Origin of the sequence: Streptomyces sp. NPDC053069, from assembly GCF_044546895.1 — a bacterium.
In the GTDB taxonomy this organism is placed as follows: Bacteria; Actinomycetota; Actinomycetes; order Streptomycetales; family Streptomycetaceae; genus Streptomyces.
Window position 1 is genome coordinate 110374 of the sequence record NZ_JBITZN010000017.1, and the last position, 53265, is coordinate 163638.

At 71.3% G+C, this 53265-nt stretch carries 61 protein-coding genes and 1 pseudogene (2 of these 62 cut by a window edge); 32 read left to right on the forward strand and 30 right to left on the reverse strand.

The genetic code is table 11. The features are described from left to right. Nucleotides 1-371, reverse strand: the beginning of a protein-coding gene (gene mshA / locus ACIGXP_RS32450; protein ID WP_399774476.1) for a D-inositol-3-phosphate glycosyltransferase. The gene continues 967 nt to the left of window position 1, outside the view; the window shows 371 of its 1338 coding nt (coding positions 1-371); the start codon lies at nt 369-371; its stop codon lies beyond the left edge, outside the window. A gap of 284 nt (nt 372-655) precedes the next feature. Here mshA and ACIGXP_RS32455 point away from each other — a divergent pair, with 284 nt between their 5' ends. From ACIGXP_RS32455 to ACIGXP_RS32465, 3 genes are all read left to right on the forward strand, one after another. Continuing rightward, on the forward strand, nt 656-1393 hold the full coding sequence (locus tag ACIGXP_RS32455; RefSeq protein ID WP_399774613.1) for a class I SAM-dependent methyltransferase: 738 nt from the start codon (nt 656-658) through the stop codon (nt 1391-1393). Nucleotides 1394-1559: 166 nt separating this feature from the next. Next, on the forward strand, nt 1560-2627 hold the full coding sequence (locus tag ACIGXP_RS32460) for an NlpC/P60 family protein (RefSeq protein ID WP_399774616.1): 1068 nt from the start codon (nt 1560-1562) through the stop codon (nt 2625-2627). Between the two features lie 288 nt (nt 2628-2915). Further along, nucleotides 2916-4220, forward strand: a complete 1305-nt coding sequence (locus ACIGXP_RS32465) for a fused response regulator/phosphatase (protein WP_363216983.1) — start codon at nt 2916-2918, stop codon at nt 4218-4220. A 73-nt stretch (nt 4221-4293) separates the two neighbouring features. On the opposite strand, the gene ACIGXP_RS32470 is transcribed toward ACIGXP_RS32465, so the two are convergent. The 4 genes from ACIGXP_RS32470 to ACIGXP_RS32485 all read right to left on the reverse strand — a co-directional run bounded on the left by ACIGXP_RS32470 (nt 4294) and on the right by ACIGXP_RS32485 (nt 6517). After that, a complete protein-coding gene (locus ACIGXP_RS32470; RefSeq protein ID WP_399774480.1) occupies nt 4294-4629 on the reverse strand; it encodes a DUF2516 family protein in 336 nt (111 codons plus the stop codon). A 109-nt stretch (nt 4630-4738) separates the two neighbouring features. Further along, nucleotides 4739-5335: a hypothetical protein gene (locus ACIGXP_RS32475; protein WP_363216982.1), complete on the reverse strand. Its 597-nt coding sequence runs from the start codon at nt 5333-5335 to the stop codon at nt 4739-4741. A 76-nt stretch (nt 5336-5411) separates the two neighbouring features. Further along, nucleotides 5412-5897 carry a helix-turn-helix transcriptional regulator gene (locus ACIGXP_RS32480; RefSeq protein WP_363216981.1) on the reverse strand — a complete coding sequence of 162 codons (486 nt, stop codon included), beginning with the start codon at nt 5895-5897 and terminating at the stop codon, nt 5412-5414. Nucleotides 5898-6145: 248 nt separating this feature from the next. Continuing rightward, entirely contained in the window at nt 6146-6517 is a 372-nt protein-coding gene (locus tag ACIGXP_RS32485) for a VOC family protein (protein ID WP_399774483.1), read from the reverse strand. 213 nt (nt 6518-6730) lie between these two features. Between ACIGXP_RS32485 and ACIGXP_RS32490 the strand changes: the two are divergent. Beyond that, nucleotides 6731-6946: pseudogene (locus ACIGXP_RS32490) on the forward strand (GNAT family N-acetyltransferase); the annotation flags it as partial. A 3-nt stretch (nt 6947-6949) separates the two neighbouring features. Here ACIGXP_RS32490 and ACIGXP_RS32495 read toward each other — a convergent pair. The 3 genes from ACIGXP_RS32495 to ACIGXP_RS32505 all read right to left on the reverse strand — a co-directional run bounded on the left by ACIGXP_RS32495 (nt 6950) and on the right by ACIGXP_RS32505 (nt 9831). Continuing rightward, entirely contained in the window at nt 6950-7816 is an 867-nt protein-coding gene (locus tag ACIGXP_RS32495; RefSeq protein ID WP_363216979.1) for an RNA polymerase sigma-70 factor, read from the reverse strand. Next, nucleotides 7813-8391, reverse strand: coding sequence for a carboxymuconolactone decarboxylase family protein (locus tag ACIGXP_RS32500; protein ID WP_399774486.1), 579 nt, complete (start codon nt 8389-8391; stop codon nt 7813-7815). Before ACIGXP_RS32500 ends, ACIGXP_RS32495 begins: the two co-directional genes overlap by 4 nt. A 96-nt stretch (nt 8392-8487) precedes the next feature. After that, nucleotides 8488-9831 (reverse strand): PLP-dependent aminotransferase family protein, encoded by a 1344-nt coding sequence (locus ACIGXP_RS32505; protein ID WP_399774488.1) that lies wholly within the window; start codon nt 9829-9831, stop codon nt 8488-8490. A 152-nt stretch (nt 9832-9983) separates the two neighbouring features. Here ACIGXP_RS32505 and ACIGXP_RS32510 point away from each other — a divergent pair, with 152 nt between their 5' ends. After that, nucleotides 9984-10607, forward strand: a complete 624-nt coding sequence (locus ACIGXP_RS32510) for a LysE family translocator (protein WP_399774490.1) — start codon at nt 9984-9986, stop codon at nt 10605-10607. A gap of 40 nt (nt 10608-10647) precedes the next feature. On the opposite strand, the gene ACIGXP_RS32515 is transcribed toward ACIGXP_RS32510, so the two are convergent. Beyond that, a complete protein-coding gene (locus ACIGXP_RS32515) occupies nt 10648-11451 on the reverse strand; it encodes a hypothetical protein (RefSeq protein WP_399774492.1) in 804 nt (267 codons plus the stop codon). A gap of 305 nt (nt 11452-11756) precedes the next feature. Between ACIGXP_RS32515 and ACIGXP_RS32520 the strand changes: the two genes are divergently transcribed. Then, nucleotides 11757-14123, forward strand: coding sequence for an ATP-binding cassette domain-containing protein (locus ACIGXP_RS32520; RefSeq protein WP_399774494.1), 2367 nt, complete (start codon nt 11757-11759; stop codon nt 14121-14123). Between the two features lie 50 nt (nt 14124-14173). Here ACIGXP_RS32520 and ACIGXP_RS32525 read toward each other — a convergent pair whose 3' ends face one another. The 8 genes from ACIGXP_RS32525 to ACIGXP_RS32560 all read right to left on the reverse strand — a co-directional run bounded on the left by ACIGXP_RS32525 (nt 14174) and on the right by ACIGXP_RS32560 (nt 24180). After that, on the reverse strand, nt 14174-16216 hold the full coding sequence (locus tag ACIGXP_RS32525; protein WP_399774496.1) for a HelD family protein: 2043 nt from the start codon (nt 16214-16216) through the stop codon (nt 14174-14176). A gap of 50 nt (nt 16217-16266) precedes the next feature. Beyond that, the gene (locus ACIGXP_RS32530; protein WP_363216972.1) at nt 16267-16881 is read right to left on the reverse strand and encodes a TetR family transcriptional regulator; all 615 of its coding nucleotides are present in this window, start codon (nt 16879-16881) and stop codon (nt 16267-16269) included. Between the two features lie 9 nt (nt 16882-16890). Continuing rightward, nucleotides 16891-19137, reverse strand: coding sequence for a phosphotransferase (locus ACIGXP_RS32535; RefSeq protein WP_399774499.1), 2247 nt, complete (start codon nt 19135-19137; stop codon nt 16891-16893). Between the two features lie 164 nt (nt 19138-19301). Then, entirely contained in the window at nt 19302-20027 is a 726-nt protein-coding gene (locus ACIGXP_RS32540) for an HAD family hydrolase (RefSeq protein WP_363216970.1), read from the reverse strand. Then, nucleotides 20027-20914, reverse strand: coding sequence for a GntR family transcriptional regulator (locus ACIGXP_RS32545; RefSeq protein WP_363216969.1), 888 nt, complete (start codon nt 20912-20914; stop codon nt 20027-20029). Before ACIGXP_RS32545 ends, ACIGXP_RS32540 begins: the two co-directional genes overlap by 1 nt. Before the next feature lie 91 nt (nt 20915-21005). Beyond that, on the reverse strand, nt 21006-21917 hold the full coding sequence (locus tag ACIGXP_RS32550; protein ID WP_363216968.1) for a winged helix-turn-helix domain-containing protein: 912 nt from the start codon (nt 21915-21917) through the stop codon (nt 21006-21008). A 301-nt stretch (nt 21918-22218) separates the two neighbouring features. After that, complete coding sequence (locus ACIGXP_RS32555) at nt 22219-23490, reverse strand: GNAT family N-acetyltransferase (protein WP_399774505.1); 1272 nt, start codon at nt 23488-23490, stop codon at nt 22219-22221. 51 nt (nt 23491-23541) lie between these two features. Then, a complete protein-coding gene (locus ACIGXP_RS32560; RefSeq protein WP_399774508.1) occupies nt 23542-24180 on the reverse strand; it encodes an aerial mycelium formation protein in 639 nt (212 codons plus the stop codon). Between the two features lie 159 nt (nt 24181-24339). Here ACIGXP_RS32560 and dtd point away from each other — a divergent pair, with 159 nt between their 5' ends. After that, nucleotides 24340-24765: a D-aminoacyl-tRNA deacylase gene (gene dtd, locus ACIGXP_RS32565; RefSeq protein WP_363216986.1), complete on the forward strand. Its 426-nt coding sequence runs from the start codon at nt 24340-24342 to the stop codon at nt 24763-24765. Between the two features lie 98 nt (nt 24766-24863). Here dtd and ACIGXP_RS32570 read toward each other — a convergent pair whose 3' ends face one another. From ACIGXP_RS32570 to ACIGXP_RS32580, 3 genes are read right to left on the reverse strand one after another with little or no spacing between them, the layout of a single operon-like run. Further along, nucleotides 24864-25829: a folate-binding protein gene (locus ACIGXP_RS32570; protein ID WP_363216965.1), complete on the reverse strand. Its 966-nt coding sequence runs from the start codon at nt 25827-25829 to the stop codon at nt 24864-24866. A gap of 9 nt (nt 25830-25838) precedes the next feature. Further along, nucleotides 25839-26276 carry a Fur family transcriptional regulator gene (locus ACIGXP_RS32575; protein ID WP_360083872.1) on the reverse strand — a complete coding sequence of 146 codons (438 nt, stop codon included), beginning with the start codon at nt 26274-26276 and terminating at the stop codon, nt 25839-25841. A 32-nt stretch (nt 26277-26308) separates the two neighbouring features. After that, complete coding sequence (locus ACIGXP_RS32580) at nt 26309-26884, reverse strand: FABP family protein (RefSeq protein ID WP_363216964.1); 576 nt, start codon at nt 26882-26884, stop codon at nt 26309-26311. A gap of 311 nt (nt 26885-27195) precedes the next feature. On the opposite strand from ACIGXP_RS32580, the gene ACIGXP_RS32585 reads away from it, so the two are divergent. Next, complete coding sequence (locus ACIGXP_RS32585) at nt 27196-27354, forward strand: hypothetical protein (protein ID WP_363216963.1); 159 nt, start codon at nt 27196-27198, stop codon at nt 27352-27354. On the opposite strand, the gene ACIGXP_RS32590 is transcribed toward ACIGXP_RS32585, so the two are convergent. Together ACIGXP_RS32590 and ACIGXP_RS32595 are read right to left on the reverse strand one after the other, a co-directional pair. Beyond that, nucleotides 27355-27549 carry a DUF397 domain-containing protein gene (locus tag ACIGXP_RS32590; protein ID WP_399774514.1) on the reverse strand — a complete coding sequence of 65 codons (195 nt, stop codon included), beginning with the start codon at nt 27547-27549 and terminating at the stop codon, nt 27355-27357. Then, on the reverse strand, nt 27531-28373 hold the full coding sequence (locus ACIGXP_RS32595) for a helix-turn-helix domain-containing protein (protein WP_399774517.1): 843 nt from the start codon (nt 28371-28373) through the stop codon (nt 27531-27533). The genes ACIGXP_RS32590 and ACIGXP_RS32595 overlap by 19 nt, the downstream gene beginning before the upstream one ends. Nucleotides 28374-28545: 172 nt before the next feature. On the opposite strand from ACIGXP_RS32595, the gene ACIGXP_RS32600 reads away from it, so the two are divergent. From ACIGXP_RS32600 to ACIGXP_RS32610, 3 genes are read left to right on the forward strand one after another with little or no spacing between them, the layout of a single operon-like run. Further along, a complete protein-coding gene (locus tag ACIGXP_RS32600; RefSeq protein ID WP_363216960.1) occupies nt 28546-28938 on the forward strand; it encodes a hypothetical protein in 393 nt (130 codons plus the stop codon). Continuing rightward, entirely contained in the window at nt 28935-29192 is a 258-nt protein-coding gene (locus ACIGXP_RS32605) for a hypothetical protein (protein WP_399774520.1), read from the forward strand. The genes ACIGXP_RS32600 and ACIGXP_RS32605 overlap by 4 nt, the downstream gene beginning before the upstream one ends. Then, on the forward strand, nt 29189-29551 hold the full coding sequence (locus ACIGXP_RS32610; protein WP_363216958.1) for a DsrE family protein: 363 nt from the start codon (nt 29189-29191) through the stop codon (nt 29549-29551). The genes ACIGXP_RS32605 and ACIGXP_RS32610 overlap by 4 nt, the downstream gene beginning before the upstream one ends. Nucleotides 29552-29591: 40 nt before the next feature. Here the strand turns inward: ACIGXP_RS32610 and ACIGXP_RS32615 are convergent, their stop codons facing one another. Further along, complete coding sequence (locus ACIGXP_RS32615; protein ID WP_399774525.1) at nt 29592-30239, reverse strand: hypothetical protein; 648 nt, start codon at nt 30237-30239, stop codon at nt 29592-29594. A 189-nt stretch (nt 30240-30428) separates the two neighbouring features. Between ACIGXP_RS32615 and ACIGXP_RS32620 the strand changes: the two genes are divergently transcribed. Next, nucleotides 30429-31847 carry a helix-turn-helix domain-containing protein gene (locus ACIGXP_RS32620; RefSeq protein ID WP_399774528.1) on the forward strand — a complete coding sequence of 473 codons (1419 nt, stop codon included), beginning with the start codon at nt 30429-30431 and terminating at the stop codon, nt 31845-31847. Nucleotides 31848-31855: 8 nt separating this feature from the next. Here ACIGXP_RS32620 and ACIGXP_RS32625 read toward each other — a convergent pair whose 3' ends face one another. Continuing rightward, nucleotides 31856-32113 carry a DUF3099 domain-containing protein gene (locus ACIGXP_RS32625; protein ID WP_363216955.1) on the reverse strand — a complete coding sequence of 86 codons (258 nt, stop codon included), beginning with the start codon at nt 32111-32113 and terminating at the stop codon, nt 31856-31858. Nucleotides 32114-32232: 119 nt separating this feature from the next. Here ACIGXP_RS32625 and ACIGXP_RS32630 point away from each other — a divergent pair, with 119 nt between their 5' ends. The 4 genes from ACIGXP_RS32630 (at nt 32233) to ACIGXP_RS32645 (ending at nt 34537) form a co-directional block, all read left to right on the forward strand. Further along, entirely contained in the window at nt 32233-32970 is a 738-nt protein-coding gene (locus ACIGXP_RS32630; RefSeq protein ID WP_399774531.1) for a DUF2993 domain-containing protein, read from the forward strand. A gap of 197 nt (nt 32971-33167) precedes the next feature. Then, a complete protein-coding gene (locus ACIGXP_RS32635; protein ID WP_350751515.1) occupies nt 33168-33248 on the forward strand; it encodes an Ms5788A family Cys-rich leader peptide in 81 nt (26 codons plus the stop codon). 128 nt (nt 33249-33376) lie between these two features. Next, nucleotides 33377-34222 carry a sulfurtransferase gene (locus ACIGXP_RS32640; protein WP_363216953.1) on the forward strand — a complete coding sequence of 282 codons (846 nt, stop codon included), beginning with the start codon at nt 33377-33379 and terminating at the stop codon, nt 34220-34222. A 24-nt stretch (nt 34223-34246) separates the two neighbouring features. Beyond that, on the forward strand, nt 34247-34537 hold the full coding sequence (locus ACIGXP_RS32645; RefSeq protein WP_043502058.1) for a DUF1416 domain-containing protein: 291 nt from the start codon (nt 34247-34249) through the stop codon (nt 34535-34537). 124 nt (nt 34538-34661) lie between these two features. Here ACIGXP_RS32645 and ACIGXP_RS32650 read toward each other — a convergent pair whose 3' ends face one another. Genes ACIGXP_RS32650 through ACIGXP_RS32660 form a run of 3 tightly spaced genes read right to left on the reverse strand, consistent with a single transcriptional unit; the run spans nt 34662 to nt 36996 of the window. Further along, nucleotides 34662-35828 (reverse strand): hypothetical protein, encoded by a 1167-nt coding sequence (locus ACIGXP_RS32650; protein WP_399774535.1) that lies wholly within the window; start codon nt 35826-35828, stop codon nt 34662-34664. Between the two features lie 4 nt (nt 35829-35832). Beyond that, nucleotides 35833-36087: a MoaD/ThiS family protein gene (locus ACIGXP_RS32655; RefSeq protein WP_351030841.1), complete on the reverse strand. Its 255-nt coding sequence runs from the start codon at nt 36085-36087 to the stop codon at nt 35833-35835. 57 nt (nt 36088-36144) lie between these two features. Further along, complete coding sequence (locus ACIGXP_RS32660) at nt 36145-36996, reverse strand: alpha/beta hydrolase family protein (protein ID WP_399774539.1); 852 nt, start codon at nt 36994-36996, stop codon at nt 36145-36147. Nucleotides 36997-37175: 179 nt separating this feature from the next. Between ACIGXP_RS32660 and ACIGXP_RS32665 the strand changes: the two genes are divergently transcribed. The 6 genes from ACIGXP_RS32665 to ACIGXP_RS32690 all read left to right on the forward strand — a co-directional run bounded on the left by ACIGXP_RS32665 (nt 37176) and on the right by ACIGXP_RS32690 (nt 42776). Beyond that, entirely contained in the window at nt 37176-37970 is a 795-nt protein-coding gene (locus ACIGXP_RS32665; protein ID WP_399774542.1) for a winged-helix domain-containing protein, read from the forward strand. Between the two features lie 82 nt (nt 37971-38052). Then, nucleotides 38053-39078 (forward strand): LacI family DNA-binding transcriptional regulator, encoded by a 1026-nt coding sequence (locus ACIGXP_RS32670; RefSeq protein ID WP_363216950.1) that lies wholly within the window; start codon nt 38053-38055, stop codon nt 39076-39078. A gap of 112 nt (nt 39079-39190) precedes the next feature. After that, on the forward strand, nt 39191-40192 hold the full coding sequence (locus ACIGXP_RS32675) for a S1C family serine protease (RefSeq protein ID WP_399774545.1): 1002 nt from the start codon (nt 39191-39193) through the stop codon (nt 40190-40192). A 31-nt stretch (nt 40193-40223) separates the two neighbouring features. Continuing rightward, nucleotides 40224-40445: a hypothetical protein gene (locus tag ACIGXP_RS32680; RefSeq protein ID WP_363216948.1), complete on the forward strand. Its 222-nt coding sequence runs from the start codon at nt 40224-40226 to the stop codon at nt 40443-40445. A gap of 127 nt (nt 40446-40572) precedes the next feature. After that, nucleotides 40573-41307 (forward strand): response regulator transcription factor, encoded by a 735-nt coding sequence (locus ACIGXP_RS32685; RefSeq protein ID WP_363216947.1) that lies wholly within the window; start codon nt 40573-40575, stop codon nt 41305-41307. After that, a complete protein-coding gene (locus tag ACIGXP_RS32690; protein ID WP_399774549.1) occupies nt 41304-42776 on the forward strand; it encodes an ATP-binding protein in 1473 nt (490 codons plus the stop codon). Before ACIGXP_RS32685 ends, ACIGXP_RS32690 begins: the two co-directional genes overlap by 4 nt. Before the next feature lie 66 nt (nt 42777-42842). Here the strand turns inward: ACIGXP_RS32690 and ACIGXP_RS32695 are convergent, their stop codons facing one another. Continuing rightward, nucleotides 42843-43322, reverse strand: a complete 480-nt coding sequence (locus ACIGXP_RS32695; protein WP_363216945.1) for a MarR family transcriptional regulator — start codon at nt 43320-43322, stop codon at nt 42843-42845. A gap of 105 nt (nt 43323-43427) precedes the next feature. Here ACIGXP_RS32695 and ACIGXP_RS32700 point away from each other — a divergent pair, with 105 nt between their 5' ends. From ACIGXP_RS32700 to ACIGXP_RS32725, 6 genes are all read left to right on the forward strand, one after another. Continuing rightward, complete coding sequence (locus ACIGXP_RS32700) at nt 43428-44318, forward strand: NmrA/HSCARG family protein (RefSeq protein WP_399774552.1); 891 nt, start codon at nt 43428-43430, stop codon at nt 44316-44318. Then, nucleotides 44315-44725 carry a MarR family winged helix-turn-helix transcriptional regulator gene (locus ACIGXP_RS32705; protein ID WP_399774555.1) on the forward strand — a complete coding sequence of 137 codons (411 nt, stop codon included), beginning with the start codon at nt 44315-44317 and terminating at the stop codon, nt 44723-44725. The genes ACIGXP_RS32700 and ACIGXP_RS32705 overlap by 4 nt, the downstream gene beginning before the upstream one ends. 260 nt (nt 44726-44985) lie before the next feature. Further along, on the forward strand, nt 44986-45912 hold the full coding sequence (gene mshD, locus ACIGXP_RS32710) for a mycothiol synthase (RefSeq protein WP_363216942.1): 927 nt from the start codon (nt 44986-44988) through the stop codon (nt 45910-45912). 223 nt (nt 45913-46135) lie between these two features. Further along, entirely contained in the window at nt 46136-48493 is a 2358-nt protein-coding gene (locus ACIGXP_RS32715; protein ID WP_399774557.1) for an RNA degradosome polyphosphate kinase, read from the forward strand. After that, a complete protein-coding gene (locus ACIGXP_RS32720) occupies nt 48474-49643 on the forward strand; it encodes a CHAD domain-containing protein (protein WP_399774559.1) in 1170 nt (389 codons plus the stop codon). Before ACIGXP_RS32715 ends, ACIGXP_RS32720 begins: the two co-directional genes overlap by 20 nt. 19 nt (nt 49644-49662) lie before the next feature. Further along, on the forward strand, nt 49663-50076 hold the full coding sequence (locus ACIGXP_RS32725) for an NUDIX hydrolase (RefSeq protein ID WP_399774562.1): 414 nt from the start codon (nt 49663-49665) through the stop codon (nt 50074-50076). Nucleotides 50077-50112: 36 nt separating this feature from the next. On the opposite strand, the gene ACIGXP_RS32730 is transcribed toward ACIGXP_RS32725, so the two are convergent. Beyond that, a complete protein-coding gene (locus ACIGXP_RS32730) occupies nt 50113-50298 on the reverse strand; it encodes a hypothetical protein (protein ID WP_363218282.1) in 186 nt (61 codons plus the stop codon). Between the two features lie 142 nt (nt 50299-50440). Between ACIGXP_RS32730 and ACIGXP_RS32735 the strand changes: the two genes are divergently transcribed. After that, nucleotides 50441-51289, forward strand: a complete 849-nt coding sequence (locus ACIGXP_RS32735) for a hypothetical protein (protein WP_399774565.1) — start codon at nt 50441-50443, stop codon at nt 51287-51289. Between the two features lie 101 nt (nt 51290-51390). Next, nucleotides 51391-51549: a hypothetical protein gene (locus ACIGXP_RS32740; protein ID WP_363218284.1), complete on the forward strand. Its 159-nt coding sequence runs from the start codon at nt 51391-51393 to the stop codon at nt 51547-51549. Between the two features lie 3 nt (nt 51550-51552). On the opposite strand, the gene ACIGXP_RS32745 is transcribed toward ACIGXP_RS32740, so the two are convergent. Next, a complete protein-coding gene (locus ACIGXP_RS32745) occupies nt 51553-51858 on the reverse strand; it encodes a metal-sensitive transcriptional regulator (protein ID WP_399774568.1) in 306 nt (101 codons plus the stop codon). 206 nt (nt 51859-52064) lie between these two features. On the opposite strand from ACIGXP_RS32745, the gene ACIGXP_RS32750 reads away from it, so the two are divergent. Continuing rightward, nucleotides 52065-52685 (forward strand): DUF47 family protein, encoded by a 621-nt coding sequence (locus ACIGXP_RS32750; protein WP_363218280.1) that lies wholly within the window; start codon nt 52065-52067, stop codon nt 52683-52685. A gap of 7 nt (nt 52686-52692) precedes the next feature. Then, a protein-coding gene (locus ACIGXP_RS32755) for an inorganic phosphate transporter (protein WP_363218279.1) crosses the window boundary here: on the forward strand, nt 52693-53265 show its 5' portion. 426 nt of this gene lie beyond the right edge of the window; only the first 573 of its 999 coding nucleotides appear in the window; the start codon lies at nt 52693-52695; the stop codon falls past the right edge of the window.

Consider the following 53265-nt stretch of genomic DNA (forward strand, 5'->3'; position numbering starts at 1 on the left):
TGACCGGCCCAGGCCTGCATCACGCCATGGGTGAAGGCACACAGCTGGGCCGGGAGCTCCTCCTTGGCCAGGCCCTCGTAGGGGCCCGCGTCGACGTGCCGGACGAGGACGCCGGGGGCCAGCTGGACCGTGGGCGCGAGGCCGCCGGCCGTGGCCCGGGTGAAGATCTCGACCTCGATGTTGATCGCGGCGAGCCGCTGGGCGAGCTCCACGATGTAGACGTTCATGCCGCCGGCGTCGCCGGTGCCGGGCTGGTGGAGCGGAGAGGTGTGCACGGAGAGCATCGCGACCCGTCGGGGCCGGCGGAGCAGACGGAGCCGTGACGCGGCCGACGGGGAGCGTCGCCCGAGCCTGCTGACGTACTGGCTCACGTGGCCGTCCTCCTTGCTGCGGGCATGCCGGACGGAGGACCGGTCTCGCCCTCCACGGTGGTCCAACAGCGGACAGGTGCGCTGCCATTTCCCCGCCAAGCGGCTTTACTCAATCATTACCTTCGGGGGTGCGGTCCGGCTCCTCTTCGCAGCTCCCCCTTACCCTCGTACACATGACAGCCCGCACCGCTTCCCTACCCCGCCCTCGGCTTCGGCCGAGCGGAGGGAGCACCGTCGTGGGAACGGTGACGCGCGGGACCACCAACCCCAACCGGCTGCGCCGCATGGACCGCTGGATCGCCGCCGCACACGGCGGCGAACTGCGGCGCGCCGACGATCCCCTGGCCATCGACCTCGGCTACGGCGCCGCCCCCTGGACCGCCGTGGAGCTGCTCGGGCGCCTCACGACCGTCGCGCCCCGCGCACGCGTCGTCGGCATCGAGATCGAACCGGCGCGGGTCGCGGCGGCGAAGGCGTACGAGCGGGAGGGGCTCACCTTCCGGCACGGCGGCTTCGAGGTCCCCGTGCCCGGGCGGCCGGTGCTCATCCGGGCCGCCAATGTGCTGCGCCAGTACGACGAGACCGAGGTCGCCGCCGTCTGGGCGCGGCTGTGCGCACGGCTCGCCCCGGCGGGCGGCGGCTCGCGCGGCGGGCTGCTGGTCGAGGGGACGTGCGACGAGATCGGGCGGCGGCACGTGTGGGTGGCGCTCGGTCCCGAGGGGCCGCGGACGGTGACGTTCGCCACCCGGCTGGGCTCCCTGCAGCAGCCCTCCGACCTCGCCGAACGGCTGCCGAAGGCGCTGATCCACCGCAACGTCCCCGGCGAGCCCGTGCACGCCTTCCTGCGGGACTTCGACCGCGCCTGGGCCGCCGCCGCGCCCTACGCCTCCTACGGCGCCCGCCAGCGCTGGCTGCGCGCGGTACGGGATCTGACGGCCGACTGGCCGGTGACGGACTCCCCGGCGCGCTGGCGGCAGGGTGAAGTGACGGTGGCGTGGGAGGCGTTGGCGCCACTGAGCTGACCTCACCCGTTCGGGGGTCGCGGGACGGAACGATCCTCGTGCACCGTTCGTCACACCGGCGGGGAGATCGTCGCGCCGCCTGCCTCTGTCGCTTTGCGGCGTGGCATGACACCATCCCCGGGGCACCGTAAGTTACTGACGGTAAATCAGCTTGGGGGCATGTGTGATGGGCTGGGGCAAGCGCAGCATCCTCTCGGCCGCCGTGACCGTGGTCTGCGCGGTGACCGTGCTGGGCGCTCCCGGCACGGCCTTCGCCGACCCGGCACCCACTCCGAGCACCTCCCCGACTCCCCGTCCGAGCAAGGACCTTGAGCAGGTCCGCGAGAAGCTCGACAAGCTCTACCACGACGCCGCCGTCGCCACCGACGCCTACAACGCGGCCGAGGAGAAGACGAAGCAGCAGTCCGCCGCGATCGTCGCACTGGCGAAGAAGATCGACCAAGGACAGCAGAGACTCGCCGGACTCAGGAACCAGGCGGGCGCCGCCGCCCGCGAGCAGTACCGAACCGGCGGCGTGCCGCCCACCGCCCAGTTCCTGCTCAGCGACGATCCCGGCCAGGTCCTGGACGGGGCGGGGCTGGTGCTGCAGGGCCAGCGGGCCACGACGTCCCTGATCGGCGAACTGGCCGACACCCAGAAGCAGTTGCAGGACTACGCCGACGACGCCGCCGAGCAGTGGAAGAAGCTGGACGCCGAGCGCAGGGCCAAGGCCGCCGCCAAGAAGAAGATCCAGCAGCAGATCTCCGCCGCCGAGAAACTCGAGTCGGAGCTGGAGAAGAAGGACAAGGAACGGCTCGCCAGGCTGGAGGAGCAGGCCGCGCTGGCGGCGCAGACGAAGTGGCTCGACACCGGCATCCTCAAGAAGGTGCACGGCGCGGCGTCCGCGCAGGGCGAGAAGGCCGTCACGTTCGCCACCGACCAGCTCGGCAAGCCGTACGTGTGGGGCGCCGAGGGCCCGGAGTCCTACGACTGCTCCGGCCTGACCTCCCAGGCCTGGGCGGCGGCCGGCCACCCCATCCCGCGCACCTCGCAGGAGCAGTGGAAGCAGCTCAAGCACGTCGACATCAAGGACATGCGCCCCGGCGACCTCATCATCTACTTCGACGACGCCAGCCATGTCGCGATGTACGTCGGCGACGGCGCGATCATCCACGCCCCGCGCCCCGGACGTACGGTGACGGTCGCGGGCGCCGGCTCGATGCCGATCCTGGGGGTCGTACGGCCGGATGCGTGAGGCAGGTCATGTGACGGCGCACACGCCTCGCACACAACCCGCCATGTGACCCACCGCACGCCCAACCCCCGTACAAACCCGGGTGACACGTGAGCTTCGTCATCCCCGACGCCGGGTCGTCCTGTCCAACTGTCGTACGGAACGCGGCATATGACAGCGGCCTGCGCGGGAGCGACGCGGCTCACACCATTCCATCGGGGCGGGCCGAGCCGCTATGGTCACCCGTCGGTGGCTTCGAGACCCTCGGCGCCGCCAATGCCCTCGGGGGGAGGGAAGGAACCCACGACGATGCCCGTACCCGTACCGCGGCAGAGAGCGATCCCGGCCGTGGAGAGTGGTCAGGCGCAGGCTGCCCCGGTTGCCGGCGGCGGCCCCCTCAAGGAAGAGGCCCACCGCGACGCCACGACCGTGCACGGCACCGGCGCCACTCTCACCCTGCTGCTGATCGAGGACGATCCGGCCGGCTCGCCGATCGTGCCCGAACTGCTGGACTCGGCCGGCAAGCCGATCCGCGTCCGCACCGCCCGCAACCTCACCGAGGCCGAGCGGCTGCTCACCGACGACGTCCACTGCATCCTGCTGGACCTGGCGCTCCCGGCGCCGGGCGGCAGCGGCACCGACGACGAGCTGGCCGTGCTCAAGCACGTCCTCCAGCTCGCGCCCCGGCATGCCGTGCTGGCGCTGACCGCCTCCGGCGACGCCGAGCGCGGCGCCGAAGCCGTGCGCGTGGGTGCGCAGGACTACCTCTTCCGTGACGAGCTGGACGGCCGGCTGCTCAGCCGCGCCATCCGGTACGCGGTGGAGCGGAAACGGTCCGACACGGCCGAGCGGCGGCTGGCGGAGGGCCGGCTGCGCGCACAGGAGAACCGCCGCCTGGAGCGCGGGCTGCTGCCCACGCCCCTGCTGGAGGGCTCCTCGCTGCGCTTCGCCGCCCGCTACCGCCCCGGCCGCTCGCGTGCACTGCTCGGCGGCGACTTCTACGACGCCGTCCGCACGCCCGACGGCACCGTGCACGCCATGATCGGCGACGTCTGCGGCCATGGCCCGGACGAGGCCGCGCTCGGCGTGGAGCTGCGCATCGCGTGGCGGGCGCTGACGCTGGCGGGCCTGTGCGGCGACGAACTGCTCGGCACCCTTCAGGAGGTGCTGGAGCACGAGCGCGCGGACGAGGAGATCTTCGCGACGCTGTGCACGGTGGACATCGCCCCGGACGGCCGCCGCGCGGGCCTGTGCCTGGCCGGTCACCCGGCCCCGCTGCTCGCCCGCCCGGGCCGCGCGGCACGGCTGCTGCCCTACGACAACAACGGCCCCGCCCTCGGTCTGCTCCCCGGCGCCCGCTGGCCGCGGATGCAGGTGGAGCTGGGCTCGGAGTGGAGCCTGATGCTCTACACCGACGGTCTGATCGAGGGCCGGGTCGGTGCGGGCGGTGAGCGGCTCGGCCAGGACGGCATGGTGGAGATGATCCGCCGGCAGCTGTCCGAGGGGCTGCGCGGGGAGAACCTGCTGCGGGCCGCGGTGAGTGAGGTGCGGGACCTCAACGGGGGTGAGCTGACGGACGACGTGGCTGTGGTGCTGCTGGATCGGGCGCCGTAATGCGGGCTCCCGCCGTAGGGGTTCTTCGCCGCGCGGGTTCCTCGCCGTGGGACGGCCCTACGGCGAGATGCCCTCAGCGACCGCCGTTCCAGGGGCCGTAGGGACCATCGCTGCTGCTGCCCCTGCGACGGCGGAAACCCTTCCCACCCGAGACCTGCTGCAGGGCCGGGCGCACGTCCACGAAGAAGACGATCGTGGCGACCAGGCCCGCGAGCTGCAGGAACAGCATCGGTACGAACAGGTTCACGGCGACCGCGACGCCGAGGATGATCAGCCAGAAGCCCTTGTTCTGCTTGTCCGCGGCGCGGTACGCGTCCTCGCGGAAGATCGCGGCCATCACGAACGCCACGATGGCGAGTGCCAGGATGGCGGTGAAGATCAGCCACATCACTCCGCCGACTGCCGTCATCAGCACAATGCCCACCACCCGAGTCGAGTCGTCCGTAGAGCCACCGTACCCGTACAACGGGCCGGGCACCCCCAAGGTGCCCGGCCCGTTGTGACGTGCCCGACTCCGGTCACTTGGCCGGAGGCGTCGTCTTCTTCGCGGTGGTGGACTTGCGGGGAGCCGGCGCCTTCTTCGCCACCGGCTTCTTCTCCGCGGCGGGCTCGGCCTGGGCCTCGGCCGGCTTCGGCTCGTCCGTGGCCTCGACCGGCTCGGGCTTGCCCTCGACGACGATCGCCAGCTCCTCGATCTCCTCTGCGGCCTCGCCGCGCCAGTTCTTCACGGCCTGCTCGCCGTGCTCGGCGACCTTCTCGTAGGTCTCGCGGGCCCTGACGGCGTACTCGGCGGCGACACCGACGCCGCGCAGGGCGAGGTCCTGCGCCTGCTCGCCGAGCTTCTTCAGGTCGACGTCGAGGGTGCCGATGAACTCGTTCACCTTGGTCTGGAGGGTCTCCTGCGCCTCCTTTGCCCGGGCGGCGGCCTTCTCCTGCACGGCCTTCGGGTCGGTGTTGCGCACGGCCTCGATGCGGGCCGGGGCCTCGGCGCGCAGCTGCTCGACCAGGGCGGGCACCTTCTTGGCCTGCTGGAGGGCGAGGTCGGCGGTGCCGGCGGCGAAGTAGAGCGGAGTCGGGTCGCTGAAGGTCTTGCGCAGGTCGTCGGTGATCGCCATGGTGATCAGGTCCTCCCGGATTCGCGTTCGGCTGAGGTTGGTGTGGTCCGCGGTGGTGGCCGGCGCCCTGGTCCGGTTATCCGGCCGTCCGCCGCGGGCCTGCATCGGCATCGTGTCCGCCGGCCGTGCGGGTGCCGCGCACGGCGGTGCCGCCGAAGTCCTCGTCCCCTGCCCGGTCCGCCCCGTCCTCGTCCGCGGCGGGCTCGTCGATCCCGAATCCGTTCTCTTTCCGGAAGGACTCGTAGATCTGCAGCAGCACCTGCTTCTGCCGCTCGTTGAGCGAGGGATCGGCGAGGATGACGGCGCGCGTCTCCACTTCGTCCCGGCCCCGTTCGGCGTCAAGGATCCCGGCGCGGACGTACAGCGTCTCGGCGGAGATGCGCAGGGCCTTGGCGACCTGCTGAAGCACCTCCGCGCTGGGCTTGCGCAGCCCGCGCTCGATCTGGCTCAGGTAGGGATTGGACACCCCGGCGGCGTCGGCGAGCTGCCGCAGCGAGAGCTGGGCGTTACGCCGCTGCTCGCGCAGATACTCACCGAGATTGCCGACGTTCAGCGATGCCATGCCTCCACCTTGCCCCACGATCGCTAACAATTGCAAGCACCCGCTTGCAAGAGTTGCCCGATCGGCCGCGCCGCCGACAGCGCCGCCCTCCTTGTCAGCGAACCTGGTCGCTCTTCGGTCCGATGTTCCAGCCTGGAAACCCCGTCTGCCAGGTGCAGGGCGATGGTTTCCACCGTGCGGCCCTTGCTGTACCAGGCCGGTACGGCGAACTCTCCCCATGTCCGAACCTCGTCCGGGCAGGACGCCGACTAGCGCGTGACGATGCAGAAGGGATGGCCGGCGGGATCGGTGAGGACCCGCGCCTTGTCGCCATGCGGCTGGTGGTCCGGCTTGCCCGCACCCAGCTCCAGCAGCCTGGCCTCGGCCTCGTCCAGGCTGTCCGCGACCTTGAAGCAGATGTGCAGCTGCTGGGGAACGATCTGGTCGGGCCAACTCGGAGCCCGGTAGTCCTCGACCCGCTGGAAGCCGATGAAGAGCCCGTCCTCACGGTCGAGACCGGCGAAGTCGGCGTCCGACTTCGGATGCGGCGCAAGGCCGGTGGCCTGCTGATAGAACGCCGCCAGAGCCGTCGGATCAGGGCAATCGAGTGTTATTGCGACCAATTCCATCTGCAGGGGCATGGGACCTCCGAGCCGATCAGTGGACGTGAGCGGGACGGAAAGGGCTCGTTCGTTCCACTCGACCGCAAGCACAGCAGGTCAGAGCCGCACCATGCCAACGGTTATCCGGGACGGGGCAGAAGGGGTCGACGAACAACAGTGCAGCAGCGGGTTTCGCAGTTCACCACCGCCGTGGTGTACGACCGCGGCGGCACGGGCTGCAGCGGCCCCCTCGGCGGCCAGGTCCGGGTGGATCCCGTCTACACCCCGGCTCACCTCCGCGGTCGCGGCTACGCGGGCGCCGTGACGGTCGAGGTGAGCCGGGCCGCGCTGGCCGCAGGCGCCAAGGAGGTCGTCCTGTTCACCAACGCGGCCAACCCCACCAGCAATGCCCTGTACCAGCGCATCGGATACGTCCCGGTCACCGACTTCGCCGTGTACGACTTCTGACGCCTACCGGGCGAGCGGCGTCGGTTCGTTCAGGCGGGTCAGCTTGCGGGGGTTGCGGACCACGTGGATTCGGGTGATCCGCCCGTTCTCCACGGTGAGGCCCACCGCGCTCGGTTCGCCGTTGAACTCGACACGGCCGGCCGGTGTGCCGTTGAGCCACACGGCCGTCGTCTCCAGGGTGTCCACCAGCCGGTGGGCGCGCGCGAGCACCTCGGCGACCGGGCCGGCCCCGTGGAACGGGACCAGCGCGGCGGCCACCACCCCGCCCCCGTCGGTGACCATGACCACGTCCGGGGCCATGACCTCCAGCAGGTCCTGCAGCTGCCCGGTGCGCAGCGCGGCCAGGAAGCGTTCCACCACGGCCTGCTGCTCCGAGCGGCTCACGCGCACGCGCGGGCGCCGGGCCGCCACGTGCTCACGGGCCCGCCGCGCGATCTGCCGTACCGTGGCCGCCGTCTTCCCGACGGCCTCGGCGATCTCGCCGTAGCTCAGTTCGAAGACCTCGCGGAGCACGAACACGGCCCGCTCGGTCGGCCCGAGCGTCTCCAGTACGGTCAGCATCGCGAGCGAGACGCTCTCCGCGAGTTCGATGTCCTCGGCGACATCGGGGCTGGTCAGCAGCGGTTCCGGAAGCCATTCACCGACGTACTCCTCGCGGCTGCGCGTGAGGGTGCGCAACCGGTTGAGCGCTTGCCGGGTGACGATCCGGACCAGGTACGCCCGCGGGTCGCGCACCTGCGCGTGGTCGACGTCGGCCCACCGCAGCCAGGACTCCTGCAGCACGTCCTCGGCGTCGGCCGCCGAGCCGAGCATCTCGTAGGCGACCGTGAAGAGCAGGCTGCGATGGGCGACGAACGGATCCTGTGTCATGCCGTCGGTGCCGTCTCCGACTTCACGGGACGTGCGGCCAGCGGGATCTCGCAGGCGTCGGAGAAGCCCTGCGACTTCACTCCGAGTGCGGTGTTGTTCCTGGTCGCGAAGTTGGCGAAGGCGATCGCCGCGGTGATCTCGACCAATGCGGCCGGACCGAGCCGGTCCAGCAGGCGCGCGGACAGCTCGTCCGAGACGGTCGGCGGCGTGACCGTCATGGCCTCGGCGTACTCCATCACGTCCCGCTCCAGCGGTGTGAAGACGTCCGACTCCCGCCAGCGCGGCACCTGGCTGGCCTTGGTCAGGTCCAGGTTCATGTTCTGCGCCTGGAAGTAGTTGATGTCGAGGCACCAGCTGCAGCCGACCTGTGCGGCGACGGCCATGTGTGCGAACGACTTCAGGCTCTCGTCCGCCGCGTTCCACGCGTTCACCCGGCCCCCCATCTCCTGGGCCGCCCGGGCGACCTCGGGGTTGTGCCAGGTGGCCTCCAGGGGCTCGGGTACGGCGCCGAACTGTGCCATCAGACCTTCCCTCATCTCGGGGGTGATCTCGGCCTTCGGGACGCGGAGCGTCATGGTGTCCTCCTCGTGTGCTTACCGGTTCGGCATGAAGACACCGCCGGGGGCGTGGATGTGACATCCCCGGGAGGCAACGGCAGGGCCGGGCGGGCGTCAGTCGCTGACGAGGTCGTCCGGGGCGGACCGGGCGAGTTCGACGAGTACGCCGAGCGCCTGCGAGAGGACGTCCGGCGGCGAGGCGAGACCCAGGCGGACGGCGTTGGGGGCGTGGCCGCCGCCGACGGTGAACGCGGCGGCGGGCACCACCCCGATGCCGTGCCGCGCGGCGGCGGCGACGAAGGTGTCCGCGCGCCACGGGCGGGGCAGCTGCCACCAGCAGTGATAGGAGCGCGGATGGCTCTGCACCGCGAAACCGGCCAGGTGCCGGGCCGCGAGCTCCTGCCGTACCGCCGCGTCCCGGTGCTTGGCGTCCACCAGCTTCTGCACGGTGCCGTCCTGCTGCCAGCGGTGGGCGGCCTCCAGGGCGAAGCGCATGGGGGCCCAGCCGCCCGAGCGCAGGGAGGCCGCGATCTCGCCGGACAGCGTGTGCGGCGCCACCGCGAAGCCCAGGGTGAGGCCGGGGGCGATGCGCTTGGAGAGGCTGTCGATCAGAACAGTCCGCTCGGGGAGGTGGGCGGCGAGCGGCGGCAGTTCGTCGCGCAGGAAGGCCCAGATGGCGTCCTCGACGGCGACGAGGCCCAGCCGGGCCAGGACTTCGGCCAGGTGCTCCACCCGCTGCTCCGGCATCGTGAGCGTCAGCGGGTTGTGCAGCCTCGGCTGCACATAGACGGCGTGCAGCGGGGCCGTCGCATGGGCCTCCTCGACGGCCTCCGGGACGAGCCCGGCGCCGTCCATGGCCAGCGGGACGAGGGTGATGCCGAGCCGGGCGGCCACGGCCTTGATGACGGGGTACGTCAGCTCCTCGACACCGAGGCGCCCGCCCGGCGGCACCAGGGCGGCGACCACGGCCGCGATGGCCTGCCGGCCGTTGCCGGCGAACAGGATCCGCGCGGGGTCCGGGCGCCAGCCGCCCCGGGCGAGGATGCCGGCGGCGGACTCCTGGACGGCCGGAAGCCCGGCCGTGCCGGCCGGTTGCAGGGCGTACCTCAGGGCGTCCGGCCGCAGCAGAGCGCCGAGCCCTTCGGCGAGCAGCGCGCTCTGTTCGGGTACGGCCGGGTAGTTCAGCTCCAGATCGACCCGGCCAACCGCGGGCTCGGTCAGCGCAGGGCCGGTGGTGCCGGACCACACGGACTGCGCCCGCACGAACGTGCCGCGTCCCACCTCGCCCACGGTCAGGCCGCGCCGGGCCAGCTCCTGGTACACACGCGTGGCGGTGGAGTTGGCGATGCCGTGCCGGCGGGCGAACTCGCGCTGCGGGGGAAGCCGGTCGCCGGGCCGCAGGACGCCGGACCTGATCTCCCCGGCCACCGCGTCGGCGACGCTCTGATAGTCCTTCACGGCCACGCGCTCCCCTCGTCGGCCGGGCGCCTCCATCCAACCACAGCATTGCACTCGGTGCAATTTATGGATTGCATTGAGTTATTGCCCTCCCCTACGCTCCAGCCAGTGCCCCGGATCAGGAACGGGGTCCAGCGCGAACGGGGGTTTTCATGGTGGAACCGAGCGGGATCCTCGGCGTCTCGGTGGTGGCACTCGGCATGGTGCTGACCCCCGGCCCGAACATGATCTATCTCGTCTCCCGCAGCATCACCCAGGGCCGGCGCGCCGGGCTGATCTCCCTCGGCGGAGTGGCACTGGGCTTCATGGTGTATCTGCTCGCCGCGAACCTCGGCCTGTCGGTCGCCTTCCTCGCCGTGCCCGAGCTGTACCTCGCGGTGAAGCTGGCCGGTGCCGCGTATCTGGCCCACCTCGCCTGGAACGCGCTGAAGCCGGGCGGCATCTCCGTCTTCGCGCCGCAGGACGTGCCGCCCGACTCGCCGCGCAAGCTGTTCACCATGGGCCTGATGACGAACCTGCTCAACCCGAAGATCGCCATCATGTATCTCTCCCTCATCCCCCAGTTCATCGACCTGCACCGGGGCCATGTCCTGCTCCAGGGGCTGGTCCTCGGTTCGTTCCAGATCGTGGTGAGCCTCGCGGTCAACATGGCCATCGTGCTCGCCGCCGGCACGATCGCCGTCTTCCTCTCCCGTCGCCCCTCCTGGCTGAAGGTGCAGCGCCGGCTGATGGGCACGGTGCTCGGCGCGCTCGCCGTCTCGCTGGCCATCGACTGAGGGGGGCACCGTTTCCGGTGCCCCCTCAGCACTGGGGAAGTCAGCCTGTGCAGCCGGGGACGGTATTGGGCGGGGCGCAGTTGTCCGGGGCGTTGTTGCGGACTCTGGTACTGCTCAACGTCACCGTACCGCCGTCGTTGTGGATGCCACCGCCGGAGATCTGCGCCGTATTGCTGACTACCGTGGTGTGGTCCAACGTCAGGGCGCCGGCGGCCTGTTCGATTCCGCCGCCGAATTCACCAGCCGCGTTGTTGCTCACTGAGGAGCTGGTCACGTTCGCCGTGCCGCCGTTGTAGAGGCCACCGCCGGAGATCGAGGCCGTGTTACCGCTGACCGTGGAGTGATCCATGATCAGCACGGCGTTGTTGAGGATGCCGCCACCGTTGCTCTCCGCCGTGTTGCTGCTGACCGTGGAGTGATCCAACGTGAGCGTGCCGCCGTTGAAGCTGACGATGCCACCGCCGGTGTTGGTGTTGTTGCCACTGACTGTGGACATGGTCAGGGTCACCGTACCGCCGTCGTTGTAGATACCGCCGCCGGAGCCGCCGGGGGCCAGCCCAGTACCGTTGGTGATGGTCAAGCCGGTCAGATGCAGTCGCACTCCTGGGAAAACCCTCACAGTGGAGCTCTGGCGATTGCCATCCAGGACCGCGTTCTTTCCTCCGGTCAGGGTCAAATCCTTGTCGACGGGGAATTCGAAGGGCCCGATGCACCTCCCCTGGATCTGAAGGGTCGTCCCCGGTAGGGCGGTGCCGATGGCGGGACCCAGCGCGTAGGGGTTCTCATTGCAGTTCACCACCCTGGTCGGAGCAGCCGCGGCCGGACCCACCGCGACGAGACCCATGACTGCCGCCGCTGCTGCCGCCCCCGTTGCCTTCCGTGCCCATGAGCGCCCCGCCGGCTTTGTTGCTCGCCCAAGCATGTGGCTCCTCCTGATCGATGCGCAGGTGCCGTCCCGACGGCCTGACCTGCTGGGTTTACCTGCAAGGGCATATAAGCGGCCACGCCGGACCCGCGTGCCCGACCGAGCGGCGGACGCCCCGCACTTCCCTCGAACGGCCTGGCGGCATGACCTGTACGGCCGCAGGTCCCGGAGCCGGTCAGAATTCGAGAAGCGTCGGCCGGTGCGCCCCCGCTAGCGTGGCCGCCATGGACCTCACCGCCCCGCACGCCGCCGACAGCCACGACCTGATCCGGGTGCACGGCGCCCGCGAGAACAACCTCAAGGACGTCAGCGTCGAGCTCCCCAAGCGCCGGCTGACGGTGTTCACCGGTGTGTCCGGATCCGGAAAGAGCTCGTTGGTGTTCGACACGATCGCCGCCGAGTCGCAGCGGCTGATCAACGAGACGTACAGCGCGTTCGTGCAGGGCTTCATGCCCACGCTGGCACGGCCCGAGGTCGACGTGCTCGACGGGATCACGACCGCGATCATCGTGGACCAGCAGCGGATGGGCGCCGACCCCCGCTCCACCGTCGGCACCGCCACCGACGCCAACGCCATGCTGCGCATCCTGTTCAGCCGGCTGGGCCGGCCGCACATCGGCTCGCCCAAGGCGTTCTCCTTCAACGTGGCCTCGATCAGCGGCGCCGGTGCGGTCACCGTGGAGCGCGGCGGGCAGCAGGTGAAGGAGCGGCGCAGCTTCAGCATCACCGGCGGCATGTGCCCGCGCTGCGAGGGCCGGGGCACGGTCTCCGACCTCGACCTCACCCAGCTCTTCGACGACTCCCTGTCCCTCAACGAGGGTGCGCTGGCCGTCCCCGGCTACAAGACGGGCGGCTGGAACCACCGGCTCTACACCGAGTCCGGCCTGTACGACGCGGACAAGCCCATCCGTGAGTTCACCAAGCGGGAGCTGCACGACTTCCTGCACCGGGAGCCGACCCGGATGAAGATCGCGGGCATCAACATGACCTACGAGGGTCTGATCCCGCGGATCCAGAAGTCGATGCTCGCCAAGGACAAGGAGGGCATGCAGCCGCACATCCGGGCGTTCGTGGACCGTGCGGTCACCTTCGCCACCTGCCCGGAGTGCGCGGGCACCCGGCTCACCGAGGCGGCCCGGTCCTCGAAGATCCAGGGCGTCAGCATCGCCGACGCGTGCGCGATGCAGATCAGCGACCTGGCCGAGTGGGTACGGTCCCTGGCCGAGCCGTCGGTGGCGCCGCTGCTCGACTCGCTGCGGCACACCCTCGACTCGTTCGTGGAGATCGGCCTCGGCTATCTCTCCCTCGACCGGCCGGCGGGCACCCTGTCGGGCGGCGAGGCCCAGCGCGTGAAGATGATCCGCCACCTCGGCTCCTCGCTCACCGACGTGACGTACGTCTTCGACGAACCGACCATCGGGCTGCACCCGCACGACATCCAGCGGATGAACGAGCTGCTGCTGCGACTGCGCGACAAGGGCAACACGGTGCTGGTCGTGGAGCACAAGCCGGAGGCCATCGCCATCGCCGACCATGTCGTCGACCTCGGTCCCGGCGCGGGTACGGCGGGTGGCACGGTGTGCTTCGAGGGCACCGTGGAGGGCCTGCGGGCCAGCGGCACGCTCACCGGCCGCCACCTGGACGACCGGGCCGCCGTCAAGGACACGGTGCGCAAACCGGCCGGCGCCCTGGAGATCAGGGGCGCGACGACGCACAACCTCCAGAACGTCGACGTGGACATCCCGCTGGGCGTGCTGTGCGTCGTCACCGGGGTCGCCGGCTCCGGCAAGAGTTCACTGGTGCACGGGTCGATCCCGGCCGGCGAGGGCGTGGTGTCGATCGACCAGACGCCGATCCGCGGTTCGCGCCGCAGCAACCCGGCGACGTACACCGGGCTGCTGGAGCCGATCCGCAAGGCGTTCGCCAAGGCCAACGGCGTGAAGCCGGCCTTGTTCAGCGCCAACTCCGAGGGTGCCTGCCCCGCCTGCAACGGCGCCGGGGTCGTCTACACCGACCTGGCGATGATGGCCGGTGTCGCCACGACCTGCGAGGAGTGCGAGGGCAAGCGGTTCCAGGCCTCGGTGCTGGAGTACGCCTTCGGCGGGCGGGACATCGCGGAGGTGCTGGCGATGTCGGTGACCGAGGCGGAGGAGTTCTTCGGCGCGGGCGAGGGGCACGTCCCGGCGGCGCACAGGATCCTCGACCGCATGTCCGACGTCGGCCTCGGCTACCTCACCCTCGGCCAGCCGCTCACCACCCTGTCCGGCGGCGAACGCCAGCGGCTGAAGCTGGCCACGCACATGGCCGACAAGGGGGGCGTCTATGTGCTGGACGAGCCGACGACAGGGCTCCACCTTGCGGATGTCGAGCAGCTGCTCGCCCTCCTGGACCGCCTGGTCGACTCCGGCAAGTCGGTCATCGTGGTCGAACACCACCAGGCGGTCATGGCCCACGCCGACTGGATCATCGACCTCGGCCCCGGCGCCGGCCACGACGGCGGCCGCATCGTCTTCGAGGGCACCCCGGCCGAGCTGGTCGCCGCCCGGCCCACGCTGACGGGGCAGCACCTGGCCGAGTACGTCGGGCGGTGAGGCACCGGGCGGTGAAGCGCCGTTGAAGCCTTCCGCCGTGGCCGGGTGCGTCAGAACGGCAGCGGGCGGGCGTGGACCACGTCCAGTCGGGACACCGCGCGGGTCAGTACGACGTACAGCCGGTGTGCGCCCCGTTCCTCCGCCGCGGCGACGGCGGCCGGTTCCACGGCGACGACATGGTCGTACTCCAGGCCCTTGACCATGCTCGCGGGGACAAGGGTCAGGCGGGCGCCGAGCGTGTCGGGACCGGCCGGCTCCAGACCGGCGCCCACCAGGGCCTCCCGCACACCGGCCACCTCCGCGTCCGCCGCGACGACGCCGACCGAGCCCTCCTGGGTGAGGGCGTGCCGTACGGCGGTCACCGTCGTGCCGAGGACGTCGTCGGTGGGCCGGAGCGTCAACTCGCCGTCCGTGCGCAAGGAGTGGGCCGGCGGCACGGACACGTCCAGGCGGGGCAGCAGCCGGTTGGCCAGCGCGACGACCGCCGCCGGCACCCGGAATCCGGTGGTCAGCGGCACCACGGCCGCCTCCGGCCGGCCGAGGTGGCGCAGCTGGACGGACCAGTCGCGGGCGGCCCACGGGGTGGTGCCCTGGGCGAGGTCGCCGAGGACGGTCAGCGACCCGAAGACCGCCCGGCGGGCGATCGCCCGGCACTCCATGGGTGAGAGGTCCTGCGCCTCGTCGACGACGATGTGCCCGTGGCCCTCGGGGTGTTCGATCAGTCCGGAGAGTTCGTCCAGGAGGACCAGGTCGGCGGCCGACCAGCGGGCCGACTTGCAGGAGCGTGGCGGGCGGGGCCACAGCAGCGCCTTCTGTTCGTCCGGGTCCAGCAGGCCGTCGGACGCCTGGGCCAACGCCTCGGCGTTTGTGAGGAGTTCGGCGAGGATTTCTTCGGGGCGGGCCTTGGGCCAGACCAGGTCGAGGTGCGCGGTGAGCGGCCGGGCCCGTTCGATGCGGCGCACCCAGGAGGCGGGCAGGGCCCCGGAGCGCCGTTCGGCCCGCTCGCGCAGCCGCCGTACCACCCGGGCGCGTACCCGCTCCCGGCCGACGGCGTACGGCGGTTCCTCGGCGCGTACCTCCGTCACGATCGCGGCGAGTTCGGCGGCCGGCACCCGCCAGCGGTAGGTGCCGTCCGGCACGGCGAGGTCGGTCACGCCGTCGGCGGACACCCGCGCGTACAGCGCCCGGCGCAGCACCTCGGCCATCCGGGCGTCGTGCTTGACGGCGGCCGTGCGGCCCGGGTCGGTGCCGGTGACCGGGTGCCGGGCGATCTCGTCCAGGAGGGTGGACTGGCGATAGCCCCCCTCCGTCGCTCCGCGGCGGGCGGTCTCCCCGAGCGACGGCAGCACCTCGGCGATGTACGCCAGGAACGTGCGGTTGGGGCCGAGGATGAGCAGGCCGGAGCGCTGCAGCCGCTGGGCGTACGTGTACAGCAGATAGGCGGCGCGGTGCAGGCCCACGGCGGTCTTGCCGGTGCCGGGGGCGCCCTGCACGCACACCGAGTCGCTGAGCGGGGCCCGCACGAGGTCGTCCTGTTCGGGCTGGATGGTGGCGGCGATGTCCCGCATGGGCCCGACGCGGGGCCGCTCGATCTCGCGGGCCACGATGGCGCTGGTCCGTGACTCGCCGCGGCCGAGGTGCTCGTCCTCCAGTCCGGTCAGGTCGGCGGAGTCGCCGGTGCTGCCGGGCGCCCAGCCGAACCGGCGCCGTACGTCCACACCCTGTGGATCGCGGGCGCTCGCCTGGTAGAAGGCGCGGGAGACGGGGGCCCTCCAGTCGACCACGAGGGGCGGGGCGGCCGGTCCCTCGGTGATCCGGAGCCGGCCCACGTGCAGGGACGGCGGCGCGCCCTCGGTGAAGTCCAGCCGGCCGAAGAACAGCGGTCCGGGCGGGAGTTCGCGCAGTGCCTTGGCCTCGCTGCGCAGCCGGCGGCCGAGGACCTCGGCGTCGGCTCCGGAGGCGGAGACGTCCTCGCCGACGACGACCTGTTCGGCGGCGCCCTCGATCATCGCGGCGAGGGCGGCACGGCAGGTGTCGTGGTGGGCACGCTCGGTGTGCAGGGTGTCCGTCAGGGCGGGGTCGAGTGGCGTCATGACGCCAGCGTACCGCCATAACGTTACCGAGTTACATTTTTAACCGCGTCTCATTCAGCGCGCCTCAGCTCGGGCAGCGCCTCCCCCAGCCGCCGGAACGCCCGCTCGGCCGCCCGTACGGCGTCCGGTGCCACCTGCGCGACCGGCTCCCCGGCCGCGATCCGCCGCCAGTTCTCCTGGGCGAGGATGCGCTGAACGGCGATGATCTGCCCGGCGGCCAGCCGCGCGTCCAGCCCGCCCCCGAGCGCCTGAGCGAGTGCCGCCTCCGACCGCTCCACATGGCCGTACGCGCGCGCCACCAGGGCCGGGGTGCCGTAGAGCAGCCGGTGGAAGGCGAGCACCTGCGGATGGTCGTTCAGCCCGGTGACCGGGTCGTGCCGGTCCAGTCCGGCGAGGAAGTTCCGGCGCAGCGCGTCCACCGGATCGGCCGCGTCGGCGACCACCCGCGCGGCCTCCGTCTCGTGGTCCGCGATCCGGTACAGGACCAGGTCCTCCTTGGCCGGGAAGTACCGGAAGAGGGTCGGTTTGGAGATCCCGGCCGCCGCCGCGACCTCGGCCACGGACACCGCGTCGAAGCCCCGCTCCAGGAACAGCCGCACGGCGATGTCCGACACGTCCTGGTACATCCGCTGCTTCTTGCGCTCACGCAGGCCCATCTCACCCATGGGGCGAGCCTACGCAGCCCCGCCCGGACGGGTCGGCCAGGCCAGGTTGCGGGCGAGGTAGGGGTCGGTCCGGCGGCGGGACGACAGGCCCAGCGAGGCGATGGCCGCCGCCAGGGTCATCGCGTACGACTCCACCGCGCGGCGGACGTTGGGCGCGTCCAGGCTGGTCCCGGTGACCAGCCGGTCCAGGTCGACGTAGGCGGAGCGGACGATCTCGATCCACCGGTACACCCGCCAGTCCTGCTGCCAGTCCCGGGTGAACCGGGCCGGCAGCAGGCTCTCCCAGCGGCGGAACATGCGGTCGCGGATCTCCGGCCGGGTCGGGGTCAGGTGCATGTGCCGGACCAGCTCGTACAGCGGGTCGCCGACCAGGGCCAGCTCCCAGTCGATGAGGGTCAGCGCCAGATCGTCGTCGCGGCGCACCAGGTTCCAGGGGTTGAGGTCGCCGTGCAGCAGGGCGGGCGCGCGGTCGGTGACCTCGTGCCGGGCGAGGATCTCGCGCAGCCGGGGCGCGTCGGGCAGGCCGAGGAAGCGGGCCAGCCGCTGGGACTGGCGGGGCAGCCCGGCCACCAGCGCGACCAGCTGGTCGCTGAGCCAGCCGTAGAAGCCGGGCCGGCCGGCCACCGGGTCGACCGGGGTGTAGTCGATCCCGGCCAGCGCGGCCAACTGGTCGACCAGGCGGTCCGCCTCGTGCGGGCGCAGCCCGTGCACCGGGTGATCGGGTCTGCGGCCGAGGTCGCGGCCGGCCTCGTAGGTGTGGACGGCGAACCGGTCACCGGCGTAGCGGTGGGCGGGATCGGTGGCGTGGCTCTCGCCGAGCGCCAGCACCCGCGGCGCGGCCACGGGCGCCCCGGACCGCTCGATCGCCGCGAGTACGGCGTGCTCGCTGAGGAAACTGCGCTCGCGCCGCAGGACGACGGTCGCCTCCCGGCGCACGACGACGGGGAAGGGCGCGCCGGGGACCTGGATCACCGTGTTGAGGTGCGCGGCGCCCTTGAAGACCCGCTCGGCCGGGGCGGCGCCCTCCAGGTACAGCGCGTCGGCGACCGCGGCGTGCCCGAACGCGGGGTGCTCGGGCACCCGCCGGTCCGGGGTCCAGGCGATGCCCCGGCGTGCGCGGCCCGCCGCGCCGGGCCGCCGGGCACCGGCCGAGACACCCCGCCGGAAGAGGATCCGCTCGATCTCCGGCTGCTCCGGCACCCGGCCGAGCCGCAGCGGCTCGGCCGCGCGGCGCAGGGCCGCGTGCACGGCGGCGGTGGCCTCGTCCAGGCGACGCCGGCCGCAGGAGTCCTCCAGGGAACGCGCGGCGCGGATCACGTCCGCGTAGAGCGACTGGGCGTGCTCGAAGGCGACGTAGTGGCGCAGGTCCTTGTGCAGTCCGGCCGCCGCCGCGGGCCGCACCCGGCGTACGGCCCGCTCCCAGGCCTCGGTGGCCTCGGGCCACTGGTGGTCGGGGTAGCGCATCCGCACCAGGTGGACGGCGAGGTCGTGCAACGGGTCGCCGTAGCCCGCCCGTTCCCACTCCAGGCAGTGCAGCGGCGCGTCACCGGCGGCCGGCACCACCAGGTTGCCGCGGTGCAGATCGCCGTGGAGCAGGCCGTACGGCCGCCGGGTCATCGCCGGCACCCGGTCGGCGAACCGCAGCAGGGCGTCCTCGGGCACGCCGAGGGCCGTGAACAGGCCGCCGTAGCGGCGCCAGTTGGGCCGGCGGATCTGCCGGTCGGCCTGGTGGGCGAGGGTGCGCAGGAAGGCCTGGGAGTCGGTGTGGTTGGCCGGCCAGGACGACGGCAGCGGCGGCAGCGCCGTGCCGCGCACCTGCGCGATGGCCGCGAGCAGCTCGGTCAGATCGGTCAGCAGGGGCCCGTCGACCGGTTTGCCGGGGCCGCACAGCTCGGCCAGCAAGGTGCCCTCGGCATGGCTGTGGAGGGCGAAGCCGTCCCCCTCCAGCAGGCACTCCGGCACGTTCGGCAGCACGGCCCGCACCGCCCGCAGGATCTCCGGCTCGCTCGCCCAGGTACGGATCACCACCGGCGGCACGTCCGGCCGCGGCACCCGCACGGTCACCAGGGTGCCCGGCTCCCGGCCGAGCAGCCGGGCCAGCGGCTCGGTCAGCGGCACCACATGGTTGTCGTGGTGGAAGCCGGAACCCCTCGGGCGGGTGGCGAGCGCACGGGCCAGGAACGCCCGGACGGCGTCCGCTGGAAATCTGCCGGCGTGCCCCCCGGCCGCGGCACGGGGAACAGGCGGTGCGCCCACTGGCCGCTCCGGGGTCGATCGCGCGGAAAGGAAGGGTCGGGCCCAGTCGAGCAGCCGGGCGGGTGGTCCGCCACTCGTCTGTGCCGGGCCGAGGGCCGGCTCGTTGCCGTTCCTCCCGCGCGGTTGTGCACGCGTCCGAGCGGTGACCCGGACGTGTCGGCATGCTAGCCGACCGGGCGGCTGCTCCGGAGCAACCGCAGCAGGGGCTGGAGCGACCGTACGACGTGCCGGGCGCCCGCCGCCCGCAGGAGTGCCTCCTTCGCCTCGCCACGCGCGTAGCCGAGGAACGGAACGCCCGCGGCACGGGCCGCGGCGAGGTCCGAGGGGGCGTCGCCGATCATCAGGGCGGCCGAGGGCGCGGCACCCATCGCGTTCAGGGCGCGGTTGAGGCACTGCGGGTCCGGCTTGAGGTGGTGCAGCTGCTCGGTGCGGCCGTACAGGTGCGGGCTGAAGCAGCCGGTGAGGCCGCGGGTCTCCAGATAGGTGCGGGCCGCCCGGGACGAGTTGTTGGTGGTGACGGCCAGCCGGGCGCCGACGGCGGTCCAGGTGCGGATCAGCGGGTCGGCGTAGGCAGTGGGCAGCGCGGAGGCCGCGGCCCGCAGCTCCTCCTGGGTGAGCCGCTCCTCCAGCCCGGCGACCAGGTCGCTGCCCGGGCATCTGCGGCCCACCGCGCGCAGCACGACCTGCGGGTCCAGCGTGTCCCGTTCGGTGTCGGTGAGCAGACCGTGCAGGCCCTGCCGCGCCAGCCACTCGACCAAGTCCGCGGCCACCCGTTCCGCCTTGTGCCCGGCGAAGAGGCGGCAGATGGGCCCGTCGAAGTCCCACAGCACGAACCGGGCCGGTGTGATCAGTTCCCGAAGCTTTTCGATCTCACTCGCATCAGAAGTCACTAGGAGAGTGTCAGGTCCGTCGTGATGGTTTCCCAGAGGGCGTCGAACCACTTCTGCGATTGCTCCACGAACGCCGCGTCCCGCTGCCCGGCCCGCTGTTCGAAGGAGAACAGCAGCGACTCGGAGCCGAGGGTGTCGTACATCTCCAGCGTCCCGCGGTCGGTGGGCTCCTCACGGCGCGTGATCATGTAGTGCGCGAAGAGCGCCTCCTCCCCGTTGAGCAGGTACAGCTTGACCGGAGGGGTGAACGGCAGCGCCCGGAAGGTGACGTGGACGTCGATGTCGTGGGTGCCGCGCAGCGCCTGGAGGTTGTACTGGAGCACCTGGCCCTGGGCGTTGCGCATCGCCAGCCAGCGCTGGTGGACGGCCTCGTCCTCCTCGCTCCCGGCGTCGACCGAGACCGGGAAGGCGAGGTTGATGTCCCGGGACGGCAGCAGGATGCGGGCGTCGATCCGCTCGGGGTGCAGCCGGCCCTCGTGGACCAGGCGCAGCGCCTCCCCGAGCGCCGGGATCAGGCTCTGCGCGGTCAGGCACACGGCGTCGATGCGCACATGCGGTGCCGCGAACGCCTCGGTCAGCCGGGGTGCGAGCGCCACCATCGTCGGCTGGGGCTCCTCCCGCTGCCACGCGGACTGCGGCTCGGCGACCCGGGGCGGGCTGCCCTTGCCGGCGCCGGCGAGCAGTCCGTCGCCCTGGAGCACCCGCAGCGCCTGGCGTACGGCACCCCGCTCGACCCCGAACTCCCCGGCCAGCTCGGCCTGGGTCGGCAGCCGCTCGCCGGGCCGCAGCACGCCGGTGCGGATGCGGGCGCGCAGGGTGTCGGCGATCTCCTGAGACGTGAGTTTTCTGCTGCCGTTCGCTGCCATATGCTCCTGGGTCACGGCCAAACGCTACAACTCGGATCCATCTAGGGGGAGTTGGCTGCCAACCTTTCCAAGTTGGCCGGTTCGCGAGGACGGGCCAGGGGACTCGGTCGGGCTAGGGGCTGAGGAGCAGCTCCGAGCTGATCGTCTCCCACAGCGCGTCGAACCACAGCCGCGACTGCTCCACGAACGCGGCGTCCCGCTGCCCGGCACGCCGCTCGAACGCGAACAGCATCGAGCGCGTGCCGTCGACGTCGTACAGCTCCAGGTGCGCGTGGTCGATCTCCCGTTCGCGCCGCCCGAGCGTGTAGTACGCGAACAACGCCTCGGAGCCGTTGAGCAGATACAGCTTGACCGGCGGGGTGAACGGCAGGGCCCGGAAGCAGACCCGTACGTCGACGCCGTGGGTGGCGTACAGGGCCTGCAGGTTCTGCCGCAGCACCAGGCCCTGGGCGTTGCGCTGGGCCAGCCAGCGGCGGTGCAGCAGACCGCGGTCGTCGGCGGCCACGGGCGCCGGGAAGGCGAGGTCGATGTCACGGCTGGGCAGCAGCACCCGGACGTCGATCTTGGCCGGTTTCAACCGCCTGGCGTGGATCTGTCGGAGCGGCTCCCCGATGGCCATCGTGAGCGAGACCGCGGTCAGGCACAGGGCGTCGATGCGCACGTGCGGGACGGCGAAGGCCTCCGCGATACGGGGCGCGAGGCCCACCATGGTGGGCTGCGGCGGCGCCGCCGGTCCGGCCGGCGGGCCCGCCGGCCCCGGCACCGCCGCCACCGTGGCCGGGCTGCCCTTGGAAACGTTGGTCAGCAGCCGCTCCGACTGCAGGATGCGCAACGCCTGCCGTACCGCGCCCCGTTCGACACCGAACTCGTCGGCCAGCGCGGCCTGCGTGGGCATGCGCTGGCCCGCCCGCAGCACACCGGACCTGATCCGGGTGCGCAGTTCGTCGGCGATGTCGCGGGACGCATGAGGCCGGTGTGACCTCGTCCGTCCATTGGCGGAGGCGTGCTCCGGGTCCACGGACAAACACTACAACTTCCCGCCAAGTTGCGGCAGTTCGCCGACGGCTGGTTATGAGTCGCTTCCCAACGGAGATAAGTACAGTGAAGTTGGCTGCCAACTTCACGACATGGTCAAGCTTCCCAGTGGTTGGCCGATCGGGCTCCCTTCCGGAGGGGAGCCGGGAGTCCGGACAGGGGACGGCCACCGAAGCGCACAGTCACAACTGAAGACGACCTCGCACAGCCACAACTGAACAGAGCAGCACAGCCACAACTGAACAGCTCGCTACGGATGAACGGTCAGCGTCACCGGGAGAGAGGAGCGGTCAGAAGATGTCCGGGCACCACGGCCGCCCGGGCGAGCGGAACAGGGCGTCGGCCTTCCGGGCGGCGCCCTCTCTTTCTTCCTGCACCCGGCCGAGCGCGACCAGCCGCAGCAGAGACTCACCCCCGAGCCAGACCGAGGCCAACTCGCCCACGTCCAGCGTCAGATCGGCGCTCACGGTCGTCGGGGTGCAGGACGCCCCGTCGGGCGAGGCCTCCAGCCGGAACCGGCCCGCGGCGAGTCCTCCCCCGCGCTCGGCCTCGCTCGCGCGGGGGGACCCCCGTCCGTCCACGACCTCCAGGACGACCGCGCCCGCCCCGTCGTACGTCCGCGCCTCCAGGGCCCGTACGACGTCCAGGATCCGCAGCCAGAGCCAGTCCGCGTGCGAGATGATCCGTGCCGCGCGCGGGTCGGGAAGATAGCGCGGGAGCAGATCGTCGGGGCCTCGGTAGCCGCACTTGACCTTGGTGATCCAGTCGATGGAGCACAGGAAGTGCCACAGGGCGCGCTCGGCCGCCGTCGTGGTGGCGACGAGCCCCAGCACACTGGCGGTCTGATCCGGCTGCTTGCCGGTCCAGGTCTCGTCGGACTTGTACGCCACCAGCCCCTCGACCTCGCCATGGGCCGCGCGGTAGACGGCGTAGAAGGGCTCGGTCCAGTCGTCGTAGAAGCGGACCGCCCCGGTGTTCACCTGCCACCACAGCTCGTCGCGGCTGACCGCGCCGGGCTGCAGGCGGCGGAACCGCTCGAACAGCTCGGGGCCGAGCTTGCGCACGTCCTCGCCGTCCACCAGCTCGATCCGGCCTCCGTCACCCGGGCCCGACCAGCGGGGGTCGAGGCCCGCCCGGGGCACCTCGATGGTCCACTCGTTCGCCCAGGTGGCCGGGCCGAAGCCGTAGCGGCCGTAGATCGGGTACTCGGCGGCGATCAGGGTGGCGACGACGTCACCGCGCTCCTTCGCCGCGGCCAGGTCCTGCGCCATCATGCGGCTCAGCAGACCGCGGCGGCGGTGGGTGGCGGTGACACTGACGTTGGTGATGGCGTCCGCGGGCACGGACGCGCCGCCGACCGCGGTCAGTTCCTGGGTGAAGGACCGGAAGGTGGCCACACAACGGCCGTCGTCGAAGGCCCCGAGCAGCCGGCCCGGCACGAACTGGCCGCGGCGGGCGTCGACCTGCTCAGGTGTCACGACGGGCGGCCGCAGAAACCCGACGGCATGCGCGCGCAGCCAGTCCTCGAACTCGGCCTCGGTGACGCTTCGGACGTCGCTCATGGGGTCACGGTAGGCGGCGCCCCCGGAACCTGTCGCCTGCATTTCGCCGACTCAGAGCAGCAGGTCGTCCACCTGGGCCTCGCCCACCCGGTAGCGGCGGGCGATCTCCGCGCTGCAGTCGTCGGTCGTGCGCTGCAGGTGCTGGCGGCGACGGGAGACCTCCTGCTCGTAGCGGACCAGGCGGCCCATGGCCATGGTCAGTTCCAGGTCCGTCCGCGCTTCCAGGTCCGACAGCTCGACCTCGGCGAGCATCTCGGCGGCCAGTTGCCGGTACTCCTCGTTGTGCGGGGTGCCGAGCGTGACATGGCGGGCCGAGGAACGGTGCCGGGCCGGGGCGTCCTTGAGGATCTCCGGGAGCCGGTCGACCATGGAGCCGTCCGCCGGGGCGGGCACGGACGCCCGGCCGCGCCGGCACAGCTCGGCACGCAGGATGTCGATCCTGCCCTGCAGCAGCCGCCGCACATAGCTGAGGTCCGCCTCGTCGCGCTGGGCGTCGCGGCGCAGGGTGCGCAGCTCGGGCAGGCTCAGCCGGGCCAGGTCGGGCGCGGGAGGCTCGGCGGGCAGGGCCGGCTCCACGGAAAGGGCCGGCTCCACGGAAAGGGCCGGCTCCACGGAGAGGGCCGACTCCGTCCCCTGCGCCCCCTGCGCCCCCTGCGTTTCCAGCCGCCCGCTGGTACTCGGTGTGCTCATGTGCTTCTGACCGTCCCCTCGACCGGCGTGTGGGAGCATCGTGCCACCCCAACTGGCCACTAAGTGACCGAGTGCCCCCGAACAGCCCCAGATGGGGGGTAAGGGATCTATATTGGACCCTCTATATCCGCGTACCGGGCACCCGGCATGATGGTCCGCATGCGTGCGGTGGTGCAGAGAGTGGACGGCGCGAGCGTCGTCGTGGACGGCGAGACGGTCGGCGCGATCGAGGGTGAGGGGCTGTGCGTCCTCGTCGGGGTGACCCATGAGGACACCAAGGAGAAGGCGGCGCAGCTGGCCCGCAAGCTCTGGTCGATCCGGATGCTGCAGGACGAGAGGTCATGCAGCGACATCGACGCCCCCCTGCTGGTCATCAGCCAGTTCACCCTCTACGGCGACGCCCGCAAGGGCCGCCGGCCCACCTGGAACGCGGCGGCCCCGGGTGACGTCGCCGAGCCGCTGGTGGACGAGGTCGTGGCCCAGCTGCGGGGACTGGGGGCGACGGTGGCCACGGGCCGCTTCGGCGCACAGATGCGGGTGTCTCTGACGAACGACGGGCCCTTTACGGTGCTGCTGGAGATTTAAGCACTACGACGGCGATGACCGCCCCGCAAGGGGCGCGGGGAACTGCGCGAGCAACCACCCCGGACCCGCAGCCGCCACACGGCCCCCGCCCCACGGCGCTACGGCTCGACCACGACCTCCTGCGCCGCCGCTGTCTCTCCGGCCAGGAGCCGCGCGTCGACGGGCACGTTCCGCTTCACCAGCGCCAGTGCCACCGGCCCCAGCTCGTGGTGCCGTACGGACGTCGTCACGAAGCCGATCTTCCGGCCCTCCGGCCCCTCGTCCGCGATGCGGATCTCCGTACCCGGCACCGGCAGATGGACGTCGCTGCCGTCGAGGTGCAGGAAGACCAGGCGGCGCGGCGGCTTGCCCAGGTTCTGGACCCGGGCGACCGTCTCCTGCCCCCGGTAGCAGCCCTTCTGCAGATGCACGGCCGTACCGATCCAGCCCAGCTCGTGCGGAATCGTCCGGTGGTCGGTCTCGAAACCGAGCCGCGGCCGGTGGTGCTCGACGCGCAGCGCCTCGTGGGCGAGGAGCCCGGCGGCCGGGCCGTGCGTGGCCGCGAAGGACTCCAGGTCGGCACGCGGCAGGAACAGATCACGGCCGTACGCCGTCTCGCGTACGACGACCCCGTCCGGCACCTCGGCGATGGACCCGGCGGGCAGGTGCACCACGGCGATGTCACCCGTTCGGTCGGCGACCTCCACCCGGTAGAAGAACTTCATCGACTCCAGGTACGCGATCAGCGCGTCCTGCGTACCCGGCTCGACGTGCGCCCACACGGTCGTACCGTCGTCCACCAGGTACAGCGCGTGCTCGATGTGCCCGTGCGCGGACAGGATCAGCGCCTCGGTCGCCTCACCGGCCGGCAGCTCGCTGACGTGCTGGGTGAGGAGGAGGTGCAGCCAGCTCAACCGGTCGTCGCCGCTGACGGTGACGACGCCCCGGTGGGACAGGTCGACGAATCCGGTGCCGTCGGCGAGGGCGCGCTGCTCGCGGAACAGGTCGCCGTAGTGGGCGGCGACGCCTTCGTCCACACCCTCGGCGGGGACGGCGCCGGGCAGGGTCAGCAGGGGGCTCTTCATAGGGCCAGCCTACGACGTGGTAGTTGAACTCTTCAGGGAACAGTCCTTGCACCGGCCGAAGATCGCGAAGTGCTTCATGTCGGTGTCGAACCCGAACTGCGCGCGCAGCTTCGCCGTGAACTCGGCGGCGACGTCCACATCGGCCTCGATCACGTTCTCGCAGTCCCGGCACACCAGGTGCAGATGGTGGTGGCGGTCGGCGAGGTGGTAGGTCGGCGCACCGTGCCCCAGATGGGCGTGGCTGACCAGGCCCAGCTCCTCCAGCAGCTCCAGGGTCCGGTAGACCGTGGAAATGTTGACCCCCGACGCCGTCTTCCTCACCTCGCTGAGGATGTCGTCGGGGGTCGCGTGCTCAAGGGTGTCCACGGCTTCGAGGACAAGCTGCCGCTGCGGCGTCAGCCGGTAGCCGCGCTGCCTGAGGTCGCTCTTCCAGTCGGTGCTCACCACACCACAGAGTCTAGGACCACTTGGTGCGGGGCCTACTTGAAGAAAGCGATCCCGTCGTCCGGGAGGTCGTCCGGGAGGGCCTTGGCCCAGCGCTCGACGTCCTCCGGGGTGACGACCTTCTTCAGGTGGGCCGACATGTAGGGGCGGAGCTCGACCTCGGGGGTCTGCTTCTCGCCGACCCACATGAGGTCGCTCTTGACGTAGCCGTAGAGCCGCTTGCCACCGCTGTAGGGCTGCGAGGCGGCCGTCCGGGCGACGGCGTCCGTGACCAGGTCGATCTGCGGCTTCTTGTCGGCCATCTCGCCGTACCAGATCTCGATGACACCGTCGTCGCGGGTCATCGTCACCTCGACCTTGCGGTCGGCGTCGATCCGCCAGAAGCCGTGCTCCGACTCCAGCGGGCGGACCTTGTTGCCGTCGTTGTCCAGCACCCAGGTCTGGGAGTGGTACTCCAGGAAGTCCCGGCCGTCGTGGGTGAAGCTGACCTCCTGGCCGAAGTTGCACTTCTCCGAGCCGGGGAAGTCGTGCACGCCCGCACCGGCCCAGTTGCCGAGCAGGAAGGCGAGCGGGACGAGGTCCTTGTGCAGGTCGGACGGGATCTCGATCATGAGGGGCGTTTCCTGGGTGGGAGTGGTCAGCGCTGGCCCTGGTACAGCTTCTTCACGGTCAGACCGGCGAAGGCGAGCACGCCGACGCAGACCAGGACCAGCAGGGTTTCGAAGAAGATCTCCACGGGTGCTCCTTGAGCGAGGGTGGGCATACGACAGAGCCGGGGCCCAGCTTACGCGGCCCTGCTCGGGCTCTCTTGACGAGGTGGGCCGACCAGGGCCCCGGCCCCATTCAGCCCGCCCGGCTCGCCCCGGCACCGGCCGGCACCGAACCTTGATCCAGGTCCCACCTGAGATTCGGAGAGAAGAGCATGCTCAAGGTGCTGCGCACGATGGCGACGGGTGTGGCTGCCGGGCTGTTGCTGGCGGTCATGCCGACCACTGCCCACGCCCAGAACGATGATTCTGCGGCCCTGTCAGACGTCACAGACCTGGTGGGCACCCCCCTGAACGCAGGACTCTTCGGCTGATCAGCCCCGCTTGACTCCGTCCACGAAGGCGGACCAGGCGCCCGCGCCGATCAGCAGGGGGGTGCGGATGGTGTCCTTGCTGTCGCGGACGGGGACGAGGGGAAGGTTGTCAGCGACCTCGACGCAGTTGCCGCCGTCCGAGTTGCTGTACGAGCTCTTGCGCCAGGTCACGTTGCTCAGGTCGATGGCTCGCATGGCGCTTCCTCCAACATCCGCAAGATGAACGTTCGCGACTCGGCGGGGCTCAACGCCAGGTCGCGCACGTCATCATAGGTGCGCTGCAGACGCCCAACCCTGGTGGTTTCCTCGATGAGTTCACCCCGCACGTCGTTCTCTACGTAGGCCACGGTACGACCGTCGGGCAGATGGAGGAACATGGTGTCGGTGCTGTCCATGCCGTGCAGACCGGCGCCGAAGGGCAGCACGTAGAGGGTGATGTTCGGGCGCTCCGCAGCCTGCGCCAGATACGTGAGCTGCTCACGCCACTCGCCGGGGTCACGCAGCGAGTTGCGCAGCACCGCCTCCCAGAGAATGACTCGAAACGGCGGTGCGCAGTTGCCCTCCAGCACGTGCCGCCGTCCGATGCGCGCACCCACCTGCTGATCCAGCTCCTCCCCGCTGAGGCCACCCGCGGCGAGTGCTTCTCGCGCGTATCCCGCCGTCTGCAGCAGCCCCGGCGGTCGGCTTACGGAGTACTGCCACAGGCTCACCGCCTCGGCCTCCGCCACCATGTACCGCCGATACCGCTCCTTGAACTGCGTCGGGTCCGCCATCGCCAACTCCCAGAGGGTCAGCAGCAATCGCCCCGTGCCGTAGTACTGGTCCAGCGCCTGCGCCACCTCCGGCCCGCCCAGTGTGTGGCCGTTCTCCAGCTTGCCGAAGAGGGACGCGTCCCAGCCCACCGCGTCGGCCAGCGTCCGCAGGCTCACGCCCCGGGCGGCCCGCAGTAACCGCAGCTCCTCGGCGAAACGAACCCTCGGCTCCTGGCTTCGCCCCGTGATCGCCCTCCGCTGCGGCACCGCGCCCTCCCTGCTTGTGGAATTTGTGGAATTTGGGCCGCCGCCTGTGGCACTAGCCGCCATTCCGCTCGTGTCCGTCTCCGCCCTGGACCATCCTCGTATCAGCCCAGGAGCACGCAGAGTAGTGCAACTGTCGCATTCCGTATAGAAGTTGAGCAAAGGAGCGAACGCCATGAGAACGGAACCGGCCGGCTACGAACCCGGCGCCCTGCTCTACGACCCCGCCACCCAGCGCGTCGGCGAGTACCAGGACCGCTCGGGGCCGTACGCGCTGCTGCGCCCCCTCGGCGGTGGCCGCGAGTGGCAGGCCGATCCCGCCGCGGTGCGCCCGGCCACCGACCGCGAACGCCTCAGCGCGAGCGTCCACGCAAGGAACGGCCGTACGCGGGCCGTTCCGCCCGACCCCGACGACCTCAGCCGCCCGCCCCGGCCGGTCCCCGGTTGCCCGGCGTGCATGAGGATGGCCGAGCTGCGGGAGATGGCACGGGCGGTGTGCGATCGCAGCGCGGAGACCGACGCCAATGTGCTGCTGCGCCAGCATCAGCGGCAGGAGCACCGCGCATGAGCGGCATCCAGGGCGGTCTCCCGTACGAGGAGTGCAAGCGGTACCGGGCGGAGCACGGCGCGTCAGGAGACTCGGTCCCCCTCTCACCGGGTTATGCGCTCCCGCCCTTCCACCCCGGTTTCGCCACCCGATCCCGGCACCGGCGCCGACGGCGGACCCGGTTCGACGGCGCCACCATGAGCGGCGTACTCACCGCTCTCTGTGTCGCCACGCTGCTCGTCACGATCGTCGCCGCGGCTACGCTTCCGGCATGACCAAGAAGCTCGTGATCAAGGTGACGGCCGGGGCGGACGCCCCCGAGCGCTGTTCGCAGGCGTTCACGGTGGCCGCGGTGGCCGTCGCCAGCGGCGTCGAGGTGTCGCTGTGGCTGACCGGGGAGTCGTCCTGGTTCGCGCTGCCGGGGCGGGCCGCGGAGTTCGAGCTGCCGCACGCGGCGCCGCTGCCGGATCTGATCGAGTCGATCCTCGCCGCCGGGCGCATCACGCTGTGCACGCAGTGTGCCGCCCGGCGGGAGATCACCGAGAAGGACGTCATCGAGGGCGTACGGATCGCGGGCGCGCAGGTCTTCGTACAGGAATCCCTCGCCGACGACACGCAGGCGCTCGTCTACTGATCCACCGTGATCGGCTGAGACGAGCGCCTGCTCACGCGTCTCAGAGGACGAGGGCGTCCGCCGCCGTGGGCTCCCAGACCGTGATCTTGGGGGCGTGGACGTACGTCTTCACGGGAATCCGGACGGTGTCACCGCCGTCGAGCTGCACGGAGAGCGTCGAGGTGTGCGTTCCGCTGCCGGGGGCGTCCTGCTGGTCCAGGGACACGCCCTCGTAGGAGCTCTGGCCCGGCTGGAGGATGTTGGGTCCGCCGCCGATGCCGTCCGGGGTGGTGGCCCTGATCTTGCCGTCGAAGGTGACCAGGCCGATGATCCCCAGGTCGCACGGGCTGCCGCTGGTGTTCTTGGCGGTGATCAGCAGGTGGTTCAGGGGACGGGACACCGGCGCGGCGGTGACGGTGAGCTGGTCGGCCCGGCAGGAGGGAGCCTTCTTGTTCCCGGAGCCGGTGGCGGTGCGGTGGGCGTCGCCCGTCGCGCTCGTGCGGGAGCCGGCCTGCGCCGTGCTGCCACCGATGGACGAGGCGTGCGTTCCCGGCGTACCGGTGGCGTGGGACGGCGACGCGGTCGTGGCCCGGACGGCGGACGCGGACGGCGTGGAGCCGGAGGCCGACGAGGTGCCGCTGCAGCCGACGACGGCGGCGGAGCCGAGGGCCAGCGTGGCGGCGGTGACGAGGATGCGCTTGGCGGACATGTGTGTCTCCCGTTGGTGGTTCGCTCGGTGGCCGGGCCTGGTGGACCGGCCGCTGCACCGAACTGTGGAGTGAGATTTGTCCCAGTCGCCATGACCGCCGGGAAATGCGGAACCCTGGAACGCTTTTGCGCACTCTCACCAGGGGAAACGGCAGAGCCTGGAATGCCGTTCCGGGATGGGGAGGGTGGCATGGGCCGGGAGACGGACGCGCTGGCGGAGTTGCTCCGCGCATTAAAGGACCGGTCCGGGCGCAGTTACGGCGCGCTCGGCAAACGGCTCCACGTCAGCACGTCCACACTGCACCGCTACTGCAACGGCACGGCGGTGCCGACCGAGTACGCGCCGCTGGAACGGTTCGCCCGGGTGTGCGGGGCGAGCGCGGAGGAACTGGTCGAGCTGCACCGCCGCTGGATCCTGGCGGACGCGTCCCGCCGCCGGGACGGGGGACGGCCAGGTGGGGACCCCTCGGTGGCGGATGCCGTCTCCACGGGGCGTTCGGCCGAGGGCGCGACCCGGCGGCCAGAGGCGTCAGGAGCAGGGGCAGAGGCAGGAGCAGAGGCCCAGGCAGGGGCAGAGGCCGAGGCAGGGGCAGAGGCCGACGCGGGGGCAGGGGAGACCGCACCGGACCTGAAGACCGCCCCCGCCCCTGCGGCCCTCCGCACGTCCCGTACCGCCCGCCTCCGTCGCCCACGGCTCCTGATCGCCGCCGGCGCGGTGGCCGTCGCCGCCGTCGCCGTGCCGGCCCTGGTCACCGCCGCGCAGGACTCCGGCAGGCCCTCCGCGCGCTCTGTCGCCGACCCGACCGCGGACGGGACCGCCGACGGGTCCGCGGCCCGCGTCCCGCACGGCGGCAGGGCGACCACCGCCGACTCCGCCCCCACCGGGAGCACATCCCCCACCGGCTCCCCGTCCCGGGCCGTCGGCCGGGCGGACTCCGCCGGATCCTCCCGCAACCCCTCGCACCCGGCGACCGCGCCCGCCTCGGCCCCGTTCCACGTCAACGTGCTGACCAACAACTGGGACAACTCCTGTGACCAGTGGTTCCTGCTGAACAGCGACCCGAAGAAGGTGGCTCCGCCCCCCGCGAGCCAGGCCACCGACGGCTGGGCCGCCGCGCTGGGTGCCGTGCCCGCCGGGCATCTGCGGCTGCAGGTGACCGTGCAGGGCGACAGCAGCCGGCCGGTCGTGCTGCACGGGCTGCACGTCCGTGTCACCGGCACCCGCAAGGCCCCCGCGTGGAACGCCTTCACCATGGGCGGGCAGTGCGGCGGTGACCTGGCCCCGGCGTCCTTCGCCGTCGACCTCGACGCCCAGGCCCCGAGCGCGAAGGCGGTGCCGGGACACGAGGGGAACATCAAGACCCGGGCCACGGACTTCCCCTACAAGGTGTCCGCCGACGACCCGGAGGTGCTGAACATCGACGCCGCCACGGCCGCCCAGGACGTCGACTGGTACCTCGAACTCGTCTGGAGCAGCGGCGACCGGCAGGGCACGACCCGCATCGACGACCACGGCAGACCGTTCCGCACCGCCGGCATGCGCGGCGACAAGCAGTACTGGTACAACGCGGCGGACGGCAAGGGGGTCTGGCAGCCCTGGACGGGCTGAGGCTCGGGCTACCGCCGTTTCCTGCCGTCCAGCTCGTCCCACCACTCGTCGGACTGGGGATCGCCGGAGGGGTCGTCCCACCAGCGGTCCTCCGGGCCCCGCCGGTTGGCGATCATCGCGGCGACCGGCGGGATGATCATGGCCACGACGCACATGCCGACGGCCGCCGGTACCGACCAGAGGCGCACGACTCCCCACGCCAGGACGAAGAGGCCGATGCACGTCCCCATCATGGCGAAGTAGATGTGACGCCGCCGTGCGTACATGACTCCAGAGTAGGCCGGGCGACCCCTGTCACAAGTGATCCACAATCACCGCTCGGCCGCCCCTCGCAGGGTTACCGTGGCGTAGCCGTACACCGCTCTCGTCCGGGGGGAACCACCACATGCGCGCCCTGCGAATCATCCTGATCCTCGTCGTGATCCTGGGCGGGCTGTTCGTGATCGCGGACCGGGTGGCCGTGCACTTCGCCGAGGGGGAGGCCGCCGACAAGCTGAAGGCGACGGAGAACCTGGCCTCGACGCCGGACGTCGACATCAAGGGGTTCCCGTTCCTGACCCAGGTCGCGGGCGGGTCGCTCGACGACGTCGAGGTCGGGATCAAGGACTACCGGGCCGCCACCGGCAAGGCGGGGCAGACCATCAGGATCGACGACCTGAAGGCCGACATGAAGGGCGTCGCGTTCTCCGGGGACTACAGCTCCGCCACCGCGGACAGCGCCACCGGCACCGCGACGATCTCCTACGCCGAGCTGCTGAAGACCGCGGACTCCAAGCCGACGGAGGTCGCCCCCGGGATCACGGCCCGGATCGTCGGCCTCTCCGACGGCGGCAACGGCAAGATCAAGGTCATGGTGGAGGGCACCGTCTCGTCCCTCGGGATCAAGCAGACCGTGCCCGTGCTCAGTTCGGTGACCGTCGAGAACGACAAGGTGCAGGTCCACGCCGACTCGCTGCCCCGCCTCGGCGCCGCCGCGATCGCCGAGAACCGCATCCGTGAGATCACCGACTTCCAGCAGGCCATCGACCGGCTGCCCGGCGGCATCAAGCTGGACAAGGTGCAGGCCGTGAAGAACGGTGTGGAGATCACGGTGAAGGGTTCCGACGTCAAGCTGGCGGGGTAGGAGCACTGCTGACGGACGCCGATCGTCCGAGTGGCGAGACAACGCCGTCCGTACCGTAGATGAGAAGACTCCCGCAAGCGCTCGGCGGGCCGCACGACGGCCGCCGGGCGCTTCTTCATTCCGCCATACGGACGATCGTGTCTCGCCATATGACACACCGGTGACACGCCCGCCCGGACGTCCCTACGATCGTCGGCATGAAGCGACAGGCGGATCTCACGAAGCGGCGGGCAGTGGACCTGTGCCGCGTTGCCGCCATGCTCTGTCGCCCCTTCTGAGCGGACGTCCCCGACCTCCGCATCCCTCAGCCGCCCTGCTGAAAGGGCACCCGTGCGCCGCCCGCCCCCGCGAGCGCGCACCCCTCTACTCGCACGCCCCGCCGCAACTGCCCCGGAGGAGAAAGAGCATGAGCCGCACCGACGTCCTGGTCGACGCCGACTGGCTGCAGGAGCACCTGGACGACCCGGCCATCGCCATCGTCGAGGTGGACGAGGACACGTCCGCCTACGACAAGAACCACATCAAGAACGCGATCCGCATCGACTGGACCAAGGACCTCCAGGACCCGGTCCGCCGCGACTTCGTCGACCAGGAGGGCTTCGAGAAGCTCCTGTCGGAGAAGGGCATCGCCAACGACCACACCGTGGTCCTCTACGGCGGCAACAACAACTGGTTCGCGTCGTACGCCTACTGGTACTTCAAGCTGTACGGCCACGAGAACGTCAAGCTCCTCGACGGCGGCCGCAAGAAGTGGGAGCTGGACGCCCGCGAGCTGGTCGCCGGCGACGAGGTCCCCGAGCGCCCGAAGACGGACTACAAGGCCAAGCCGCAGGACACCTCGATCCGCGCCTTCCGTGACGACGTCGTCGCCGCGATCGGCTCGCACAACCTGGTCGACGTCCGCTCGCCCGACGAGTTCTCCGGCAAGCTGCTCGCCCCGGCGCACCTCCCGCAGGAGCAGTCGCAGCGCCCGGGCCACGTGCCGACCGCGCGCAACATCCCGTGGTCGAAGAACGCCAACGACGACGGCACGTTCAAGTCGGACGAGGACCTCAAGGCCCTGTACGCCGAGGAGAACGTGGACCTCGCCAAGGACACGATCGCCTACTGCCGCATCGGTGAGCGCTCGGCCCTGACCTGGTTCGTGCTGCACGAGCTGCTCGGCGTCGAGAACGTCAAGAACTACGACGGTTCCTGGACCGAGTACGGCTCCCTCGTCGGCGTGCCGATCGAGCTCGGCGCCAACAAGTAATCCCAACCCCTCTGGAGAGACAGCATGTGCGGAGCGAAGGCCGGCGGCCCGGACGCCTCGACGATCAAGCCCGGTGAGACCACGATCCAGGGTCAGGTGACCCGCGACGGCGAGCCGGTGACGGGCTATGTCCGTCTGCTGGACTCGACCGGCGAGTTCACCGCCGAGGTGCCCACCTCGGCGACCGGCCAGTTCCGGTTCTACGCGGCCGAGGGCACGTGGACCGTGCGCGCGCTGGTGCCCGGCGGCACGGCGGACCGTACGGTCGTCGTGGCGGAGAAGGGCGCGCTGGCCGAGGTCGCCATCGCGGTCTGAGCGGGTTCTGTGACGGGCCGAAGGGCCGTACCCCTGGGGTTGGACGCCAGTGGGGGTACGGCCCTTCGGCTTCCCGCCGTGGGGGTGGAGTCGTCGCCGGGCCGGATGATCCGAGCGACGCCCCCTAGCCCAGCGCGCGCCCCAGGACCCACACCACCGGCGCCGCCGCCGACAGAGGCAACGCCACGCCCGCGGTGAAGTGGACGAAGCGGGACGGGTAGTCGTAGCTCGCGACCCGGTGACCGATGAGCGCGCACACTGCCGCGGCCCCGCCCAGCAGTGCGCCCTTCGCGCCCAGCCCCGTCATGCCGCCCACGGCGATCCCCGCGCCGGAGGCGGCCAGTACCGAGACCACCACCGACACCAGGGTGGGCAGCGGCAGCGCCCTCGCCAGGATCGCCACCGCCACCGCCGCCGCGCCCACCGACACCGCGTGCGGGTCGGCGCCGAGGTACCCGGTGGCCAGGACCGACAGCGCCGCCGAGACGACCGTCGCCATCAGGCCGTACATCCGCTCGTCCGGCGAGGCGTGCGAGCGCAGCTGCAGGACCAGGCACAGCAGGACCCAGACGCCGAGCGGGCCGAGGATCGCGGCGGGCACGTGATCGCGGCCGGCCGCCAGGACGGCCACGTCCGCGGCGAGCCCGCCCGCGAAGGCCAGCGCGATGCCCTGCCGGGCCGGCCACATGCCGTTCAGCCGGAACCAGCCCGCCGCCGTCACCGCCTGGAGCAGCACGAGCGGGACGACCAGCGCGTACGAGGCGACCGGCGCCGTCGCGGCCAGCAGCAGGCCCAGCACCGCGGTCAGCAGCGCCGGCTGCATACCGGGCTCGATGATCGGCGAACGCCCCTCCAGGCGCGCCCGCTGGGCATCCGTGATCCGGGAGTTGCCGCCGAGCGTGGCGGGCCCGTAGTCGGGCTCGGGCTCCTCCGCCACGGCTTCCGGGGCGGGCGCCGCCGCCGGTGCGGGTCCCGTTCCCGTTCCTGGCTGCGGCTGGGCAGCGGCCGGGTACGGCTGCGCGTGCTGCTGGCCGTACTGGCCCTCGAACGCCTGCGGCGGCACATACGCCGCCTGCGCCGGCATCTGCATCGACCCGTGTGTCTGCGTCTCCCAGGTCTGCCCCTGCCACTGCTGGGTCAGCTGGGGGTCGTAGCCGGGCTGCTGTCCGTACTGCTGCTGGTCGTACTGCTGCTGGTCGTACGCGGACCATTGCTGCTGCTGGTACGGGTCGTAGCCCTCGTACGGACCGCCCTGGTACGGCTGTCCGCCCTGATACGGCTGGTCGCTCATCGCCTCACCCTCCTGCGAACGGCGGGAGCACCTCGACCGTGCCGCCCTCGGCCAGCCGTACCGTCTCATGCGCGCGGGTCCCGACGGGGTGACCGTCGACGAGGAAGGAGCATCGCTGCAGTACGCGCGTGAGTTCACCGGGGTGTCGCGCGCGCACGGCGGCCAGCGCGTCGGCGAGCGTGTCCGCGTCGTACGGCTCCTCGGCGACCTGGGCCGCGGCCTTGGCGGCGGCCCAGTAGCGCACCGTGACCTTGGGCATCTCGTTCCTCAATCGACGGCAAGAAAAGGACAAGGACAGAAGACAGATGGTGTCAGGCTAGCCCGCCCGGCCCACAGCCCAGCGCGCGATCCGGGCGAGGAGCGCGTCGTCGGACGCGTGTTCGGCGTGGCCCATGCCCGGCTCCACCCAGAGTTCCCCGTGGTCACCGGCCGCCTCGGCGAGCATCCGGGGGTGGTCGAGGGGGAAGTAGGCGTCGCGGTCGCCGTGCACGATCAGAAGAGGTGTGGGGGCGATCCTGGGGACCGACTCCACCGGGGACAGGGGCACGGGGTCCCAGTCGCGGTGGTGGATGCGGGTGCGCAGGCCGTAGCGGCCGACCAGGCGGCCCTCGGGACGGGTGACCAGCCAGTGCAGGCGGCGCATGGGGGCCGTGCCCCGGTAGTACCAGCGGGCCGGGGCGCTGACCGAGACGACAGCACTGGCCGTACCGGGGTGCAGGGCCGCGAACCGCAGGACCACCGAGCCGCCCATGGAGAAGCCGACGGTCACCACGCGCGCGTGGCCGAGAGCACGGGCCCGCTCGACGGCCGCGGCGAGGTCAAGGACCTCCTTGTCGCCGACCGTGGAACGGCCGCCGGAGCGTCCGTGGCCGCGGAAGGAGAAGGTGAGGACCGCGCCGTAACCGCGCAGGACGCCCGCCACCCGTCGTACGTGCGGCCGGTCCACGTCCCCGGTGAACCCGTGGGCGACGACGAACACCAGGTCGCGTGAAGGTGTACGGGAGGCGTCCGGATGCGTTTCGTATACGACCGCGCCCGGGTCGTATACGGAATCGACCGGAACGCCGTCGGCCGTGCACAGAAACGTCCGGATAGGCGCCCCTCTGCCTGTCTCGCGATACGGACGATCGGTGGAACGTGCCACATGACCTGCCGGACCCTTGCTCATGTGGGCTATTCTGCTGGGCAGAGGACTCGGGCAGCGCAGCCCCCGGGTCCTTTTGTGCTTTCGGAAGCGTTGTATACGAAGCGGGAACCCTCGGGTGACCGCCGGTGTACGGGGCCTTCGGGAACGCAGAGCAGTGCCCGTCCGCACAGCCTCGCAGGGACCGAGGAGGAACCAGACGTATGAGTTCTCTGCTGCTCCTGACCAACGCCCTCCAGCCGTCGACGGAGGTGCTCCCCGCCCTCGGCCTGCTCCTGCACAACGTGCGTGTGGCCCCGGCGGAGGGCCCCGCTCTCGTCGACACCCCCGGCGCCGACGTCATCCTCGTCGACGGCCGCCGCGACCTGCCCCAGGTGCGCAGCCTGTGTCAGCTGCTGCGCTCCACCGGCCCCGGCTGTCCGCTGGTCCTGGTCGTCACCGAGGGCGGTCTGGCCGCCGTCACCGCCGACTGGGGCATCGACGACGTACTCCTCGACACGGCCGGCCCGGCCGAGGTGGAGGCCCGGCTGCGGCTGGCCATGGGCCGCCAGCAGATCGTCAACGACGACTCGCCGATGGAGATCCGCAACGGCGACCTGTCCGTGGACGAGGCGACGTACAGCGCGAAACTCAAGGGCCGGGTCCTCGACCTCACCTTCAAGGAGTTCGAGCTGCTCAAGTACCTCGCCCAGCACCCGGGCCGCGTCTTCACCCGCGCCCAGCTGCTGCAGGAGGTGTGGGGCTACGACTACTTCGGCGGCACCCGGACGGTGGACGTCCATGTACGGCGGCTGCGCGCCAAGCTCGGCCCGGAGCACGAGTCGCTGATCGGCACCGTCCGGAACGTCGGCTATCGGTTCGTCACGCCCGAGAAGACCGACCGGAGCGCCGAGGAGCCCAGGGCCAAGGCGGACCGGGCCGGGGGGAACCGCGCAACGGCGGAGGATGCGGATGCATCGGCCGTCCGGGACGACTCCGAGGTCCACGCGGACGCCTAGTTCGACGCCCGGTTGCTGTGGGCGCACATCCAAGGACTGGTACGCCCTGCCCAGAGCAGGTCAATCCGCGTAGACTCCGCGCGTGGCCAAGGTGACTCGGGATGACGTGGCACGGCTGGCTGGGACCTCCACCGCCGTCGTCAGTTATGTCATCAACAACGGACCCCGGCCGGTCGCCCCGGCCACGCGCGAGCGTGTCCTCGCGGCGATCAAGGAACTGGGGTACCGCCCCGACCGGGTCGCCCAGGCGATGGCGTCCCGGCGCACCGACCTCATAGGCCTGATCATCCCGGACGCCCGCCAGCCCTTCTTCGGCGAGATGGCCCACGCGGTCGAGCAGGCCGCCTCCGAGCGCGGAAAGATGGTCCTGGTCGGCAACACCGACTACATCGGCGAGCGCGAGGTCCACTATCTGCGCGCCTTCCTGGGCATGCGCGTCTCCGGGCTGATCCTGGTGAGTCACGCCCTGAACGACCTTGCCGCCGCCGAGATCGACGCCTGGGACGCCCGGGTGGTGCTGCTGCACGAGCGTCCCGAGGCCATCGACGACGTGGCCGTGGTCACGGACGACCTCGGCGGCGCCCAGCTCGCCGTACGCCACCTGCTGGAGCACGGCTACGAGTACGTCGCCTGCATGGGCGGTACGGCTCAGACGCCGGCCGTCGGCGACCCGGTCTCCGACCACGTCGACGGCTGGAGGCGGGCCATGGCCGAGGCGGGGCTGTCCACCGAGGGCCGGCTGTTCGAGGCGCCGTACAACCGCTACGACGCCTATCGCGTGGCCCTGGACATCCTCTCCGGCCCCGACCGGCCGCCGGCGATCTTCTGCTCCACCGACGACCAGGCGATCGGCCTGCTGCGGGCCGCGCGGGAGCTGCGCATCGACGTGCCCGGCAAGCTGGCGGTGGCCGGGTTCGACGACATCAAGGAGGCGGCGCTGGCCGACCCGCCGCTGACCACGGTCGCCTCGGACCGCTCGGCGATGGCGCGTGCGGCGGTCGATCTGGTGCTGGACGACGGGCTGCGGGTGGCGGGGTCACGCCGCGAGCGCCTGAAGACGTTCCCGTCCCGGCTGGTGGTGCGAACGTCCTGCGGCTGCGAGGCCTGACCCTTTATCCTGAGCCTCCGTCCCGAGCCTTTATATCGGGCAAACAAGGTTCTGCCGGGCTTCTCAGCGAGCACTCAGGAAGCTCTCATGGTCACGGGGGAGTCTTCTGGTCATGACCGAGAGCCAGGGTGCACACACCCAGCCGCAGCAGCACAGCTACGCCGCTCCCGTGAACCCGGAGTGGCCGCCTCCGCCGCCGTACGAGCCGGCCATGGCCACGGCCCCCGCTCCCCACCACCGGAAGCGCAACCGCGGCCCCGTCGCCCTCCTCGCGGCCGTCGCGATCGTGGCCGCGGCGGTCGGCGGCGCCACGGCGTACGGCTTCCAGGAGCTGACCGGCAAGGACCCGGTCGCCTCCGCCGGTACGACCACGCATGTGGTGCCGACCGCCAAGAAGGGCGACGTCGCCGCGATCGCCGCCGCGGTCAGCCCGAGCGTCGTCGAGATCCAGGCGACCCTCGGCAGCGGCTCCTCCACCGGCTCCGGTGTGATCATCTCGTCGAACGGCGAGATCGTCACCAACAACCACGTCGTCTCCGGCGCGCAGTCCATCAAGGTGCGCACCAGCGACGGCAAGAGCTACACCGCCGGCATCGTCGGCACCGACAGCTCCAAGGACCTCGCGCTGATCAAGCTGCGCGGCGCCTCCGGGCTGAAGCCGGCCTCGCTCGGCAACTCGTCGGGCGTCCAGGTCGGCGACACGGTCGTCGCGATCGGCTCCCCCGAGGGCCTGACCGGCACCGTCACCAGCGGTATCGTCTCCGCGCTCAACCGGGACGTGACCGTCTCCACCGACGAGAACCAGGGTCAGGGCCAGGGCGGCGACGGTCAGTGGCCGTTCGAGTTCGGCGGCCGTGAGTTCAACGGCGACCCGGGCTCGTCCACGACGACCTACAAGGCCATACAGACCGACGCCTCGCTGAACCCCGGCAACTCGGGCGGCGCGCTGATCGACGCGAGCGGCAACGTCATCGGCATCAACTCCGCGATGTACTCGTCGAGCCGGCAGTCCTCCTCTTCCTCGGACGCGGGCAGCATCGGCCTCGGCTTCGCGATCCCCGTCAACACCGTCAAGTCCGACCTGGCCAAGCTGCGGGCGGGCGACAAGAGCTAACCCTCCACCCTCAGTCAGCAGGGAGTACGTCATGATCCAGCATGTCTCGCACAAGAGCGCCGGCCTGCGTCCCGCCGACGTCACCCTCGCCCTGTCGATCGTCCGTGATCTGCACACGCCCCTCCCGACGCCCCGCGCCCCCGGGGTGGCCCCGCCGCCGGTCCCCCGCGAGCTGATGGGCCTGCGCACCTCCGCCGCCCGCCTCCACCGCCGCAAGGTGCCGCTGCACCGCCTCACCGCGGTGCAGGCCTGACGCTGCGCCGTACTGCCCGCACCGCGGTGCGGGCCCGGCCCCGGCGGTGCGCCGCCCGGACCGTCGGCCGTGGCAGGCTGAGAGGGTCCGTCCGTCCCGTCCACCGCACCCTGAGGAATCGCGAGCGATGAGCCCCGCCGAAGGCGACCGTGACCCCCAGCGCATCCTGATCGTCGACGACGAGCCGGCCGTACGCGAGGCGCTCCAGCGCAGCCTCGCGTTCGAGGGGTACGACACGGAGGTGGCCGTCGACGGCGCGGACGCGCTGGACAAGGCCACCGTCTACCAGCCCGACCTGGTCGTCCTCGACATCCAGATGCCGCGCATGGACGGCCTGACGGCGGCCCGCCGCATCCGCGGGGCCGGCGACACGACGCCGATACTGATGCTGACGGCCAGGGACACGGTCGGCGACCGGGTGACCGGTCTGGATGCGGGCGCCGACGACTACCTCGTCAAACCCTTCGAACTGGACGAGCTGTTCGCCCGTATCCGCGCGCTGCTGCGCCGCAGCTCGTACGCGGCGGCGGTATCGGCCGAGGCGCAGGAGGACGAGGCCCTCACCTTCGCGGACCTGCGCATGGACCTCGCGACCCGGGAGGTCACCCGGGGCGGCCGGCAGGTGGAACTGACCCGCACGGAGTTCACCCTGCTGGAGATGTTCATGGCGCATCCGCGCCAGGTACTGACCCGTGAGCAGATCCTGAAGGCGGTATGGGGCTTCGACTTCGAGCCGTCCTCCAACTCGCTCGACGTCTACGTCATGTACCTGCGCCGCAAGACCGAGGCCGGCGGCGAGCCGCGTCTCGTGCACACGGTGCGGGGCGTGGGGTACGTCCTGCGCCAGGGCGGCGCCGAGTGAACAAGCTGGTACGGCGCTACCGCTCACTGCCGATCCGGGCCCGGCTGGCGATGCTGGTCGCGGCGGCGGTGGCGTTCGCGGTGGCGGCGGTCTCGGTCACCTGCTGGTTCATGGTGCAGCGCAGACTGGACGTGCAGGTCAACAAGACGCTCGACAACTTCAACCAGCGGCTGACCGAGGACCAGATCACCACGGTTCTGGCCACCTGCCCGACGACCTCGGACCAGCCGCCCAACGCGGTGCGGCCCACCTTCTACTACATGCAGGTGGTGATGCCGAACGGCCAGATCTGCGTCTTCAACTACTCCAAAGGAGTCGTGACGCCCTCGGCGCAGGACGCGGCGGTGGCCGCGAAGGGCGACGTCCGCATCTACCACGACGCCAAGGACTCCCACGGCAATGACGTACGGGTCAAGACCGTGCCGATACTGATGGGAGGCCCCGGCCTCGTTCCCCAGCGCTATCCGGGCGTCGCCCTGATGGTGGCCGTGTCCCTCAAGGACACCCAGCGGACCCTCAACGACCTGGCACTCATCCTGCTCCTCGTCTCCGGCGTCGGAGTGGTCGGTGCCGGAGCGGCGGGCCTCGTGGTGGCCCGTGCGGGCCTGCGCCCGGTCGACAAGCTCACCGAGGCCGTGGAGGAGGTGGCCCGGACCGAGGACCTGACGATCCGCATCCCGGTGGAGGACGACAGCGAGGACGAGGTCGCCCGGCTCTCCCGCTCGTTCAACTCGATGACCGCCTCCCTGGCCAGCTCCCGTGACCTCCAGCAGCAGCTGATCGCGGACGCCGGCCATGAGCTCCGTACTCCGCTGACGTCGTTGCGCACGAACATCGAACTCCTCACCCGCAGCGAGGAGACGGGCCGGCCGCTCCACCCGGAAGACCGCAAGGCCCTGCTCGCCTCGGTGAAGGCGCAGATGACGGAACTGGCCGCGCTGATCGGCGACTTGCAGGAGCTGTCCCGCCCGGAGGGCCAGCGCGGCGAGCGCCTCCAGGTGGTGGCGCTGCGGGACACGGTCGAGGCGGCTCTGCGCCGGGCGCGGCTGCGCGGCCCCGAGCTGACGATCACGTCCGGCCTCGAACCCTGGTACGTCCGGGCGGAGCCCTCCGCGCTGGAGCGGGCCGTCGTCAACATCCTCGACAACGCGGTGAAGTTCAGCCCCGAGGGCGGCACGATCGAGGTACAGCTGAGCGAGGGCGTACTGACGGTCCGGGACCACGGTCCCGGCATCCCCGAGGACGAACTCCCGCACGTCTTCGACCGCTTCTGGCGCTCACCGAGCGCACGTGCGCTGCCGGGCTCCGGCCTCGGCCTGTCCATCGTGGCCCGCACCGTCCAGCAGGCGGGCGGCAAGGTCACCCTGACCCGGGCCCAGGGCGGCGGGACCGTGGCGACGGTACGCCTGCCGGGGGCGGCCACGCCGCCGCCGGAGACATCGGAGACGCCCGGGACGCCGGCCGGCTGAGCGCATCGGGCGGCCGGGCCCCTCCGGTCGCCTGCGCGTCCCGTCGGCCGGCCGCGCCTCGTCGGCTCAGTCCGGTTTCGGCAGGTTGCGCAGGTGCTCGATCTGGGTGCGGCTGAGGTCGTTCGCGCGGCGCATGTGCCGGATGATCACCTGGAGTTCGGCCTCGGTGTGGTCGTCGAAGATGGCCTGCCAGCCCTGCCGGAGGTCACCCCACACAGCGGCGACCCGGGCGATGTGCTCCGGTACCGGGGTGACCAGGACGCGGCGGCGGTCCTGCCGGTCGGGGGTGCGGACGACATAGCCGCCGCGTTCGAGCCGGTCGACCAGGCGGGTGGCCGAGCCGGTGGTGAGGCCGGTCATGTCGGCGATCTGGCGGACGGTGAGGGGTTCCGGCTCGGCCGTCAGCAGGCTCAGACACTGCACGTCGGTGGGGTGCAGGCCGAGGTGGTCGGCGACGGCCTGGTTGAACAGGACGTAGGCCGCCAGGTAGCGGCGCGATTCCGTGGACAGTTCCTCGTACAGCCGGTCCCGGCTCGGCTCCGTCATATGGCTCGCCTCCCAAATCGCTGCGCGACGCAGCAACCGACTGCTATTCTCCTGCGTGGCGCAGCTATTGCGCTACGCAGTCATTCTATCCACTGGGGGACACCCATGCTCACTGTCGCCGTCACCGGCGCCACCGGCGCCCAGGGCGGAGCCACCGCCCGCGCCCTGCTGGCCGCCGGCCACCGCGTCCGCGCCCTGACCCGCCGCCCCGACGCGCCGGCCGCCACCGCCCTGCGCACCCTCGGCGCGGAGATCCGTCACGCCGACTTCGACGACCGCGCCTCCCTCGACGCGGCCCTCACCGGCGCCGACGCCCTCTTCGGGGTCACCACCCCGTTCGGCACCGACACCGACACCGAAGTCCGGCAGGGCCGGGCCCTGGTCGACGCCGCCGCGGCAGCCCGCCTCGGCCACGTCGTCCTCACCTCGGCCGCGCACGCCGACCGCGGCACCGGCATACCGCACTACGAGAGCAAGTACGTGATCGAGCGGCACCTGCGCGCGTCCGGGGTGCCCTGGACGGTGATCGCACCGGCCGCCTTCATGGACAACCACGCCGGCGGCTGGGCCCTGGAGGGGCTGCGCGAGAACACCTTCGGCTGGCCCATGCCCGCCGACCGGCCGATCACGCTCATCCCCGCCGCCGACATCGGCGCGTTCGCCGCCCTGGTCATGGGCCGCCGCGAAGAGTTCTCCGGCAGCCGCATCGACATCGCCTCCGACACCTGTACGCCCGCACAGATCGCGGCCGTCCTCGCCACCGCCACCGGCCGCCCGGTCACCCACCACGAGGTGCCCCTGCAGTACGTCCGGGCCCACTCCGCCGACCTGGCGGCCATGTTCGAGTACTTCAACACCCACGGTCTGGACGTCGACGTCGCCGGCCTGCGGCGCGCCTGTCCCGAGGTGGGCTGGCACACCTTCACGCAGTGGGCGTCCGCACAGGACTGGCCACGGCTGCTGACCGAACCCGCCTCCGAAGGAACCCCCGCATGAAGCCCATCGGCTACTGGCTCAACCGCACCGACAAGGCCCTGACCCGCGCCATGAACGCCACGCTGACGGAGTTCGGCCTCACCCGCGTCGACTGGCAGGTGCTCAACGTCGTCCGCGACACCCCCGGAGCCGACGACTCCGCCGTCCTGTCGGCCCTCGCCGTCAACGCCGACGTCCTCACCCTGAAGGCATCCGTCGACACCCTGCTCACCGACGGCTGGGCGACCCGCCCCGCACCGGACCGGCTCGCCCTCACCCCGGACGGCCGACACCGGCTGACCGCCGTGACCGAACGGGTCGACGCGTTCCGCGACCGCTGCATGACCGGCATCACGCCGGCCGAGTACCGCACGGCCGTCCGGGTCCTCGAACGCATGGCAGGGAACGCGGAGGACAGCCCCCCTTGAGACACTCCGTCAGTTGCTTCAGCCTCTCCACGGTGGGCCCGTACCTCTGTCGCCGGCGCGGCTGTCGCACTGCGGCACGCCCCAGGCGACGCGCGGACACGGGAGCTCATGAACTCCTTTCAGCCCGGGCCCTGCTGTGCGCCCTGCTGATCACCGGGCTCGCGGCGACGATCCGGTGCGACGGGAAGAAGACCAGCCAGCCGGAAAAGGGCAATTCCGGTGAACCTCAATCAATGAGTCGCCTGCCGTACCCTCTACCCATGAGCAGCGACGACACCGTACGAGCCTTTCCCGCCCGCTCCATCGAGACCCATTCCGCGCTCACCCCGGACCAGGCCGAGGCCGTGCTGGCCCTGCTCGCCGAGGCCGCCCGGGTCGACGGGCAGCAGCCGGTGTCCGAGCAGGGGCGGCTGCAACTGCGCGGAGGTCCCCGCGAGGGCGTCTCGCACCTGCTGCTGACCATCGACGGCGAACTCGTCGGCTACGCCCAGCTGGAGGACACCGACCCGGTGGAGGCACCGGCCGCCGAACTCGTCGTACACCCCGCGCACCGCGGGCACGGGCACGGCCGGGCGCTCGGCTCGGCGCTGCTCGCCGCCTCCGGCAAGCGGCTGCGGGTGTGGGCGCACGGCGGGCATTCCGCCGCCCGGCATCTCGCCCAGGTGCTCGGTCTGACCCTGTTCCGTGAACTGCGCCAGATGCGACGGTCGTTGACCGACCTGGCGCTGCCCGACCCGGTGCTGCCGGAGGGCGTGGCCGTGCGCGCCTTCGTGCCCGGCAAGGACGACGCGGCCTGGCTGGAGGTCAATGCCGCCGCCTTCGCCCACCACCCCGAGCAGGGCGCGCTGACCCAGCGGGACCTCGACGACCGCAAGGCCGAGCCGTGGTTCGATGCGGCCGGGTTCTTCCTCGCCGAGCGGCGCGGGGAGTTGATCGGCTTCCACTGGACCAAGGTGCACGCCGAGGAGGGGCTCGGCGAGGTGTACGTCCTCGGTGTGCGGCCCGGCGAGCAGGGCGGCGGGCTCGGCAAGGCCCTCACCACGATCGGCCTGCGCCACCTGGCCGCCCAGCAGCTGCCGACCGCGATGCTCTACGTCGACGCCGACAACCAGGCGGCGGTCTCGGTGTACGAGCGGCTGGGGTTCAGCACGTACGAGACGGATCTGATGTACCGCACGGAGACCTGAGCACCGGCCTGCGGCGGCGGCGACGGACCGGCGGTTTTGCCGCGCCGCCGGAACGCCCGATCGCCGTTGGACTGCCGGCGCCCGGGCGACTGCGGTCCGTGGTCGGCCGGTCGCGCGCACAAACGTCACTTTCGCGGCCAAGACCCCCGGGAGCCTCCCCCCGCTATCCCGCACGTCATGTCTCCGTAACCATCGATTCAGCCGGGCTTGCGACGCTCGGCCAATGAAGCCCGCCGTGCCAGAGCCTTCGCCGCCCCCCGAGGGGGCCGCGGGAAACGGGACCGTGACGCTCCCACCCGCACGTTCCGACGCGCCCGTCTCGCCCATGGCGCGGAAGAATGGGTTCATGAGTCAGCAAGACACCCAGGCAGCCGAGGTCCAGCACGTCCAGCCCTCCGTGGGCTCCATCGCCGCGCACCGCCCGCACACGGTGTCCGCGGCCGTCTCCGACCTGGAACCCGACATCGATGCCGATCTCGACGCATACGAAGAGTCACAGGCCGGCGGCGCACCGCTGCCGCAGGGCCGGTTCCTCGACCGCGAACGCAGCTGGCTCGCCTTCAACGAACGCGTCCTGGAGCTGGCAGAGGACCCGAACACCCCCCTGCTGGAGCGCGCGAACTTCCTCGCGATCTTCGCCAGCAACCTGGACGAGTTCTTCATGGTCCGGGTGGCAGGTCTGAAGCGCCGTATCGCCACCGGTGTGGCGACGCGCTCCGCCTCCGGGCTGCAGCCACGCGAGGTGCTGGAGATGATCTGGGCCCGCTCGCGCGAGCTGATGGCCCGGCACGCCGCCTGCTACCACGAGGACGTCGCCCCCGCACTCGCGGACGAGGGCATCCACCTGGTCCGCTGGAACGAGCTGGCCGAGAAGGAGCAGGCACGCCTCTTCACGCTCTTCCGCCACCAGATCTTCCCGGTCCTCACCCCGCTGGCCGTGGACCCCGCGCACCCGTTCCCGTACATCTCCGGCCTGTCCCTGAACCTGGCCGTCGTCGTACGCAACCCGGTCAGCGGCCACAAGCACTTCGCCCGCGTGAAGGTGCCGCCGCTGCTGTCCCGCTTCCTGGAGGCCGCCCCGGGCCGGTACGTCCCGCTGGAGGACGTCATCGCCGCCCACCTGGAGGAGCTGTTCCCGGGCATGGAGGTGCTGGAGCACCACGCCTTCCGGCTGACCCGGAACGAGGACCTGGAGGTCGAGGAGGACGACGCCGAGAACCTCCTGCAGGCCCTGGAGAAGGAGCTCATGCGGCGCCGCTTCGGCCCGCCGGTGCGCCTGGAGGTCGAGGAGTCCATCGACCGCGAGGTGCTGGACCTGCTGGTCCGCGAGCTGAAGATCAGCGAGGCCGAGGTGTACCCGCTGCCGGGCCCCCTGGACCTCACCGGCCTCTTCCGCATCCACAGCCTCGACCGGCCCGAGCTGAAGTACCCCAAGTTCGTCGCCGGCACCCACCGCGACCTCGCCGAGGTCGAGTCGGCGTCCCCGCCGGACATCTTCGCCGCACTGCGCACCCGGGACGTGCTGCTGCACCACCCGTACGACAGCTTCTCCACCTCGGTACAGGCCTTCCTGGAGCAGGCGGCGGCCGACCCGGACGTCCTCGCGATCAAGCAGACCCTGTACCGCACCTCCGGCGACTCCCCGATAGTCGACGCGCTCATCGACGCCGCCGAGTCCGGCAAGCAGGTCCTCGTCCTGGTCGAGATCAAGGCCCGCTTCGACGAGCACGCCAACATCAAGTGGGCACGCAAGCTGGAGGAGGCCGGCTGTCACGTCGTCTACGGCCTGGTCGGCCTGAAGACGCACTGCAAGCTGTCCCTGGTGGTCCGCCAGGAGGGCGACACCCTGCGCCGCTACAGCCACGTCGGCACGGGCAACTACCACCCGAAGACGGCGCGCCTGTACGAGGACCTGGGCCTGCTCACGGCCGACCCGCAGGTCGGCGCGGACCTCTCCGACCTGTTCAACCGCCTGTCCGGCTACTCCCGCCGCGAGACCTACCGCCGTCTGCTGGTGGCCCCCAAGTCCCTGCGGGACGGCCTGGTCTCCCGCATAGACAAGGAAGTCCAGCACCACCGCGCGGGCCGTCCGGCCTTCGTCCGCATCAAGGTCAACTCCATAGTCGACGAGGCGGTCATCGACGCCCTCTACCGTGCGTCCCAGGCGGGCGTGCCGGTGGACGTGTGGGTGCGCGGCATCTGCGCGATCCGCCCCGGCGTCACCGGCCTGTCCGACAACATCCGGGTCCGCTCGGTCCTCGGCCGCTTCCTCGAACACTCCCGCGTGTTCTCCTTCGGCAACGGCGGCGAACCCGAGGTGTGGATCGGCAGCGCCGACATGATGCACCGCAACCTCGACCGCCGGATAGAGGCCCTGGTGCGGGTCGTCGACCCCGCTCACCGCGCAGCCCTCAACCGGCTGCTGGACACCGGCATGTCCGACACGACCATCTCCTGGCACCTGGGCCCCGACGGCGAGTGGACACGGCACGCGGCCGATGCGGACGGCCAACCCCTGCGCAACGTCCAGGAGATGCTCATAGACGCCCGGAGGCGCCGGCGTGGCACAGCAACACCTTGACCCGACGGACCCCACGGCCGAGGTGGTGACCGGGGACGCCCTCGCGGCGTATCTGCGCGCCCAGGCCACGGAGTTCCTCCGCGCCCTGCGCCTGCACCGCGAGACGGGAGGCACTACGGCGAGCGGCGCGGAGGAATCCGTCGACGCGGCACGCCTGCTGCGCCGCTCGGCCCGCCGCATCAGCGGCAGCCTGCACACCTACCGCCCCCTCCTCGACCCCGACTGGTCCGAGGAGATGCGCCCCGAACTGGCCTGGCTGTCGGGCACGTTGGGCCTTGAGCACGCATACGAGTCCCGTCTGGAGAGGCTGCTGCTGGCGTTGCACCGGCTGTCGGGGGTTACGGCGTTCCCGGGGCAGGCGGTGGCCTCGGCAGGCGGCGGCAGCGCGAGCACGGCGGCGAGCACGGGCGATGCGGCAGCCCCCGTGGCCGCGGGCAGTCGTGCCGCCGGGGCGGCGCCCGTCCCAGTGAAAGCGGCACCGGAAAACGCCAGTGGCCCGGCCAGGGCGACGGCAACGGCAGAGCGCGGCAACCTCACGGTGGGCGCGGCAAAAGCAGGCGCCCTGCTGGACCGCCAGCTGACCCTGGCGCGGACAAGGGCTCACTCCACGGCGCTGCAAGCCCTCGGCTCCTCCCGCTTCCACGCCGTGGCCGACAAGGTCGCCGTACTCGCCAGCGAAGTCCCCCTCACCCCCGCCGCCCCCACCACCGACCTGCACCCCCTGGCAGCCGCTGCGGAGGAGCGGCTGACAGCCGCAGTCACCACGCTCCCCCTGGTCACCGCGGGCCACCCGTACAACGCGGAGGCTCTCGTCCACGGCCTGTCCCCGGACCCGTCCCCGCACCCCCAGGACGGCCCCTGGCACCAGGTACGCCTGCTGCTGCGCCTGCACCGGTACGCCCAAGAGGTGCTGCACGGGGGCAACGCACCGGTGGACGTACGCCTGTTGGCGGCGGGCCAGGCCCTGAACCGGCACCGGGACGCCTCGGAGGCGGCGACGGCGGCGGCCCAGGCCGCCCGTACGCCGCGTATCGCCCCGGCGACGGCGTACGCGCTCGGCGTGCTCCACGCCGATCAGCGGCACGAGGTGGAGGCCGCCAGGTTCGCCTTCCAGCAGGCCTGGCAGAAGCAGACCGTCAGCACACCCTGAGTTCCCCCGAGGAGGCGGTGTGAGCGACACGTTGGTACGGGCGGCCGGCTGTGTGCTGTGGCGGCGCTCACCGGTCGCCGGAGACCTGGAGATCTGCCTGGTCCACCGGCCCAAGTACGACGACTGGTCGCATCCGAAGGGCAAGCTCAAGCGGGGTGAGGAGCCGCTCGTGGGTGCCCTCCGGGAGGTCACGGAGGAGACCGGGTACACGGCCGAGCCCGGCGAGGAACTGCCGGCCGTGCGGTATCTCGCGGGCGGCCGCCCGAAGCAGGTGCGTTACTGGGCGGCCAAGGCGGTTTCCGGCCACTTCACCCCGAACGACGAGGTGGACCGGATCCTGTGGCTCTCCCCCGCCGCGGCCCGCAGCCGCCTCACCCGGCCACACGACCGCGACCTCGTGGACGCACTCGTCCGGCCGCTCGAACACAGGTAGGACCTGATGACCTGATTCCTGCTCAGGGCGCCCCGGTCACAGGTCCGTCAGGTGGTTCTCCGCGTCGGTGCGGGCCTGACTGCGGGCCCTGCGGGCCGGGCCGCGCCAGCCGCAGCTGCAGCGGGCCACGCAGAAGCGGCCCTCTTCGGTCGTCGTGACGAGGTGTTCCTGCCCGGACCGGGCGTGTTCCGGCCCGTCCTGCCGTGCCGCGGTTGCTGTCACCCCGACAACGTTACCCACCCGTGCGCAAAGGGTTCGCACGGCTGTCCCCGCGCCCGTCCGGCGCGTGACGGCGCCTCCTACCCGTCGTTAACCGGACGACAGGGGGCCCGTGACGGACGTACCGGCTGGGGGTAGGCAGGCGATGGATCGGCGGCAGCACAGGAACGCGGGCAGGACGTTCGTCGCGGTCGGCATCATGCTCGGCCTCGGGGCGGGTGTCACGGGCTGCTCCGGCACCGGGGCCGCCGCCGAGGGCGTCAGGGACGGGGGCGACCCGGTCACCGTGCTGCAGCGGACCGCCGACACCTTGCGCGGCGCGGGCAGTTCCAAGGCCACCACGTCCATGGAGATGGCCACGGGCGGCACCCGCGTCACGATCCGCGGCAAGGGCGTCTACGACTTCGGGCGCCGGATCGGCCGGCTCACGGTCGTCCTGCCCGAGGACCCGTCGGGTACCGCCGAGCACCAGCCGATCACCGAACTCCTGGCTCCGGGGGCCCTGTTCATGAAGAACCGCGGGGCGGGCGTGCCCGCCGACAAGTGGGTGCGGGTGGACACCGCCACGCTGTCCGACGGCAACCTGGTCACCGGCGGCGCGACCGACCCGTACGCGGCGGCCGAGGTGCTGCGCGGGACGCGGACGGCGGCCTATGTCGGCCGGACGGAGGTCGGCGGCACGGCCGTACGGCACTACCGGGGCACGGCCGACCTGCGCAGTGCGGCCCGTCTGGCCTCCGCCGAGAACCGGCAGCCGCTGGCCGCGGCGGCGAAAGGGTTCGCCGCCACCCGGGTTCCGTTCGACGCCTATCTGGACGACCAGGGCCGCCTCCGCAAGCTCAGGCAGCACTTCAGTTTCGTCAACAGCCGGCAGAAGGCCCCCGTGGCGGTCGCCTCGACGACGCTGCTGTACGACTTCGGCGCGCCCGCCGGCGTACAGCTGCCGCGCTCGGCGGACATCTACGCGGGCCGCATCGCCGAGGGCGGCAACTAGTCCGTCCTACCACCCCGTAAGTAGCCCGTCCGTGCCATGCGCGGTGTGTAGAGGGCTGCCTACTCTAGGAAGCCGGTGACGGCAGGGAAGAGGTGAGGCGGGTGGCTCGGGCCGGCGGTACGGCGGTGCAGGACCATGTGGCCCTCGCCGAGATCGAGCTGTGCGGGGAGCTGATCATCGCGGCCTCCGCAGCCGAGGACCGGCTCAGCCTGGAGAGCATCGACGAGGTGCTGCGGGTCGCCGAGGAGAAGGAAGCCTGAGGATCAGGTGCGCAGCAGGCGGCCGATCGCCTTCGTCGCCTCGTCCACCTTCGCGTCGATCTCGTCGCCGCCCTTGAGGGCCGCGTCCGCGACACAGTGCCGCAGATGCTCCTCCAGCAGCTGGAGCGCGAAGGACTGCAGCGCCTTGGTGGACGCCGAGACCTGGGTGAGTATGTCGATGCAGTACGTGTCCTCGTCGACCATGCGCTGCAGGCCGCGGATCTGGCCCTCGATCCGGCGCAGCCGCTTGAGGTGCTCGCCCTTCTGCTTGTGGTAGCCGTGCGTGGCGCCGGCCTCGGTCGTCGTCATCGCGGGCCTCCCTCTCGGAACGAGCTGCGGATACATACCCCTACTGGGTATATGGTAACGAATTCTGCGGGGTAGGAGGGCCTTGGTGCGCCCCCGTGCTGATCACTCTGCCCGATGGGCGACACTGGGATGCGGCCCGATAGCCGTGGCCGGATGATGCGCCTAGCATCACCCTGACCGAAACCGAAGCACCCCGAGGACCCCACGTGCGCTTTCGTCTGACCCCCAGGGAGACGAGCTTCTACGACATGTTCGCCGCATCCGCGGACAACATCGTCACGGGCTCGAAGCTCCTGATGGAACTGCTCGGGGCGGACGCACCTGCCCGAGCCGAGATCGCAGAGCGTATGCGGGCCGCGGAACACGCGGGTGACGACGCCACGCACGCGATCTTCCACCAGCTGAACTCCTCGTTCATCACGCCGTTCGACCGCGAGGACATCTACTCACTCGCCGGATCCCTCGACGACATCATGGACTTCATGGAGGAGGCCGTCGACCTGGTCGTCCTCTACAACGTCGAGGAACTGCCGAAGGGCGTCGAGCAGCAGATCGAGGTACTGGCCCGGGCCGCCGAGCTGACGGCGGAGGCGATGCCGAACCTGCGCACGATGGACAACCTCACCGAGTACTGGATCGAGGTCAACCGTCTGGAGAACCAGGCGGACCAGATCCACCGCAAGCTCCTCGCGCACCTCTTCAACGGCAAGTACGACGCGATCGAGGTGCTCAAGCTCAAGCAGATCGTGGACGTCCTGGAAGAGGCGGCGGACGCGTTCGAGCACGTGGCGAACACGGTGGAGACCATCGCGGTCAAGGAGTCCTGAGGCGTCGATGGACACCTTCGCCCTGGTCGTGACCATCGCGGTCGCGCTCTTCTTCACGTACACGAACGGCTTCCACGACTCGGCGAACGCGATCGCCACGTCGGTGTCGACGCGGGCGCTGACCCCGCGGGCGGCCCTCGCCATGGCGGCGGTCATGAACCTGGCCGGTGCCTTCCTGGGCTCGGGCGTCGCCAAGACGGTCAGTGAGGGCCTGATCGAGACGCCGTCCGGCTCGACCGGTATGGGCATCCTCTTCGCCGCCCTGGTCGGCGCCATCACCTGGAACCTGATCACCTGGTACTTCGGTCTGCCGTCCTCCTCTTCCCATGCGCTGTTCGGCGGCCTGGTCGGCGCGGCCCTGGCAGGTGGTACCGCCGTCCACTGGAACGGCGTGGTGAACAAGATCATCATCCCGATGTTCCTGTCCCCGGTGGTCGGCCTGATCGTCGGCTACCTCGTGATGCTGGCGATCATGTGGCTGTTCCGCGGAGCCAACCCGCACAAGGCCAAGCGCGGCTTCCGTATCGCGCAGACGGTCTCGGCGGCGGGCATGGCACTGGGGCACGGCCTCCAGGACGCC

Bases quoted from the DNA above. Each gene is read 5' to 3' on its own strand.
- mshD (WP_363216942.1), top strand. From the start codon at position 44,986: ATGAGCAGCGACGACACCGTACGAGCCTTTCCCGCCCGCTCCATCGAG.
- ACIGXP_RS32600 (WP_363216960.1), top strand. From the start codon at position 28,546: ATGAGAACGGAACCGGCCGGCTACGAACCCGGCGCCCTGCTCTACGAC.
- ACIGXP_RS32585 (WP_363216963.1), top strand. From the start codon at position 27,196: ATGCTCAAGGTGCTGCGCACGATGGCGACGGGTGTGGCTGCCGGGCTG.
- ACIGXP_RS32680 (WP_363216948.1), top strand. From the start codon at position 40,224: ATGATCCAGCATGTCTCGCACAAGAGCGCCGGCCTGCGTCCCGCCGAC.
- ACIGXP_RS32460 (WP_399774616.1), top strand. From the start codon at position 1,560: ATGGGCTGGGGCAAGCGCAGCATCCTCTCGGCCGCCGTGACCGTGGTC.
- ACIGXP_RS32525 (WP_399774496.1), bottom strand. From the start codon at position 16,216: ATGACGCCACTCGACCCCGCCCTGACGGACACCCTGCACACCGAGCGT.
- ACIGXP_RS32735 (WP_399774565.1), top strand. From the start codon at position 50,441: ATGGATCGGCGGCAGCACAGGAACGCGGGCAGGACGTTCGTCGCGGTC.
- ACIGXP_RS32635 (WP_350751515.1), top strand. From the start codon at position 33,168: ATGAAGCGACAGGCGGATCTCACGAAGCGGCGGGCAGTGGACCTGTGC.
- ACIGXP_RS32650 (WP_399774535.1), bottom strand. From the start codon at position 35,828: ATGAGCGACCAGCCGTATCAGGGCGGACAGCCGTACCAGGGCGGTCCG.
- ACIGXP_RS32480 (WP_363216981.1), bottom strand. From the start codon at position 5,897: ATGGCATCGCTGAACGTCGGCAATCTCGGTGAGTATCTGCGCGAGCAG.
- ACIGXP_RS32530 (WP_363216972.1), bottom strand. From the start codon at position 16,881: ATGGGTGAGATGGGCCTGCGTGAGCGCAAGAAGCAGCGGATGTACCAG.
- ACIGXP_RS32675 (WP_399774545.1), top strand. From the start codon at position 39,191: ATGACCGAGAGCCAGGGTGCACACACCCAGCCGCAGCAGCACAGCTAC.
- ACIGXP_RS32590 (WP_399774514.1), bottom strand. From the start codon at position 27,549: ATGCGAGCCATCGACCTGAGCAACGTGACCTGGCGCAAGAGCTCGTAC.
- ACIGXP_RS32560 (WP_399774508.1), bottom strand. From the start codon at position 24,180: ATGAGCACACCGAGTACCAGCGGGCGGCTGGAAACGCAGGGGGCGCAG.
- ACIGXP_RS32495 (WP_363216979.1), bottom strand. From the start codon at position 7,816: ATGACACAGGATCCGTTCGTCGCCCATCGCAGCCTGCTCTTCACGGTC.
- ACIGXP_RS32520 (WP_399774494.1), top strand. From the start codon at position 11,757: ATGGACCTCACCGCCCCGCACGCCGCCGACAGCCACGACCTGATCCGG.
- ACIGXP_RS32705 (WP_399774555.1), top strand. From the start codon at position 44,315: ATGAAGCCCATCGGCTACTGGCTCAACCGCACCGACAAGGCCCTGACC.
- ACIGXP_RS32630 (WP_399774531.1), top strand. From the start codon at position 32,233: ATGCGCGCCCTGCGAATCATCCTGATCCTCGTCGTGATCCTGGGCGGG.
- ACIGXP_RS32715 (WP_399774557.1), top strand. From the start codon at position 46,136: ATGAAGCCCGCCGTGCCAGAGCCTTCGCCGCCCCCCGAGGGGGCCGCG.
- ACIGXP_RS32510 (WP_399774490.1), top strand. From the start codon at position 9,984: ATGGTGGAACCGAGCGGGATCCTCGGCGTCTCGGTGGTGGCACTCGGC.
- ACIGXP_RS32485 (WP_399774483.1), bottom strand. From the start codon at position 6,517: ATGCCCCTGCAGATGGAATTGGTCGCAATAACACTCGATTGCCCTGAT.
- ACIGXP_RS32645 (WP_043502058.1), top strand. From the start codon at position 34,247: ATGTGCGGAGCGAAGGCCGGCGGCCCGGACGCCTCGACGATCAAGCCC.
- ACIGXP_RS32620 (WP_399774528.1), top strand. From the start codon at position 30,429: ATGGGCCGGGAGACGGACGCGCTGGCGGAGTTGCTCCGCGCATTAAAG.
- ACIGXP_RS32455 (WP_399774613.1), top strand. From the start codon at position 656: ATGGACCGCTGGATCGCCGCCGCACACGGCGGCGAACTGCGGCGCGCC.
- ACIGXP_RS32610 (WP_363216958.1), top strand. From the start codon at position 29,189: ATGACCAAGAAGCTCGTGATCAAGGTGACGGCCGGGGCGGACGCCCCC.
- ACIGXP_RS32475 (WP_363216982.1), bottom strand. From the start codon at position 5,335: ATGGCGATCACCGACGACCTGCGCAAGACCTTCAGCGACCCGACTCCG.
- ACIGXP_RS32640 (WP_363216953.1), top strand. From the start codon at position 33,377: ATGAGCCGCACCGACGTCCTGGTCGACGCCGACTGGCTGCAGGAGCAC.
- ACIGXP_RS32685 (WP_363216947.1), top strand. From the start codon at position 40,573: ATGAGCCCCGCCGAAGGCGACCGTGACCCCCAGCGCATCCTGATCGTC.
- ACIGXP_RS32515 (WP_399774492.1), bottom strand. From the start codon at position 11,451: ATGGGTCTCGTCGCGGTGGGTCCGGCCGCGGCTGCTCCGACCAGGGTG.
- ACIGXP_RS32500 (WP_399774486.1), bottom strand. From the start codon at position 8,391: ATGACGCTCCGCGTCCCGAAGGCCGAGATCACCCCCGAGATGAGGGAA.
- ACIGXP_RS32555 (WP_399774505.1), bottom strand. From the start codon at position 23,490: ATGAGCGACGTCCGAAGCGTCACCGAGGCCGAGTTCGAGGACTGGCTG.
- ACIGXP_RS32745 (WP_399774568.1), bottom strand. From the start codon at position 51,858: ATGACGACGACCGAGGCCGGCGCCACGCACGGCTACCACAAGCAGAAG.
- ACIGXP_RS32470 (WP_399774480.1), bottom strand. From the start codon at position 4,629: ATGACGGCAGTCGGCGGAGTGATGTGGCTGATCTTCACCGCCATCCTG.
- ACIGXP_RS32615 (WP_399774525.1), bottom strand. From the start codon at position 30,239: ATGTCCGCCAAGCGCATCCTCGTCACCGCCGCCACGCTGGCCCTCGGC.
- ACIGXP_RS32655 (WP_351030841.1), bottom strand. From the start codon at position 36,087: ATGCCCAAGGTCACGGTGCGCTACTGGGCCGCCGCCAAGGCCGCGGCC.
- ACIGXP_RS32625 (WP_363216955.1), bottom strand. From the start codon at position 32,113: ATGTACGCACGGCGGCGTCACATCTACTTCGCCATGATGGGGACGTGC.
- dtd (WP_363216986.1), top strand. From the start codon at position 24,340: ATGCGTGCGGTGGTGCAGAGAGTGGACGGCGCGAGCGTCGTCGTGGAC.
- ACIGXP_RS32570 (WP_363216965.1), bottom strand. From the start codon at position 25,829: ATGAAGAGCCCCCTGCTGACCCTGCCCGGCGCCGTCCCCGCCGAGGGT.
- ACIGXP_RS32605 (WP_399774520.1), top strand. From the start codon at position 28,935: ATGAGCGGCATCCAGGGCGGTCTCCCGTACGAGGAGTGCAAGCGGTAC.
- ACIGXP_RS32700 (WP_399774552.1), top strand. From the start codon at position 43,428: ATGCTCACTGTCGCCGTCACCGGCGCCACCGGCGCCCAGGGCGGAGCC.
- ACIGXP_RS32665 (WP_399774542.1), top strand. From the start codon at position 37,176: ATGAGTTCTCTGCTGCTCCTGACCAACGCCCTCCAGCCGTCGACGGAG.
- ACIGXP_RS32695 (WP_363216945.1), bottom strand. From the start codon at position 43,322: ATGACGGAGCCGAGCCGGGACCGGCTGTACGAGGAACTGTCCACGGAA.
- ACIGXP_RS32580 (WP_363216964.1), bottom strand. From the start codon at position 26,884: ATGATCGAGATCCCGTCCGACCTGCACAAGGACCTCGTCCCGCTCGCC.
- ACIGXP_RS32660 (WP_399774539.1), bottom strand. From the start codon at position 36,996: ATGAGCAAGGGTCCGGCAGGTCATGTGGCACGTTCCACCGATCGTCCG.
- ACIGXP_RS32465 (WP_363216983.1), top strand. From the start codon at position 2,916: ATGCCCGTACCCGTACCGCGGCAGAGAGCGATCCCGGCCGTGGAGAGT.